This is a genomic window from Actinokineospora sp. NPDC051303, assembly GCF_055586285.1.
Genome location: NZ_JBVJIN010000043.1, coordinates 1 through 41,367, shown reverse-complemented (window position 1 = coordinate 41,367; position 41,367 = coordinate 1). Strand labels below are relative to the sequence as shown.

31 protein-coding genes and 1 pseudogene are annotated in these 41,367 nt (G+C 72.1%); 18 read left to right on the top strand and 14 right to left on the bottom strand.

Annotation, left to right across the window (positions count from 1 at the left end; translation table 11 throughout):
• Positions 1–367 precede the first annotated feature (367 nt).
• Positions 368–736, top strand: a complete 369-nt coding sequence (locus ACZ6SD_RS25980; protein ID WP_465319602.1) for a hypothetical protein — start codon at positions 368–370, stop codon at positions 734–736.
• A gap of 22 nt (positions 737–758) precedes the next feature.
• Here ACZ6SD_RS25980 and ACZ6SD_RS25975 read toward each other — a convergent pair whose 3' ends face one another.
• The 4 genes from ACZ6SD_RS25975 to ACZ6SD_RS25960 form a co-directional block, all read right to left on the bottom strand.
• Entirely contained in the window at positions 759–1,433 is a 675-nt protein-coding gene (locus ACZ6SD_RS25975) for a response regulator (protein ID WP_465319615.1), read from the bottom strand.
• A gap of 34 nt (positions 1,434–1,467) precedes the next feature.
• Positions 1,468–2,661: a sensor histidine kinase gene (locus tag ACZ6SD_RS25970; protein ID WP_465319601.1), complete on the bottom strand. Its 1,194-nt coding sequence runs from the start codon at positions 2,659–2,661 to the stop codon at positions 1,468–1,470.
• A gap of 321 nt (positions 2,662–2,982) precedes the next feature.
• The gene (locus ACZ6SD_RS25965) at positions 2,983–3,393 is read right to left on the bottom strand and encodes a ribonuclease domain-containing protein (RefSeq protein WP_465319614.1); all 411 of its coding nucleotides are present in this window, start codon (positions 3,391–3,393) and stop codon (positions 2,983–2,985) included.
• A gap of 189 nt (positions 3,394–3,582) precedes the next feature.
• On the bottom strand, positions 3,583–4,539 hold the full coding sequence (locus tag ACZ6SD_RS25960) for a TetR/AcrR family transcriptional regulator C-terminal domain-containing protein (protein WP_465319600.1): 957 nt from the start codon (positions 4,537–4,539) through the stop codon (positions 3,583–3,585).
• Between the two features lie 191 nt (positions 4,540–4,730).
• Here ACZ6SD_RS25960 and ACZ6SD_RS25955 point away from each other — a divergent pair, with 191 nt between their 5' ends.
• The 3 genes from ACZ6SD_RS25955 to katG all read left to right on the top strand — a co-directional run bounded on the left by ACZ6SD_RS25955 (position 4,731) and on the right by katG (position 8,061).
• Entirely contained in the window at positions 4,731–5,084 is a 354-nt protein-coding gene (locus tag ACZ6SD_RS25955) for a hypothetical protein (protein WP_465319599.1), read from the top strand.
• 283 nt (positions 5,085–5,367) lie between these two features.
• Positions 5,368–5,799, top strand: coding sequence for a Fur family transcriptional regulator (locus ACZ6SD_RS25950; protein WP_465319598.1), 432 nt, complete (start codon positions 5,368–5,370; stop codon positions 5,797–5,799).
• A gap of 30 nt (positions 5,800–5,829) precedes the next feature.
• Entirely contained in the window at positions 5,830–8,061 is a 2,232-nt protein-coding gene (gene katG / locus ACZ6SD_RS25945; RefSeq protein WP_465319597.1) for a catalase/peroxidase HPI, read from the top strand.
• 344 nt (positions 8,062–8,405) lie between these two features.
• Here katG and ACZ6SD_RS25940 read toward each other — a convergent pair whose 3' ends face one another.
• Positions 8,406–9,641: a WS/DGAT domain-containing protein gene (locus ACZ6SD_RS25940; RefSeq protein WP_465319596.1), complete on the bottom strand. Its 1,236-nt coding sequence runs from the start codon at positions 9,639–9,641 to the stop codon at positions 8,406–8,408.
• Positions 9,642–10,133: 492 nt separating this feature from the next.
• Between ACZ6SD_RS25940 and ACZ6SD_RS25935 the strand changes: the two genes are divergently transcribed.
• From ACZ6SD_RS25935 to ACZ6SD_RS25925, 3 genes are read left to right on the top strand one after another with little or no spacing between them, the layout of a single operon-like run.
• Positions 10,134–11,846: a methyltransferase gene (locus tag ACZ6SD_RS25935; protein ID WP_465319595.1), complete on the top strand. Its 1,713-nt coding sequence runs from the start codon at positions 10,134–10,136 to the stop codon at positions 11,844–11,846.
• Between the two features lie 27 nt (positions 11,847–11,873).
• Entirely contained in the window at positions 11,874–17,600 is a 5,727-nt protein-coding gene (locus tag ACZ6SD_RS25930; RefSeq protein ID WP_465319594.1) for a type I polyketide synthase, read from the top strand.
• Positions 17,597–19,243 carry an acyl-CoA dehydrogenase gene (locus tag ACZ6SD_RS25925; protein ID WP_465319593.1) on the top strand — a complete coding sequence of 549 codons (1,647 nt, stop codon included), beginning with the start codon at positions 17,597–17,599 and terminating at the stop codon, positions 19,241–19,243. The genes ACZ6SD_RS25930 and ACZ6SD_RS25925 overlap by 4 nt, the downstream gene beginning before the upstream one ends.
• 10 nt (positions 19,244–19,253) lie before the next feature.
• Here the strand turns inward: ACZ6SD_RS25925 and ACZ6SD_RS25920 are convergent, their stop codons facing one another.
• On the bottom strand, positions 19,254–20,147 hold the full coding sequence (locus ACZ6SD_RS25920) for an NAD(P)-dependent oxidoreductase (RefSeq protein ID WP_465319592.1): 894 nt from the start codon (positions 20,145–20,147) through the stop codon (positions 19,254–19,256).
• Positions 20,148–20,406: 259 nt separating this feature from the next.
• Positions 20,407–22,587: a BTAD domain-containing putative transcriptional regulator gene (locus ACZ6SD_RS25915; protein WP_465319591.1), complete on the bottom strand. Its 2,181-nt coding sequence runs from the start codon at positions 22,585–22,587 to the stop codon at positions 20,407–20,409.
• A 107-nt stretch (positions 22,588–22,694) separates the two neighbouring features.
• On the opposite strand from ACZ6SD_RS25915, the gene ACZ6SD_RS25910 reads away from it, so the two are divergent.
• The 5 genes from ACZ6SD_RS25910 to yhjD all read left to right on the top strand — a co-directional run bounded on the left by ACZ6SD_RS25910 (position 22,695) and on the right by yhjD (position 29,144).
• A complete protein-coding gene (locus ACZ6SD_RS25910; protein WP_465319590.1) occupies positions 22,695–23,438 on the top strand; it encodes a LysR family transcriptional regulator substrate-binding protein in 744 nt (247 codons plus the stop codon).
• A gap of 90 nt (positions 23,439–23,528) precedes the next feature.
• Positions 23,529–25,766, top strand: coding sequence for a glycoside hydrolase domain-containing protein (locus tag ACZ6SD_RS25905; protein ID WP_465319613.1), 2,238 nt, complete (start codon positions 23,529–23,531; stop codon positions 25,764–25,766).
• On the top strand, positions 25,763–27,058 hold the full coding sequence (locus ACZ6SD_RS25900; protein WP_465319589.1) for a glycosyltransferase: 1,296 nt from the start codon (positions 25,763–25,765) through the stop codon (positions 27,056–27,058). The genes ACZ6SD_RS25905 and ACZ6SD_RS25900 overlap by 4 nt, the downstream gene beginning before the upstream one ends.
• A gap of 278 nt (positions 27,059–27,336) precedes the next feature.
• A complete protein-coding gene (locus ACZ6SD_RS25895) occupies positions 27,337–28,044 on the top strand; it encodes a hypothetical protein (RefSeq protein WP_465319588.1) in 708 nt (235 codons plus the stop codon).
• 65 nt (positions 28,045–28,109) lie between these two features.
• Entirely contained in the window at positions 28,110–29,144 is a 1,035-nt protein-coding gene (gene yhjD, locus ACZ6SD_RS25890; RefSeq protein WP_465319587.1) for an inner membrane protein YhjD, read from the top strand.
• 1,079 nt (positions 29,145–30,223) lie between these two features.
• Here the strand turns inward: yhjD and ACZ6SD_RS25885 are convergent.
• The 3 genes from ACZ6SD_RS25885 to ACZ6SD_RS25875 all read right to left on the bottom strand — a co-directional run bounded on the left by ACZ6SD_RS25885 (position 30,224) and on the right by ACZ6SD_RS25875 (position 32,792).
• Positions 30,224–30,628, bottom strand: a complete 405-nt coding sequence (locus tag ACZ6SD_RS25885) for a four-helix bundle copper-binding protein (protein WP_465319586.1) — start codon at positions 30,626–30,628, stop codon at positions 30,224–30,226.
• 97 nt (positions 30,629–30,725) lie between these two features.
• Entirely contained in the window at positions 30,726–31,718 is a 993-nt protein-coding gene (locus ACZ6SD_RS25880; RefSeq protein WP_465319612.1) for a glutathione S-transferase family protein, read from the bottom strand.
• Positions 31,719–31,847: 129 nt separating this feature from the next.
• A complete protein-coding gene (locus ACZ6SD_RS25875) occupies positions 31,848–32,792 on the bottom strand; it encodes a hypothetical protein (RefSeq protein ID WP_465319585.1) in 945 nt (314 codons plus the stop codon).
• Between the two features lie 66 nt (positions 32,793–32,858).
• Here ACZ6SD_RS25875 and ACZ6SD_RS25870 point away from each other — a divergent pair, with 66 nt between their 5' ends.
• On the top strand, positions 32,859–33,260 hold the full coding sequence (locus tag ACZ6SD_RS25870) for a YchJ family protein (protein ID WP_465319584.1): 402 nt from the start codon (positions 32,859–32,861) through the stop codon (positions 33,258–33,260).
• Here the strand turns inward: ACZ6SD_RS25870 and ACZ6SD_RS25865 are convergent.
• Both ACZ6SD_RS25865 and ACZ6SD_RS25860 read right to left on the bottom strand, forming a co-directional pair.
• A complete protein-coding gene (locus tag ACZ6SD_RS25865; protein ID WP_465319583.1) occupies positions 33,253–33,759 on the bottom strand; it encodes a phenolic acid decarboxylase in 507 nt (168 codons plus the stop codon). The two genes, ACZ6SD_RS25870 and ACZ6SD_RS25865, sit on opposite strands and share 8 nt — an antisense overlap.
• Positions 33,756–34,934, bottom strand: a complete 1,179-nt coding sequence (locus ACZ6SD_RS25860) for a carboxylate-amine ligase (protein ID WP_465319582.1) — start codon at positions 34,932–34,934, stop codon at positions 33,756–33,758. Before ACZ6SD_RS25860 ends, ACZ6SD_RS25865 begins: the two co-directional genes overlap by 4 nt.
• Before the next feature lie 550 nt (positions 34,935–35,484).
• Between ACZ6SD_RS25860 and ACZ6SD_RS25855 the strand changes: the two genes are divergently transcribed.
• Both ACZ6SD_RS25855 and ACZ6SD_RS25850 read left to right on the top strand, forming a co-directional pair.
• On the top strand, positions 35,485–36,144 hold the full coding sequence (locus ACZ6SD_RS25855; RefSeq protein ID WP_465319581.1) for an O-methyltransferase: 660 nt from the start codon (positions 35,485–35,487) through the stop codon (positions 36,142–36,144).
• Between the two features lie 80 nt (positions 36,145–36,224).
• The gene (locus ACZ6SD_RS25850) at positions 36,225–36,698 is read left to right on the top strand and encodes a hypothetical protein (protein ID WP_465319580.1); all 474 of its coding nucleotides are present in this window, start codon (positions 36,225–36,227) and stop codon (positions 36,696–36,698) included.
• Positions 36,699–36,844: 146 nt separating this feature from the next.
• Here the strand turns inward: ACZ6SD_RS25850 and ACZ6SD_RS25845 are convergent, their stop codons facing one another.
• Positions 36,845–36,967, bottom strand: coding sequence for a hypothetical protein (locus tag ACZ6SD_RS25845; RefSeq protein ID WP_465319579.1), 123 nt, complete (start codon positions 36,965–36,967; stop codon positions 36,845–36,847).
• Between the two features lie 52 nt (positions 36,968–37,019).
• Positions 37,020–37,871, bottom strand: a complete 852-nt coding sequence (locus ACZ6SD_RS25840) for a hypothetical protein (protein WP_465319578.1) — start codon at positions 37,869–37,871, stop codon at positions 37,020–37,022.
• Between the two features lie 481 nt (positions 37,872–38,352).
• Between ACZ6SD_RS25840 and ACZ6SD_RS25835 the strand changes: the two genes are divergently transcribed.
• From ACZ6SD_RS25835 to ACZ6SD_RS25825, 3 genes and pseudogenes are all read left to right on the top strand, one after another.
• Positions 38,353–39,081, top strand: coding sequence for an ANTAR domain-containing protein (locus ACZ6SD_RS25835; protein WP_465319577.1), 729 nt, complete (start codon positions 38,353–38,355; stop codon positions 39,079–39,081).
• Between the two features lie 50 nt (positions 39,082–39,131).
• Positions 39,132–39,878 (top strand): GAF and ANTAR domain-containing protein, encoded by a 747-nt coding sequence (locus tag ACZ6SD_RS25830; protein WP_465319576.1) that lies wholly within the window; start codon positions 39,132–39,134, stop codon positions 39,876–39,878.
• A gap of 422 nt (positions 39,879–40,300) precedes the next feature.
• Positions 40,301–41,367 (top strand): annotated as a pseudogene (locus ACZ6SD_RS25825) (hypothetical protein); the annotation flags it as partial.

Here is a 41,367-nt window from a genome sequence, read left to right as displayed (position 1 = left end):
AAAACCTAAGAACGAAAAAAGCTCTCAGAAGCATACAACTACGCGTTCCATCCTCCCCCCCCCCCCCCCCCCCCCCCCCCCCCACCACCCGATCGTGGAGGCGGAGATGAGTTCCCACCGGATGGCCGCTCGCGGTGTCCTCGCGTTCGTCGCCCTGCTCGCCGTGGCGACCGCGCCCGGCTGTGGCGGGCCGACAAGCCACACCCACCGGCGGGCGAGGTGACGCTGATCAGCTTCACCGAGCACAACCTGGTCGACTCGACGCCCGAGCGGCCCGGTGTCGCGCGGCGCGTCGATCTGTGGGTCAGCCACCGCGACGACGCGATCACGGCCCTGCGCTCCCCGGTCCAGCGTCGAGGGCGTCGTCGTGGAGGAACGCCACTGGCGGGCCGACCGGCCCGACGTCGACACGGTCCGCACCGCGCCGGAGTGCGCGGAGACCCTGGAGGAGACGGCCGACGGCGGGCGCACCGTCACCGGGGTCTTGGCCGACGCCTTCGGCGCACGTGCGATCCCCGAGAACGCGCGCGCCGAGCCATCCGGCGTGCGCTCGTGGGATGTCCAGCAGGACGACCTGCGGCTGCGGGTGACCGATCACGGCGGCCCGTACCCCGACCGCACCACCGAATTGTTCGACGCCGCGGGAACGTTGCTGATCGTGATCGACCAGGCGAGAGTCGAGCCTGCGGCGGAAATGCCCGAATGGACGACGAAACAGTGCCGCGGCCCCGAATAGGCGCCACTCCCCCGACGCCCGGTCAGGCGTTCGGGTCGAGGCCTGCGCCCGGGGTGATCAGACCGCTCTCGTAGGCGAGGACGACCGCCTGCGCCCTGCTGGTCAGGGCGAGTTTCGTCATGGTGCGGTTGAGATGGGTCTTCACGGTCGCCTCGCTCACCGTGAGGGCGGCGGCGATCTCGGTGTTGGACTTTCCGGTGGCCACATGCCGCAGCACCTCCCGCTCCCGGGTGGTGAGGTGCCGCAGGCTGGGCGGGGCTGGCTGGGGCCGCGGTGACTGACACGGGTGGGAGAGGTACGCCTCGATGAGCCTGCGGGTGACCGACGGGGCGAACAGCGTCTCCCCCGCCGCGACGACCTCGATGGCCGAGATCAGTTGGCGCGGCTCGGTCTGCTTGAGCAGGAATCCCGCCGCGCCCGCGCGCAGCGCCGCGTAGACGTACTCGTCCAAGTCGAAAGTGGTCAACACGACCACGCGCGGCGGTGCGGGGGTAGCGGCCAGGATGCGCTCGGTGGCGAGGATGCCGTCGACGCCGGGCATCCGGATGTCCATCAGGATCACCTCCGGGCTGGTCGCCGCGGCCAGGGCGACGGCCTGGTCCCCGTCCGCGGCCTCGGCGACGACCTCGAAGCCGGGCGTGGCGCGCAGCAGCGCGGCGAGTCCGGCGCGGATAAGGACCTCGTCGTCGACGACCATCAGCCTGACCGGCGCTCCCCCTGTCACGCGACGCTTATACCGTTGTTCGGTCGGTGATGGGTAGGGTGAGCTCGACATCGAAGCCGCCCTCCGGTCTCGGTCGCGCGCTGAGGGTTCCGCCATACAAGGCCGCGCGTTCGCGCATCGATATCAGCCCGTGGCGCGGGGAGTCGGACTCGGCGGGCGCGTCCTCCGCCGCGGGAGCCTCGTTGCCGATCAGCACCGTCACCCGGTCGGCGCCGCGGTGGACGGCCACGGTCGTCGGGCTCGCGTCGGCGTGCTTGATGACGTTGGTCAGCGCTTCCTGAATCACCCGGTAGACGCACAGTTGCAGGCCCGAGGGCAACGCGGTGGGCGTCCCCGTCATCTCCAGCGTCACCGGGACGCCCGCGGCGCGCACCCGGTCGATCAGGGCGGGCAGGTCGGCCAGGTCCGGGGTCGACGACCGGTGCCCGCCCACCGGGTCGTCGGAGTCGAAGCGCAGCAGGCGCAGCATCCGCTGCATCTCCCGCAGCCCCTCCCGGCTGGCCGCGGCGACGGTGTCCAGCGCGGCGTGCGCAGCGGGCGGGTCGGAGTGGAAGACATGCCCGGCCAACCCGGTCTGCACGGCGATCACCGCCATGTGATGCGCGACGACGTCGTGCAGTTCCCGGGCGATGCGGACCCGTTCCCCGGTCAGCGCCCGCTCGGTCCTGGCCCGCTGCTCGGCGTGCAGCTGCCGGGTCAGCTCCACCAGCTTCCGGTTGCTCTCGCCGAGCCTGCGGCCCACGTCGCCGAACCCCCAGGCCACCGCCACGCCCATCGCCACCATGCCCGCGGCGACCAGCGGCGGCAGCGACGCCCGCAGCCCCGCCCAGAACACCGGCGGCGCGATCACGACCGCGCCGGTGACCACCGTCGTGGGCGACCGGGTCGCCGCGACCGTGTAGAGCGCGAGCAACGGCGCCCAGTACTTCGGCGTCGGCTGGTTGCGGCCCGTGGCGGCCAGGTACACCAGGAACGCCAGGGAGACGACCACGAGCACCGTCATCGGCCACCGCCTGCGCACCGCCAGCGGCAGGAACACCAGAACGGTCAGCCCGTAGGCGAGCTGATCTCCGCCGACGTGGGCGGGAACGTAGTGGTACTCGACCAGGCACCCGATCACGGTGAGGCCGAGCGCGGTGACCACGTCCACCGCGCTCGGGGGGACGGAGGGCAGCCACCGGGCCGGAAGATCGCCGCGCATCCGCACAACCTAGCCGGCAGCCGACAACCGCGCGTCCCACCCAGGTTTACCACCGCCTACCACGGCTGGTTGACCCGCGAGCCGCGCGGCTGGGCATCACCCAGCAGGCCGTGTCGAAGCGGATCGCCTCTCGAACACATACCGCACGCTCGGCATCTCCGGCCGCGAAGACCTGGTGACCGCGGCGTCGCTGATCGGCTGAGCCAGCGCCTGCCCTTCTGCGGCCGATCGCGCCCAAGCCGCGGTCCACGTGGCCCAGTCAGCGGTGGTCCGGTCCATGCCGCCCTCCGCGCGTCGAGGGCGGCATGGACCCGTGTCATCTCAGAGGCGGTAGAAGTCGGTGTAGTGGTTGGGGGAGAACCAAACCGCGCCGTTGCCGGTGTCCACGACGATTCGGTAGGCGTCGCGGGAGGCGCCGCAGGCGCGCGGGTAGACGTCGAACTCCAGGTAGAAGCGGCCGCTGGGCAACTGTCCCTCGCGGTTGTAGAACTGGCCGCCCGCGAAGTTGCACTGGCCGTTCGGCCAGTTGTACCAGCCGCGGGTGCGCGGGTATCCCTTCGACGACCAGGTCGAGTTCGACGACCGCGCGTCGGTGCACCGCGAGATGGTGCAGGAGCTGTAGACAGTGGCCTCGGCGGCGGGGCTGGCGACGACAGCGAGGCCGAGCACGGACGCGACCGCGCTGATCGCGACGGCGAGCCGCTTGGGCCAGGAAAGCCGGGGACGTTGCATGGTCTGCACGGAAACCTCCAAGGCAGGGACTTCGCCAGACGACCAATCTCCGCCGATCTTGCTGCCTGCCCGGAGCGGGCCAGGGACAACACCGTCACAGGCGGGTGAACTCCACGCGACAACCCGGACACCGACCGCGACCGCCGGGGGCGATCACCCGTTCTGGGCGACGCCGGTTCCTGTGCGGAGTCAGTGTTGACCGACGTGTTGATCGAGCCGGGTGGCCAGGCCGTCCAGCAGTGACCGCAGCCCCAACTCGAACAGGTCGTCCAGATTCAGCTCGTAGCCTCGCGCGGACAGCGTGGCGAGCATCTTGGCGAACGTCGGGTGGCGGCCGGAGCCGGTGATCGCCGTGAACGCGGGCACCTGGCCGTCCATCCACTCGTCCGCGGACAACCCGGACGCGCCGAGCGCGTGCTGCTCGCGTTCGAGGTGGACCGCGATGCCCTGCACGTAGCTGAGGACCAGGACGTGCACGTCGCACATGAACGCGATGTCGAGGCCGAGGCCGTCCAACGCGGCCAGCGCCCACTCCGCGTGCACCGCCAGGTTGGGCAGCGGCAGCGGCCGGGTGATCGGAGCGAGCTGGGCCAGCCAGGGATGCCTGCGGTGCAGCGCCCACAGCGTGCGCGCGCAGAGCTCCAGGCGCGCGCGCCACCCCGCGGGCGGCCGCGCCGGGTAGCCCAGTTCGCCGAACGCGGCGTCCGCCATCAACCGCACCAGCTCGTCCTTGCCCGCCACGTGCCGGTACGGCGTCATCGGGGCGACCCCGAGCCGGGCCGCGACGCCGCGCATGGACAGCACGGCCAGCCCTTCGGTGTCGGCGATCGCGATGGCCACCGCCACTATCCGCTCGCGGGTCAGGTCCGGTCGCTGGTCGCCGCCCGCGGGTCGGCGCGGCGACCGGGGCTTGGCCGCCTGCCCTCGGCGCGGCCCGGCCACCACGGTTCCGGAGCGGGGCTCGGCGCGGACCAGCCCCTCCTGGCTCAAGGTGGCGAGAGCCTTGGCCGCGGTGGCCATCGCGACACCCCACTCGGTGGCGATCCGCCGCGTGGAGGGCACCTTGGCGCCCGGGGCCAACTCCCCCCGCGTGATCCGGCGGCGGAGCTCGGCGGCGATGCTCAGGTACCGCGGTTCGTCCGGCATACCCGCTCCTCTGTGCTGATACAGATAGCCGACTGTACTAGAGCAGTTTTAGCTAGCTGACCAGGAAAACGATACCGTGTGCGCTGTAAGTGCGGATCGCGCGTACATGGCCTCGCCAACCGGGGGCCGCGATCGCGGGACAACCCGGCGATCGTGCCGGGTCATCGATCACTACTACTGGGGAGCAAGTCATGAAGAGGATCTCCGTGGGAATGTCCGCGGCGGCGGTGGCCGCCGCCCTGTCTCTCACTTCCGCGCCTGCGGCGAGTGCCGCCCCGGCGGCCGGAGCAGGCGTGCAATCGGTGTGGGGGAAGGTGCACGGCGGCCATTCGATCTGGAACCGGGTCAACCCCTTCAGCGGCAAGCGAGTGGACACGACGATCGAAGGAGAGGACATCTTCTCCTCCTGCAAGCGCTGGGGCGCCGACGGCAAGTGGTGGTACTGGACGGCCTTCTACGGTTTCGACGGCGGCTACGACTTCAGCGGCCACGTCGCAGGCGACGCCACCAACATCAGGCACTCGCACCTGCCGAAGTGCGACTGACCGCCGACGAGCCGCCACCGGGCTGGTGAGCCGCCCGACGCGAACTCACCGACACCACCGGCCATGAAGCCCGGGGCAGCACCCATCGCCCGTCGACCCGTGAACCAGGGTCGGCGGGCGATGAGTGCGTCATGGGGCGGGATTTCCTGCCGTGAACACGGCGTGAACACCGGATGCAGGTTCGACCGCGCGCCAGCGGCGTCCCGCGTTCTCGCTGGTCGGCGCGAGATCAAGACCGACCCGATTCTTGATTGATTCCAGAAAATGCGGCAGACTCCGGGCCGTGCCGACGCCTATGGACTACGAGCGCATGCTGCGGGGAGCCGCGCTGCGTGTGACACGTCCCCGGGTCGCGGTGCTGTCCGCGGTGCACGATCATCCGCACGCTGACACGGACTCGATCATCACGGCTGTGCGCGCGGGTCTTGGCGGCGTGTCCCACCAGGCCGTTTACGACGTGCTGCGCGCGTTGACCACCGCCGGGCTGCTGCGGCGCATCGAGCCGCCGGGGTCGGTGGCTCGGTATGAGGCTCGGGTCGGGGACAACCATCACCACGTGGTGTGCCGGTCGTGCGGCGCCATCGCCGACGTCGACTGCGCGGTCGGGAGCACGCCCTGCCTGACCGCGTCCGACGACCACGGTTTCACGATCGACGAGGCCGAGGTCGTCTACTGGGGCCTGTGCCCCGTCTGCTCCACCGCAACCAGTTCCTGAACTCACCGTTTGATCCTTGGAAGGATTCCCGTGTCTGACAGTCCTGACGCCGTCGTTGGAGAGATGAACGTGGAGACAGCGGGCGGCTGCCCGGTCTCCGCCGGTCGCTTCAACCACCCCACCGAAGGCGGCGGCAACCGTGGCTGGTGGCCGAACCAGCTCAACCTGTCGATCCTGCGCAAGCACACCGCGGCCGCCAACCCCATGGGCGAGGACTTCGACTACGCCGCCGAGTTCGCCACCCTCGACCTCGACGCCCTGGCCCGCGACGTCGACGCGGTGCTCACGACCTCACAGGACTGGTGGCCAGCCGACTTCGGCCACTACGGGCCGTTCATGATCCGGATGGCCTGGCACAGCGCGGGCACCTACCGCATCAGCGACGGCCGCGGCGGCGCTGGCGCTGGCATGCAGCGGTTCGCGCCGCTGAACAGCTGGCCGGACAACGGCAACCTCGACAAGGCGCGCCGCCTGCTCTGGCCGGTCAAGCAGAAGTACGGCCGCAAGATCTCCTGGGCCGACCTGATGATCTTCGCGGGCAACCGCGCGCTGGAGACCATGGGCTTCACCACCTTCGGCTTCGGCGGCGGCCGCGCCGACGTCTGGGAGCCCGACGAGGACGTCTTCTGGGGCCCGGAGCGCACCTGGCTCGGCGACGAGCGCTACACCGGCGACCGCGAACTCGAAGAGCCGCTGGCCGCCGTCCAGATGGGCCTCATCTACGTCAACCCCGAGGGCCCCAACGGCAACCCCGACCCGCTCGCCGCGGCCAGGGACATCCGCGAGACCTTCGGGCGGATGGCGATGAACGACGAGGAGACCGTCGCGCTGATCGCGGGCGGCCACTCGTTCGGCAAGACCCACGGCGCGGCCGACCCCAACCAGTATGTCGGCCCCGAGCCCGAGGGCGCCTCGATCGAGGAGCAGGGCTTCGGCTGGAACAACACCTTCGGCACCGGCAAGGGCCCGGACACCATCACCAGCGGGCTGGAGGGCATCTGGACCCCCACCCCGACCACCTGGGACAACACCTTCTTCGAGACCCTGTTCGCCTACGAGTGGGAGCTGGAGAAGAGCCCGGCGGGCGCCAACCAGTGGAAGCCCAAGGACGGCGCTGGCGCCGGCACCGTGCCCGACGCGCACGACCCGGCGCGCAAACACCAGCCGACGATGCTGACCACCGACCTCGCGCTGCGCGTCGACCCGATCTACGAGCCCATCTCGCGGCGGTTCCTGGAGAACCCCGACCAGTTCGCCGACGCGTTCGCCCGCGCCTGGTTCAAGCTCACCCACCGCGACATGGGCCCGATCCAGCGCTACCTCGGCCCGCTGGTGCCGAACGAGACGCTGATCTGGCAGGACCCGGTGCCCGCCGTCGACCACGAGCTCATCGACGCCGAGGACATCGCCGCGCTCAAGGCCCGGCTGCTCGACTCCGGCCTGACGACCGCACAGCTCGTCGCCACCGCGTGGGCGTCGGCGTCGACGTTCCGCGGCAGCGACAAGCGCGGCGGCGCGAACGGGGCGCGCATCCGCCTTGAGCCGCAGCGCACCTGGGAGGTCAACGAGCCCGACACGCTGGCAACGGTGCTGCGCGCCATCGAAGAGGTCCAGACGGCGTTCAACAGCGCCCAGACCGGCGGGAAGAAGGTCTCCCTGGCCGACCTCATCGTCCTCGGCGGCTGCGCCGCGGTCGAGCAGGCCGCCAAGAACGCGGGCTTCGACATCCAGGTCCCCTTCACCCCCGGCCGCACGGACGCCACCGAAGAGCAGACCGACGCCGAGTCGTTCGCGCCGCTCGAACCGACCGCCGACGGGTTCCGCAACTACCGAGGCAAGGGCCACCGCCTGCCCTCGGAGTACCTGCTGATCGACCGCGCGAACCTGCTGACCCTGACCGCGCCCGAGATGACCGTCCTGGTGGGCGGCCTGCGGGTCCTGGGCGCGAACCACCAGCAGTCCCCGCTCGGCGTGCTCACCGCCACCCCCGGGTCGCTGACCAACGACTTCTTCGTGAACCTGCTCGACATGGGCACGCAGTGGACCGCGGCGTCCGAGGACGCGGAGACCTTCGAGGGCCGCGACCGGGCCACCGGCGCGGTCAAGTGGACCGGCAGCCGCGTCGACCTCGTCTTCGGCTCGAACTCCGAGCTGCGCGCCGTCGCCGAGGTCTACGCCAGCGAAGACGCCAAGGAGAAGTTCGTCCGCGACTTCGTGGCCGCCTGGGACAAGGTCATGAACCTCGACCGGTTCGACATCTGATCCCGGTCTGATCTCCCCTATCTGATCCACCCAGCCTGACTCCGATGTCCAGGTCGGCGGTCCCCGCCGACCTGGACATCTTTTGGTTCGCCCCCGGCTCGCCCCGAGACGACCGCCAAGCCGACCTCCATCTGGCCAAGCCGCCCTCTCCGTCCAGGCGGTTTTTGACCCAGCACAACGCATGCCGCTTCTCTCATCACTCGGTCGACCTTCCTCTATTATCTAGATAATCCATACTGAATCTGGCATTCGATAGGCAAGGAAGTGCTTTTGCGGCTCCCTCGGGATGGACTTCGGCGGTTACTGGAGCGAAGGCCGTGGGACGGCCACGCCGGAAACAGGACCTAGGGGCTTGTCCGGGTTTCGCACGCGATCCGCAGCGTGGTCAGCGCGTCGACCCAGCAGTCGGCGAGATCGGCGGTCTGTCCCGCGTCGAGGGCCGTCAGCGCGGACAGCGTGGCTTGGCCGTGGTAGCTGGTCAGGATGGTGAAGCAGGTGTGCCTTGGCGGCAGCCAGGGGATGGCGATGACCTCGTCCACCGGCGTGCCCGCCACGGCCAGCGGCCGGACCGGCGGGAAGCTGGACGCGGTCAGCGCGACATTGCGGCGGTCGCCCAGCCGCGCCAGGCACGCGGCGCCGAGCCACGGCGGAAGATCCTCGGCGAGCGCGCGCAGCGCCTGCCTGCGGGCGGCCACCTTGCGGCGGGACGCGGCGCGGGTCACGGCCGCCAACTGCCGCAGCGGATCGGGTTCACCGCAGGGCAACGCGACGCGCATCAGCCCGATCGCCGTGCCGTCCTCACCGTCCCTTTTGGTGTCCACCGGCATGCACACCGGCAGCGCCGCGCCGGTGAAGTCGGCTGTCGGGGACCAGCGCCGCAGTGCCCCGGCGAGGGCTGCCAGGTGCGCTTGGCCGACGGTCGCCCCGCTCGCGGCGCTGATCGTCCGCAGGTCGCTCAGCGGCGCGCTCCGCCAGCTCAGGCGGCGCTCCGCGTCCGGCGCGGGCGCCAGCGCGGCGACCTTCGGCGCCGGGGTCAGCGTCGCGGCGAGTTCGGGCAGCGCGCCCAGCGCGTGCCAGGGGCGGGGTTTTCTTGGCCGGGCCTTCCGCCCCGGGGAGCGGTCGCCGAAGATCACTTCGAGGGTGCGCAGCAGGGCGACGCCGTCCTGGGCGGCGTGGTGGACGAGGCAGCCGACGCCCCAGGTCTCGCCGTCGCCGGGAAGCAGCCACATCCGCCACAGCGGCCGGTGGCGTTCGGGGTCGGGCCCCAGCCAGGCGGTCGCGGGCTCGGGCCGGGCCGCGGCCTCGGGCAGCGCCTCGATGTGCACGTCCAGATCGACCTCGGCGGGCTCCCACCGCGGTTCGCTCCCCCGCGTGAGGCGGTGGGTGAGCGCGGGCAGGTGCTCAAGCCGCCTCCCCACCAGGGCACGCAGTGTGTCCACGGGCGGAGGTGTGCCCGCAAGCCGCAGCAGGACGCCGAAATAGAGGCTCCCCGAGGACCCGGTCGCCTCCTGCATCGCCAGGAACACCCGCGTCAGCGAGTCGACCCGCAACGACGCGGAACCGGCGTCACCGGTCGTCATGGGTTCGAGGTTAAGGGGGAGCCGGACTGGGCGCTCGGCAAACATGACCACCGCCGGTGACCGCCACCGTGCCACCGGCTTGTCCGCGAGCCGCGAATCAGCGCGGCCAATCGAACCAAGTGAATGCCTTCTCCGTGGGGCAGCGGGCGAAGGAGTCGCACGACGGGACGATGGTGGAAATATTCACGCCCGGAGCAACGTCTTGTCATTCGCGGAGGCGACGGACCCACTGACAGTGGGTTTTCCGGACAACAGTCAGTCGGCCATAAGTGAGCGGATACCACTCTATTGCCAGTGGCAGCTCGGCGATTGGCCATGCGAGTATCGGTGACGAACACGATAATCAGGTTCGTGACCGCGGAAGCGGGAATGGTGGCCGCCAGAATGTCCACTCGTTTGTCTCGGAACGTCGCGAACCCGCGAACGCGATGACGCGCTACGCGCGCCTGTCAACTCCCGGTGCGCACACCGCTGATCACAGGAGCTCGCGAGATGGCAGACAACAGCCGCCTGGGCGGATTGGACCCGATTGACCAGAGGCTATTGGACGAGGCCATCGCGTTCGTCTCCAATGCCGACACCGACAGTGTTCTGACCGGTGTCGCGCCGCTTCTGACGGCCGGACAACGCGCTTCCGTTTCCGCGCACTGCGCCTTGGCCCATGCCGCCGTGCTGGTCTTTCCGGCCTCGGTCAGCGAATTGGCGGCGAGCCTGCGGGCGCGGGGCCTCGGCGTCGCCGACGTCGTCCCGAGCGTGGTCGTCCGGGAGCGGCTCAGCCGCCGTTACGGCATTCCCCCGGAAGCGCTGGACGTCGCGATAATCCATGTCCACCCGGCGGCGGGCGGCGGCCACTCGGTGGAGCTGTTCGCGGTGACGACGCCGCCGGGGTCGGCGCTGGCGGAGGTCGCGGCCCGGGAGCGGGTCGAGCGCAACGAGTCGCATGTCGCGCTGGAGATCGGCGAGCCGGACGACGTGCGGGTCGCGGGACTGCGCGCGGTGCTCGCCGACCGCGGCGGGCTGGTCGCGGACGGCGGGGGCTATAACCGCGCCGAGGACTGCACGGTGCTGTACTTCCGCGACCCCGCGACCGGCCGACGACCGGGCGGCTACCGCAGGCTGGAGCTCCGGGTGCCCGGCCACCACGCCGCCGCGCTGGCCGACCACCTGGCCCAGGCGGGCGATCCGCGCGAACGGCTCCTGGAGCTGATGACCGGGGCATGGACGACCCAGGCGATCTCGACGGCGGTGGAGTTGGGCTTGCCGGACGCGCTGACCGACTCGGGGGCGGGCGCGCCGGTTCCGGTGGCGGCGCTGGCGGCGCGGCTCGGCGTCACGCGGGACGGTCTCGCCCGCCTGCTGCGCTACCTGTGCTCGCTCGGCCTGGTGGCGCCCGAGGGCGAGGCGTACACGCTCACCGAGGCGGGCGCCCCGCTGCGGCGGGACGCCCGCCACTCGTTCCGCCCGCTGGCGCTGCTCTACGGCGGGCCGTTCTACCAGTCGTTCGGCGCGCTGACCCACGCCGTGCGCACCGGCGCGGAGGCGTTCGAGACGGTGTTCGGCCAGGGGCACTTCGACCACTTCGCCGCGCACCCCGACCTCGCGGAGTTGTTCGACTCCGCCATGGCCGCCAGTGCCACGATGTTCGAGCCGATCGCCGCGCTCGGCGACTTCGCCGAGGCGCGGGTGGTCGTGGACGTTGGCGGCGGCAACGGCGAACTGCTCAGCCAGATTCTGGCCCGCGTGCCGCACGCGCGGGGAGTCCTCTTCGAGCGGGCGCAGGTGCTCGGCCGCGCGCGAGCCCGCATGGCCGACCAGGGCTGCGCCGAGCGGTGCGACTTCGTCGCGGGCGACTTCACGCAGTCGGTGCCCCTGGGTGGGGATGTCTACCTGCTTTCCCGGATTCTGCACGACTGGGACGACCAGACGTGCGCGGCGATCCTGCGCCGGTGCGCGGCAAGCATGCGCGCGGGGGCCCGGCTGCTGGTCGTGGAGCGCCTGCTGCCCACCGGCGGGGCGTCCTCGCTGGCGGTAGCCTGGGATCTGCACATGCTGTGCAACGTGGGTGGCCAAGAGCGAACCGTCGAGCACTACCGGCGTCTGCTCGCGGACGCCGGGTTCGACCTGGTGGCGGTGTCCGACCTGCCCTTGGACGGCAGCCTGCTGCACGCCCGTCGGCTCTCCGAACCCGCGGCCACCACGGCCTGATCCCCGGTCGGACGGAGAACGACAGCTGTGGCGATCTCGACGCAGGACTACCTGATCGGCCCCCGGGACGACGTGGACCGGACGCGCGAGCGCACCCTCCGGGAGGTTTTCCAGGAGGCCGTCGACCGGTTCGGTGACGCGCCCGCGGTCCTTGACGGCCAGGGCGGCTCGTGGACGTGGCGGCAGTGGCGGCGCGAGGCCTCGGCGCTGGCGGCCGGGCTGCGGGAGTCCGGGATCCGCGTCGGCGACGTGGTCGCGGCGCATCTGCCGAACTCCTGGGAGTTCCTGCTCGCCCACGTCGCGGTCGCCGAACTCGGCGCGGTTCTGCTGCCCCTGCACCTGGCCTACGGCGAGCGGGACGTGCTCGCGTTGGCGCACAAGGCCGGGGCAAGGATGGTCATCCTTCCCGCCGCGAAACTCCCCGTCGCGAAACGGCTGCTGGCCGAAGTGTCCTCTGTGGAGCGTGTGCTGGTCGCGGGCGTGGCGCGGGCCGAACCGGTCGAGGGCGTCGAGTCGTTCGACGCGCTGGTTCGGTCGCGCCAGGGCGCGAATCCCGCGCCGACGGACCTCGACCCGGCCATGCCGTTCGTCCTGGCGCCGTCGTCGGGCACGATCTCCGGCTCCCCGAAGCTGTGCCTGCACAGCCACGGCACGCTGCTCGCCAACGCCGCGACGATGGCCGAGGACGGCGCGGCTCCCGGCGACGACACCATTGTGAGCGCCAGCCCGTTCACGCACCTGTTCGGTCTGGTGTCAGTGCATTTGTCCCTGCTCACGGGAAGCAGGCAGGCGCTGTTGCCGCGGTGGGACCCGGACGCCTTCCACGACCTCGCCCACCGCACCGGCGCGACCGTCCTCTTCGCGGTGCCCGCCCAACTACGCGACGTGGTGCGTCCGCTGAGCGACAAGAACGCAGCCGAGCCCCCGCGCCTACGCGAGGTGCGCACCGGCGGCGCGGCGGTGCCCGGTTCGCTGGTGGCCCAGGTCCGGCGGTCGACGGGTGCCACCACGATCGTGCAATGGGGCATGTCGGAAGTCGGCGCGGGCACGGTGACGCGCCCCGACGACCCGCCCGAGGTCGCCGCGAACTCCATCGGGCGCCCGCTGTCCGGGAGCGCGGCCCGGGTCGTGGACGACGCGGGCGAGCGGTGCCAGACCGGGCGAGTCGGGCAGTTGCAGTACCGGGGGCCGCACCTGTTCCACGGCTACCTGGGCGACCCCGAGGGCACCCGGGCGGCCCTGACCGAGGACGGCTGGCTGCGCACCGGCGACCGGGCGAGCTGGAACCCGGACGGCACGCTGCGCTTCCACGGGCGCGACGCCGAGGTGATCAACGTCGGCGGGACCAAGGTCAGCGCGTCGGAGATCGAGGGCCTGCTCAGCGACCTTCCGCAGCTCGCGGCCGTCGCGGTGGCGGCGCGGCCTGATCCCCGGCTCGGCGAGTATCCGTGCCTGATCGCCGCGCTGCGTCCCGGCGCCACCATCGACCTCGCCACCGTCCGCGACCACCTCGCCGGGAAAGGCGCGGCGGAGGTCGCGCTGCCCGTAGAACTGCTCCTGGTCGACGAGGTGCCGGTCACGCCCACCGGCAAGGTCGCCCGCGGCAGGCTCGCCGACGTCCTCGCCCGCCACGCGACGCCTCAGCGACCGCCTGGAGAGCACTGGCCGGACCGGCTCGCGGCGCTGCCGGACGGCGAACGGGTCCGCACGGCGCTGGCGCTGGTCCGCGCGCGGCTCACGGACCAGGACTTCGCCTCGGCGAACCCGGAGCGGCCGTTCCGCGAGATCGGGGTGACCTCGCTCGGCGCGGTGCGCCTGGCGGTGGAGGTGGCGGCGGCGACGGGCTTGCCGCTGCCCACGACCGCGGTGTTCGACCACCCCACACCGGCTGCGCTGGCCCGCCACCTGGTCGACCTGGCCCTGGGGCAAAGCGAAAGCCCGCCACGGGAGCGGATCGAGCCATCGGACGACCCGGTGGTGATCATCGGGATGGGGTGCAGGCTCCCCGGCGGCGTGTCCTCCCCCGACGCGCTGTGGCGGCTGCTGGCCGAGGGCGGGGAGACTGTGGGCCCGCTGCCCACCGACCGCGGCTGGGACCTCGATCGCCTCCTGCACCCCCAGCCGGGCCATCCGGGCCGCTCCGACACCCCCTACGGCCATTTTCTGACCGGGGCGGCGGAGTTCGACGCGGCCTTCTTCGGCGTCTCGCCGCGCGAGGCGCTGGCCATGGACCCGCAGCAACGGCTGCTGCTGGAGACCAGTTGGGAGGCGCTGGAGCGGGCGGGGCTGGACCCCGCGGCGCTGCGCGGCACCGACACCGGGGTGTACATCGGCCAGATGGCTTCGGACTACGCGCCAAGGATCACCGAGGCGCCCGAGCACTTCGACGGCCTGCTGCTCACCGGGAACGCGGGGAGCGTCGCCTCCGGCCGGATCTCCTACACGCTCGGTCTCACCGGCCCGGCGCTCACGGTCGACACCGCCTGCTCGTCCTCGCTGGTCGCGGTGCACCTCGCGGCGCAGGCGCTGCGCCGCGGCGAGTGCTCGTTGGCCCTAGCCGGAGGTGCGACCGTGATGGCCACCCCGGCGTCCTTTGTGGACTTCAGCCGCCAGGGCGCGCTCGCGGGAGACGGCCGCTGCAAGGCGTTCGCCGCCGGGGCGGACGGCGCGGCGTGGGCGGAAGGGGTCGGCGTGGTGGTGCTGGAGCGGCTGTCGCGGGCCCGCGAACACGGGCATCCGGTCCTCGCGGTCATCGCCGGGTCCGCGGTGAACTCCGATGGCGCGAGCAACGGCCTCACCGCCCCGAACGGGCAGGCCCAGCAGCGGGTCATCCTCCGGGCGCTCGCCGACGCGGGTGTGACGGCGGCCCAAATCGATGTGGTCGAGGCGCACGGCACCGGAACGCCGCTGGGCGACCGGATCGAGGCCGAGGCGCTGCGCGCGGTCCACGGCGGCGAGCGCGGCGCGCGGCCACTGTGGCTGGGCTCGGTGAAGTCGAACATCGGCCACACCCAGGCCGCCGCGGGCGTCGCCGGGATCATCAAGATCGTCCTGGCGCTGCGGCACGGCGAACTGCCGCGCACGCTGCACGTGGACCAGCCGGGTCAGTCCATAGTGGACGATCCGGTCCGGGTGCTCACCGAGTCCCAGGCGTGGCCGCGTTCCGAGCGCGTCCGCCTGGCCGGGGTGTCGGCGTTCGGGATCAGCGGCGCCAACGCGCACCTGATCCTCCAGGAGCCACCCGTGTCGCGGGCCCCCGCGCCCGTCGAGGGACCGGTGCCGCCGTGGGTGCTGACCGCCCGGACCGCCTCCGCGCTGCGGGCATTCGCGGCCGACCTGCTTCCGTTGGCGGAGGCGGGCGACGCCGCCGAGACGGCTAGGGCGCTGATCTCGCGGTCGGCGTTCGAGCACCGGGCGGTGGTCGTCCCGCGCCGCGCCGCCGACCTGACCAGCGGGTTGCGCGGTGTCGCCGAGGGGACCCTGCCCGCCGTCGCGGTCTCCGGCCGAGCGCGGCCCGAGGTGCGGACCGTCTTCGTCTTCCCCGGGCAGGGCGCGCAGTGGGACGGCATGGCCGCCGACCTGCTGGCCGAATCCGAAGTCTTCCCAGTCTTCGCGCGCGCGATGGCCGAGTGCGACGAGGCGCTCGCGCCGCACGTGGACTGGTCCGTGCGCGGGGTGCTGCGCGGCGACCCGGGAATGCCGGGGCTGGACCGGGTCGAGGTGGCGCAGACGTCGTTGTTCGCCGTCATGGTCGCGCTGGCCGCGCTGTGGGACGCGGTGGGGGTGCGGCCGGACGCGGTGGTCGGGCACAGCCAGGGGGAGATCGCCGCCGCGTGCGTGGCCGGGGCGCTGTCGCTCGACGACGCGGCCCGGCTGGTGGCCCACCGCGCCGCGGCCGTGCGCGAGTTGACGGGCGGCCGGATGCTCGCCGTCGCCCTGCCCCGGGACGACGTCGAAGGCCACCTCGACCGGTATCGGGACCGGCTGTCGGTGGCGGTGGACAACGGCCCGCGCTCGACCGTGGTCTCCGGAGCCGCCGACGCGGTGGCGGCGCTCGCCGACGAACTCGCGGGGCTCGGTGTCCGCGCGACGGTGCTGCCGGTGGACTACGCCTCCCACTGCGCGCAGGTCGAGGACATCGAGGACCTGCTGCTGCGGAATCTGGGCGATCTCACGCCCCGAACCGCCGAGGCGCCGTTTTTTTCGACGGTCACACCGGGGGTGCTGGACACCAGCGGGCTGACCGCCGGGTACTGGTACCGGAACCTGCGGCACACGGTCGAGTTCCAGGGCGCGGTCCGCGCCCTGCTGGACCAGGGCTACAACGACTTCATCGAGGTCGGCCCGCATCCCACGCTGGTCCAGTCCATTGTGGAGACAGCGGAATCGGCGGGCCGGGCGGCCACCGCCGTGGGCACGCTGCGGCGCGACGACGGCAGCCCGCACCGGTTCCTGCTGTCCGCGGCCGAGGCTTACGCCAACGGAACGCCGGTCTCCTGGCCGAAGTTGTTCTCCGGCCCGGCCCGGCCTGTCGAGCTGCCGTGCTATCCGTTCCAGCGCAAGCGTTTCTGGCTCGCGGACGGCACCGCCCCGGTCCGCCCGTCAACCGACGACGGGCACGGCCCCGGACCGGAGACCGAGGCCGCGGTGCTGTCCCTGGTCCAAGACCACACCGCCGCCGTTCTCGGCCACCCGGAAGGAAAGCGGGTCGCGGCAGACGACGGGTTCGCCGCGCTCGGGACGAGTTCCGCGGTCGCCGTCGAACTGCGCACTCGACTGGCCCGCGCGCTCGACCTCGACCTGCCCGCCACCGTCGTCCTCGACCGGGGCACGCCCCGCGCGCTCGCCGCCCACCTGTGGGCCAAGCTCGGCACCCAGCCGACACCCGAAACCCCGGACGTGCCACCGGATTCGCCTGCCCCGCCGCGGCTGCCGGACACCCTCGACGCCCTCTACCGGCACGCCTGCGACACCGGGCAGGGCCAGGCCGCCCTCGACCTGATCAGCGCGGCGGCGGCGCTCCGGCCGACGTTCCCGGCCTCGGCGGCCGCCGAGCACACGCCGGTTCCGGCGCACCTGACCGAATCCGGCGCGGGCCCCGCGCTGATCTGCTTTCCCGCCCTGCTGCCGACCGCGGGACCGCACGACTACCTCGCGCTGGCCGACGCGCTGCGCGACCGGCTCCCGGTGGCGGTCCTGTCCCATCCCGGTTTCGCCTCTCCTGGGCCACTCCCCCAGGACGTCGACGCCTTGGCCGCCGCCCACGCGACCGCGGTGACCCGGTGGGCGGGGAAAAGACTGCTGTGCGGGCACTCGTCGGGCGGGCTGGTCGCCCACGCCGTCGCCGCCCGGCTCGACGCGCTGGGCGTTCCGGTCGACGGGCTGGTGCTGCTGGACACCTACTGGCCCGACCACGCCCTCACCGAGGCGCTGCCGCACATCGTGACCGGCGCCCGGAAGCCGTTGGGCGCCTTCGGAATCGACACCGACCGGCTCACCGCGGCAGGCGGCTACCTGCGCCTGTTCACGGGGTGGCAACCCCAGCCCACCGCCGCGCCGACCCTGCTTGTGCTGCCGCGACAGCCGGTTCCGGAACTCGTCGCACGCGGTCTGCGCGGCACGCCTTGGCGATTGGCACACACCACAGTGGACACTCCGGGAGATCACTTCACGATGGTGAGCGAGCACAGCGCCGCCCTGGCCGACGCGATCGGCCGGTGGGCCACGCGGTCGTCCGAGCCGGACCGGGCATGACCGCGTACGGCGACGATCTCGTCGCGCTCGTCACCGACCACGCGCCCGCCGACCGGTCACTCGCCGCGCTTTACGCCCAACCGCGGCGGCTGGGGTCGCGGCTGGGCGACCAGCCGCTGATCGCCGACCACGCCCGGCTGCGGTCGCTGCTGGAACTGAGCGCGATAGCCGACCCCCGCCTGTTCCACGTCCTGTTCCTGCACCACTGCATGGCCATCGGCAACGCGATCGACCACGGCGCGGGCGCGGCGGACGTGGCGGCGCTGGCCTCGGGGCAGTGGGTCGGCGCGGCGCTGATGACCGAGGCCGGTGTGGGCAACAGCAGTTCCGGCATCCGCACCGAAGCGAGGTACGACCGGGCGACCGGCGAGTTCGTGGTGCACACCCCCGATCCCGACGCGGTCAAATACCCGGTCAACGTGGGCTTGGCCGGCGTGGCCCGGCTCGGTGTGGTCAGCGCGCGGCTCACGGTCGACGGGACCGACCGGGGCACCGCGCTGTTCCTCATTCCCCTGCGCGACGAGAACGGCCCCTGCCCGGGCGTCACGATCACACCCGCCGAGCGCGCCGCGCCGCTCCCCCTGGACTACGCGGCTGTCCGGTTCGACCGGGTCCGCGTGCCCTACCGGCGCTGGCTCCGCGACGGCGCGTCCCTCGGCGCGGACCCTCTCGCCGACCCAGCGGCCCGGACCCGACGCAGCCTGTCGATGGCCCGGTTCTCGTGGGGCGCGGTCACCGCCGCGCTGGCCGCGGTCGCCCGGGCGAGCGTCGCGCGCGCCCTCGTCCACGCGGCCGAACGCCGGACCCTCGACCGCCTGGCTGGTGCGGTCGCCGCCATCGAACACCGCACCCAGCAGCGACTGCTGTGCGGCGCCGCCGCGGCGGCGCTGGCGGCCACGGTAGTCGCCCGCGCGGTGACGGGCCTGTCCTGGCACATCCCGCCGGGCGGCGGTCGCGGCGTCGGGCCGTCGGCCGCGGTGATGCGGCGGCTGTCGCTGACCAAGGTCGCGGTCACCGTCCTCGCCGACAGCGCGGTAAGCCGCTGCCGGTCAGCCTTGGGGGCGCGCGGTTTCCTGCCGGAGGGCGGGTTGTCCGACTACCAGGCGCTGACGATGGCCTTCCACAGCGCCGGGGGCGACAACCGGCTCATCCTGCTGGACGCCGCCTGGGCGATGGCCACCGGTCCGGACTACGCCCCGCCGGAAGACACCGACGCGCCCGACGAGTGGATCAGGCTGTTCCGCGCCCGGGAACGGCTGCTGCACGCCGAACTCACCGCCGGACTGCCCGCGAGCAGCGGCGAAACCCCCTTCGAGGTCTGGAACAGCCGAACCCCCCTGGCCCAGACCTTCGCCGAAGCCCACACGACGCGAACCACCGCGGAAGCCGTGCGCGAGCAGTGGCTTTCCCCAGCCGCCCCCGCGCTGCTTGCCGACCTTTACCTGCTGCACTGCCTAGAGCACACGGAAACCCACTCCGGCTGGCACCTCGCCCACGGCCTGGTCACCCCCGCCGACGTCCTCGCGCTGCCCGAACGGACGAACCGCGTCTGCGCGCGCCTGATCCAGCACCGCGCGACGCTGCTCCACCTGATGGACATTCCCGAAAAACTCGCGCACAGCGGGCGGAATGGGGAAAGGTGACGCGCGCCGGTCAGGCGGAGCGCTTCCGGAACTGCTTGATCATGGCCGCGTAGCTGTTCTCGGCGTCCCCATCCGCGACGGCGCGGTTGGCCAAGTCCAGGAAGAACGCGGGCAGTTCGGTGCTGACGCCGAGCACCTCGCTCTCCTCAAGCAGATGCCGCATGGCGCCACTGTGGACGCTGATGGTGGCGTCGTTGGCCGTGTAGTCGCCCGCTTCGACCTGGTCGGCGTAGGCCGTCGCGTAGCCGACGCTCGTGGCTATCGCTTTCGCGGCCATGCCCGCGAAAGCGGCCGCCTTGACCTTCGCCGCGCCCAGCAGCGCCGCGGCGTGCAGGAAGCTGTTGAGCACGCCCCACATGAGGGTCAGGACCGCCATGTCGTAGAGGACCGACAGGCCGTGGTCCTCGCCCAGGTAGACGGTGACGTCCGCGCTGAGCGCGCGGAGGGTGGCCTCGTGCTCGGCGAAGGCCGCGGCGGACCCGGCGTAGAGCATGGTGGCCTCCGCGGTGCCGATGGCCGTGGGCACGGCGAGGATCGCGCCGTCGAGATAGGCGACGCCGACCTTCTCCGCCCACAGCGCGGTTTCCCGCGCCTCGGTGGAACGCGCGGTGGTCAGGTTGACCAGGGTGCGGCCCGCGAGGGACGCGCCGACCGGGTCGAGCAGGCCGTGCGCGGCGTCGTAGTCGGAGACGCAGACCACGACGAGCGGGCTGGCCTCGACGGCGGCCCGCACGGATTCGGCGCGCACGGCGCCGCGGCCCACCAGGTCGGCCGCCTTGTCCGCGGAGCGGTTCCAGACGGTGGTCGGGTGGCCGTTGGCCAGGAACGCCTTCGCCAGCGCCTGGCCCATCAGCCCCAGGCCGATGACGGTGACCGGCGACTCGGCGGGGGAAAGAGTAGACACAGGTGGTGCTCCATATCTCGCGCGGTAAGCGGTTCGGTTCTTCGCGCTCGCATATTGGGTCCATATCGCCGACAGAGCATTGTCGCGGTCGGCCAGGGCGCTTTGCCCCGTTCATTTCCCCACGCTGCGGCGCGGAACTGAATCCAGGCTATCGACGCTCACCCTCGATTTTCTCTCGCCACGATAACCACGGGCGACACCAGCCGATTACCGGAACGAGAGAACCGACGGCGCGCGGCTAAGACCTCGTGCCGTCGAGCTAACCGGCTTCTTCGACGGCTGCCGAGACAGGCGGACCGTAGGGGGTCATCGCCCCGACGACCAGCGGCAGCGCCCGCGTCAGCCAGGCCCGCTTCGCCGCCGCGGAGTCCGGCACGCCGAAGGCGCGGTGGAACACCCGCCAGGTGGAGTCCGAGACGCACTCGTCCACCGATCCAGCCAGGTCCTCGCACTCCTCGCCCGCCGCGGTCCCCGACGGCGGCTCCAGCAGGATCCGGGTGCTGTTCTGCTGGGTTCGTCCCCAGTGCGGGAACCGGCGGTGGAAGTGCTCGCTCGCGCTGGCCACGACCAGTAGCCCGCCGGGCGGGCCGCCCGCGCCGAGCCGCTCGAAGAAGCCCAGCGTCGCCTCGTCGGCCAGGTGCAGGTCGTCCACCGCGATGACCACCGGACGCCGCTCGGCGATCTCCCGCACCAGGGCCTCGACGTCGGTCCCAACGGCCGACCGGGCCGCGGCCGCCGGGTCGATCTCGCGGTGCAGCGCCCGCAGTTCCGCAGCGACCGCGGCCGGGTCGACGCTCACCGACCGGCGCACCCCATGCCGCAGCACCAGCGGCGCCGTGCGGGCCTGCTCGGCGACCGTCGCGCAGAACTCCCTCAGCAGCCTGGTCTTGCCCGTGCCTCGGTCACCGAGGACGGTCACCAGGTGCGGAGTCCCGCGCCGCTCGACCCGCTGGAACGTCCGCAGCAGAATCTCCATCTCGTGCTCGCGGTCCAGGAACGGCCCGGTGTGGCGGACCGAGCGGGCCTCGGCCACCCAGTACGACGGCTCGCCCGCCGCGACCACGCACGACACCTGGTCGGAGATCAGCGCCCGCGTCCGGTCCGACACCCAGATCGTGCCGGTCGGCACCCGGGGGAAGACCTCCCAGCACTGGTCCAGCAGCGTGCCGTTGACCGACACCCGGCTCCGCCGCGACGACGCGTCCCCGTGCCACGGCAGGTCGCCGGTGGCCACCATCGCCCGGATGGTCAGCCCCTCGGTGTTCTCGTCGGACTGGTCGAGGCTGTCGCGCAGCAGCAGGGCGAGCCGGGTGGCGCGGGCGGCGTTCTCCCGGGGGTCGCCGAGGTCGAACAGGGCGATGGTCGCCGACCCGACCGACGCCAGCACCTCGCCGCCGGAGCACTCCACCCCGATGCGGAGCAGGGTGTGGATGCCCTCCAGCAGCACGTCCACGCCGACCGGGTGCGCCGTGCCCGCCCGCCCCCCGACGTGCGCGCGGACGATCATGACGGTCGTCTCGCGCCGGTTCGGCCGCTGGTCCTGGGTGGACGCGGTCGCGCCGAGCCAGTCGGGCATGCCCAGCAGGTCCGGCACGAAGCCGTCGTCGGCGCGCGCGCCCGGCTCGATGGCGCGGTCGTCGCGCCCGGGGGCCTCGGCGGCGGGCAGGCCGGGGTGGTCGAGCGCGGGGTCGTGGGCCAGGACGCGCTCTTGGAGGCGGCGCAGCCAGGGGCCGGGCCGTAGGCCGAACTCCTCGACCAGCTCGGCGTGGACGCGGCTGTAGACGTCGAGCGCCTCGGTCTGGCGGCCGCAGCGGTAGAGCGCGAGCATGAGCAGCCCGGACGCGCGCTCGCGCAGCGGCTCGGCCCGCACCAGCTTCTCGATGTCGCCGATCACCCCGTGGTGGTGCCCGCACTCGATCTTGGCCTCGAAGTACAGCTCCAGGGCGTCGGCGCGGGTCCGGCCGATCAGGGCCGACTCCGGCCAGGCGATCCCGGCCTCGGCGAGGTCGGCGAGAACGTCCCCGCGCCACAGGTCGAGCGCGTCGCGCAGGATCACGGCCGCCGCCTCAGGCAGGCCGTCGGCCATCTTCGCGCGGCCCAGTTCCACCGCGCGCCGGAAGACATGCAGGTCGACCGCGTCCTCGTCCACGCTGAGCAGGTAGCCGGGCGGCTGGGTGACCAGGGCCGGGGGCGCATCTTGGGCAGGCAGCGCGGTGAGGACCGACCGCAGCGACCACACCGTGTTCTGCAGGATCTTGCGCGCGGTGGCGGGCGGCTCGTCATCGGCCCACAGCGAGTCGACCAACCGGCTGGTCGACACCACCTGGTTGGGCTCCAGGAGCAGGCGCCCCAGCAGCGCGCGCTGCTTCACGCCGCCGAGCGCGATCCGCTCGCCGTCGCGCACGACCTCAAGCGGGCCAAGCACACGGAACTGAATCACAATCCGCCCCGGTTCCTTATTCACGAATCCCCCGACCACACCCTATCCACCGGCGCGCCCGGATCGGGCCCGTCCGCGGCGACTGGCCCGGGCGGTAATCTGGGCCGGTGACCGGCTCGGACGTGCCTCCCGCATTCACGCTCGCGTACGTCCCCGGGGTGATTCCCGACAAGTGGGTGCGGACCTGGAACGAGCGGTCGCCCGAGACGCCGTTGGCGTTGGCGCAGACCGCGGCCGCCGAGGCTGAGGGGCTGGTGCGGGAGCGCGGGGCGGACGCGGCGCTGCTTCGGTTGCCGGTGGACCGGGACGGGCTGCACGCGATTCCGCTCTACACCGAGACGACTGTGGTGGTGGCGCCGAAGGAGCACCTGGTGGCCGCGGCCGACGAGGTGACCGTCGCCGATCTGGCCGACAGCGTCGTGCTGCACCCGCTTGACGACACGCTCGACTGGGCACAGCCGCCCGGGGTGCCCGCCGTCGAGCGGCCCGCCACCACCGGGGACGCGGTCGAACTCGTGGCGGCGGGGGTGGGTCTGCTGGTCGTCCCGCAGTCGCTGGCTCGGCTGCACCATCGCCGGGACCTCATCTACCGGCCGGTCACCGACGCCCCCCAGTCCCGGGTCGCACTGGTGTGGCTGGAAGACGAGACGACCGACGAGGTCGAGCGGTTCATCGGGATCGTCCGCGGTCGGACCGGCAACAGCACTCGGGGACGTCAGCCCGCGCCGGAAAAGGCCCCGCGCCCGGACACCAGCGGGCGCAAGGCCACGGCGGGCAAGCCAGCGGGCGGGAATCGGCGGCGCGGCGCGGCCGCCGGTGGCAAGCGCGGCAAACCACGCCGCCGCACCTGAACGGGCCGCACGGACCCCGACCGGGGGACTACCGCTGGAGTTCACGTCGTGGAAACCATCTGAGCTCGCGTGGTGACTTAGAGTTCGGCCATCCTCAACGAAATCGATCCCTTCATCGGAACGGCCGCGACCGCACTGCCCCCGGCGCAGGGTCTCGCGGCCACTTGGTGGTGGCCGAAAGCCCAGGTGGGCAACACCCACCCGGGGGCGACCTCCCCTCTGGGCATGGTGTCGGCCTGCGCCTACTCCGGCGCCTACCCGACCGGCTACGGCGTCTACACCAAGAACACCGAGGGCCTGCCGGAGGAGATGTTCGACGGGTCGCAGGCGTCCGGGTTCACCCATTTCCAGCAGTCCGGCACCGGCGCGATCCGCAAGTACTACAACTACGTGCGGGTCACCCCGATGGTGCAGTCGCTCGACGCGCTCGGGCAGGCGTGGCCGCTGCGGGACGAGGTGGCCGAGGCCGGGTACTACGCGGCCACGCTGGACACCGGCATCCGGTGCGAGATCACCGTCGGCGCGAAGGTCGCGATCCACCGGTACACCTTCCCCGAGCACCGCAACGCCCGGATCGTGGTCGACCTGTCCTGCGGCGGGCTGGCCATCGACCACGGGCGCACGGTGCCGCTGCGGGCGTACGCGGAGAGCATCGGCAACGGCCGCGCGCAAGGCACCGTCGTCGTGGAGGGCGTGCCGCTGTCGGTGCACGTCGAGGTCGACAGCCCGGGGTGGCGGCAGATGCTCTGGCACGACCGGCGGCTCATCGAGGGCGGCACCCGGCTGGACTTCGACCGCATCCGGCAGACCACGCTGCGGCCGTTCGGGCTGCTGTTCCTCGGCCCCACCACCGCCGGGAGCAGCGTCGAGGTGCGGATCGGCTTCTCGCTGCGCGGCTGCGAGCAGGCCAGGGAGAACCTGCACCGCGAGTGCGGCGCGGGGCCGCCCGCGTTCGACACCGTGCGGGCGCGGACCACCGAACGGTGGCGCGACCACGTCGGCCGGATCGAGGTCGAGGGCGGCTCGCCCGCGCGGCGGCAGGTGTTCGCGACGGCCATGTACCACTCGCTGATCAAGCCGTGCTTCGGCGACGACGAGAGCCCGTTCTGGCCGACGTCCGGGCCGTTCGCGTTCGACGTGTGCACGATGTGGGACATCTACAAGACCCAACTGCCGCTGCTCGCCGCGATCTGCCCGGACCGGGCCGTCGACCTGCTGGAGTCGCTGATCCGGGTCTGCGAGGAGGAGGGCAACTTCCCGATCGGGTACCGGATGGCGCGCGGCGCGGACCGGTTCTTCCGGCAGGCCAGCGCGCTGGCGCACACCGCGCTGGCCGACGCGCACGCGCTCGACCTCGGCGACCTGGACTGGAACTGGGCGCTGGCGCACATGGACGGCGACCTGCGCCGCATGTACGGCGAAGACTTCTACGAGCACGGCGTCGTGCACCCGATCTCGCACACCCTCGACCTCGCCTACGCCTACCACTGCACCGCGGCCGTCGCGCGGTCGCTCAACGACAAAGCGCTCGCCGACGACCTCGACGCGCGCAGCCACCTGTGGGTCAACGCGTTCGACCCGGACACCGGCCTGCTGTGGGACTCGTCGTTCTACGAGGGCGGCAAGTGGAACTACTCGTTCCGGCTGCTGCACGACATGGCCGGGCGGATCGCGCTGGCCGGGGGCGACGAGGCGTTCGTCGCGATGCTCGACGCGTTCTTCGGCTACGGCGCGCCGCCCGTGCGCCAGCCGGGAAAGCGGCCCGACCCGGCGGAGATGGCCGCGGGCTACGCGCTGAACCGGTTCGAGGGGCTCAACAACGAGCCGGACATGGAAGCGCCGTGGTCCTACCACTACGCGGGCAGGCCCGACCGCACGGCCGAGGTCGTGCACGCCGCGCTGACCTGGCAGTTCGGCACCGGCCCCGGCGGGCTGCCGGGCAACGACGACTCCGGCGGGCTCAGCTCCTGGTACGTGTGGGCCTCGCTGGGGCTGTTCCCGATCGCCGGGCAGAACCTGTTCCTGGTCAGCGCGCCCGCGTTCGCGCACGCCACGATCCACCTGCGGGACCGGGACTTCGTCATCGAGACCAGCGGGCACCGGGAGACGCCGATCAGCTCGGACGGGCTGACCCGGGTACCGCCGCCGCAGTACGTCCAATCCGCCCGGCTGAACGGAAAGCCGCTGGACGTGGCGCATCTGCGCGCGTCCGACGTGCACGCGGGCGGCAGGCTGCACCTCGAACTCGGCCCGGAGCCCTCCGCGTGGGGACGCGCGATCCGGCCGCCGTCGCTGTCGGACCCGCACGGGACAGGAGCCACCCCATGACCGAGCCAGGCCCCGCGACCCGGCCGAACCGCAGGCTGGTGATCGTGGTCCGCGCCGACCCGGTGATCTGCGGGCACTCCGGCGAGGCCCGCAACCTGGCCGAGGTCGCGCTCACCCGCGGCTTCGCCGACGTGCGCCTGCTGACCTGGCCGATCCCCGCGCTGCAGCAGGCCGGGCTGCCGCTCAAACCGCTCGACCGGATCACCCCCTACAGCGCGGGCATCACCGTGGAGCGGCCCGAGCCGGTCGGCGACTACCGGGTGCCCGACGGGCGGTACATGGCCGGGCTGACCGGCAGGCTGGTCGAGCTGCTCGCCGAGCCGGTGCCGACGACGTGCCTGTCGATGTACCTGGCCCCGCACACCGCGGTGGTGGGCGACGCGGTCGCGGCGGCGCGCGCGGCCGGGTACGCCCCCGACGTGCGCACCATCGCGAAGGCGGTGGGCTCGGACGTCACCAACGTGATCCGCTCGTGCCTGCGGGAGGGCCGGTTCGGCGCGGCGGTCGTGCTGTTCACGACGTTCCTCGCCAACGACCAGGTGATCGCGGTGTCGGAGTACACCCGGCGGGAGATCATCGCCGCGGCCGAGGCCGTGGACGCGCAGTGCGGCACGGGGTTCGCGCGGGAGTGCGCGAACCGGGTGACGGTCAGCTACCCGCCGATCGACACCAGCGCCTACCTCGACCTCGACCTCGCGCAGGTGGACGCCGCGCTGACCCGGCGCGGCCTGGAACGGGACGGCTACGTGCTTTTCCTGTCCCGGGTGGCGCGGGCGAAGGGCGTGTTCGACCTGGTGTCCGCGTTCGCGCGGGCGCGGGCCCGGGCGCGGGTGAAGCTGGTCGTCGCCGGGACCGGCCCGGCCCTGGAGCAGGTGCGGGCGCTCGCGGGCGGCGACGAGCGGATCGTGTTCCTCGATGACGTGGACGACGAGGAGAAGCCGCTGCTGATGCGCGGGTGCGCCGCGTACGCGCTGCCGACCAAGCCGGAGCCGGATTTTGTGGAGACCTTCGGCATCGCGCTGACCGAGAAGATGCTCGCGGGCGGCGGCCCGGTGATCACCACCACCACCGGCGGAACCGGCGAGGCGGTCGGCGGCACAGCGATCATCGTGGAGGCCGGGGACGTCGCGGGCATCGCCAACGCGATCGACCGGGTGGTGCTGGCGATGTCCCCGGAGGAACGGCACACCATGGCGGCCCGCGCCCGCGAGCACGCCCTGTCCTTCGACCGCGCCCGCGTCTTCGACGACCTGTTCGCGACTGCCCCGCCCGCCGCCGTCGCTCCGCGCTGAGCGGGTCGGCCACGCTCTCCGCACGGCGACCCCCCAAGAAAAGATTTCCTGTCATCGGCCGGATAAGAACCTGAGCATTCCGTTGTCCGAAAAGCAAAACCAGCGGGCGGTTCGAGAAATCGGGCGCGGGAATTCGCTCGAATGGCCTCCGGTCGCCCGCTCGGACACCAGTATCGTGCTCCGAATGGCGGCGGAGGCGCTGCCGTCATCGATGCCTGGGGGCCGAAACAATGGACTCGACTCGTTCGCGCGCAGCTTTTCGCCGAAGATCGCTCGTGGTGGCCGTGGCCGTGGTGACCGCGGCCGCCCTGGCGGGGGTGGCGGTCGTCGGGCCGCGGGCAGAAACGGTGGCGCGGGAGGACATCACGGCTATCGCTCCGGGCGCACCGCCTGTTGAGCCGGCCGCGCCGCCAGCGAACCGAGCCGCTCCGCTGCTCAGTGGGAAGTTCGAGGTGGGTGGGCGGGCGCGGGTGGCCAAGTTGGGCGCCAACCTGCCGCTGGCCGAGGGCGGCGGCTTCACCGCGGACCTGTCCGAAGGGGCGGCAGGCCAGGTCGCTGTGTCCGGCACGCTTGATCTGCCGCCCGCGCCCGGGTATTTCGTCGTGTTCGGCTTCATGCCGGTCACGGCCACCACCGTGCTGACCCAGGAAGGGGAAGCCACCGGGGTCGCCGACATCAGCGACGGAGTGCTGACCCCGGACCTCGATCTGACCCTGCGCGTCCGCCTCGCCCTGACCGACGTGCGGCAGGACGGGATCGATCTCCGGGTCGGGCCGAACTGCCGGACCGTCGAGCCGCTGGTCATCCGCCTGCGCGGCCGGATCGCCATGGCGCCGGAGAGCCCGCCGTCGGATTTCGAGTCCGTGTTCGACATCCCGCCGTTCACCGGGTGCGGGATGGCAGAAGACCTCTCCCCGCTCATGACCGGGCTGATCTCGGGCCCGGGGAACCGGATGTTCACCAAGCTGGTCTTCCAGGGGTTCTGACGACCGGGTCCGACCGCGCCGAATCCGGCTGCCGGGCCCGCCCGGCGACCCAGTAGACAGTGCCTGTGCGCACTCATGGATCAGCTCCGGACGTCTCGCGGTGGCGGCGGTACCGGGACCGGTACCGGTGGTTCGACCACCTGGCCCGGGCGGTCGACCGCTACATCGAGCACAGCGGCTACCAGTACGTCGCGTCGATCACCTACTTCAGCCTGCTGTCAGTGGTCCCGATGCTGATGGTGGGGTTCTCCACGGCCGGGTTTGTGCTGGCGGGCCAGCCCGGCCTGCTGGCCGAGCTGCGGGCGGGGGTCACCGGCGCGGTGCCGGGGCCGCTGGGCGCGCAGGTGGGCGAGCTGCTGGACAACCTGATCAGGCAGCGCACGCACGTCGGCGTGCTGGGGCTGCTGATCGGGCTGTACTCCGGGTGGAACTGGATGAACGCCCTGCGCGACGCGCTGACCGCGATGTGGGACCAGCACCGGTCCGACCAGCCGCTGCTGCGGACCGTGGTCAAGGACCTGGTCGCGCTGGTGAGCCTGGTGCTCGCCCTGCTGATCTCCTTCCTGCTCACCGTCGCCGCTGGCGCCGTGGGCGACGACGTGCTGCGGCTCGCGCACCTCGACGGCACGGCGTGGGCGGCGCCGGTGCTGGTGATCGCGTCCTCGGCGCTGGCGCTGGTGGCGGACTGGCTGGTGTTCCTGTGGGTGCTGGCCCGGCTGCCCCGCGAGCCGGTGAGCACCCGCAGCGCGATGCGCGGGGCGGTGGCCGCCGCGGTCGGGTTCGAGCTGCTCAAGCTGGCGGGCAACGTCTACATCCGGATCATCAGCGACTCCCCCACCGGGGTGGCGTTCGGCTCGGTCATCGGCCTGCTGGTGTTCATCTCGCTGGTGTCACGCCTGCTGGTGTTCATCACGGCATGGACCGCGACGGCCCGCCCGAGGCGCCGCACGCCGCCGCCCCCGCCGGGGCCGGTGGTGATCCAGGTCAACACGCGGCCCCGGCCTGCCGCGCTCGTGCTCGCCGGGCTCGGGGCCGCGGCGGGCGCGCTGGCCGCGGTCGCCGTCAGCAGGCTGCGGCGCGGAGCGGGCAAACAGCGCTAGGTCGTTTCATGGTGCGGTGACCGGTTATGGCCCGGCAGACCGTGTGCGGGTTGTTCCGGCGTCGGCAGCGCGCGGTGTGGCTCAAGTCGCGGGCGCGGTGAGCCCGCTGCCATGCCTACCGGTTTCGAGGATGACCTGCTGGGTGCGGCCGGTGGCGACGGTCCACTCGGCGAGCACCGCGGCGCGGTTGCGCCTGCCGACCAGGAAGGCCAGGTGGACGACCGCCCAGGCGATCTTGCCGAGCGGTCCGCGCAGCCGCGGAGGTCGGCGACCGCGTCACCGGGCGAGATGGTGGCCATCGTGCCCAGGTCGAGATAGCGGAACGGGCCGGGCGCCGGTTCGCCTGCGGGCCGGGAACGGATGACCTTGGCGATGTGGTGTCCCTGCCGCGACGCTGGGCCGCGCAGGTCGCCGAGGTTGACCAAGTCGCTAATCGCGAAGACCTCTGGGTGGCCGAGCAGGGCGCGGTCCGGCGTGGTCTTGCGCGGTGGTGGTTCACGCCGCCCGGGCCGATGTCGGCGGCCGCCTCGTTCAAGCGGACCTCGACGCCTAGGTCCTGTCTCGACGTACCGGTGCGTGTCGGTCGTGATCGGGGTGGTTCCTGGCGGTGCGGCTGGTGCGTGCAGGCACTTCGAGACAGGACCTGGCTTGCGCCGGGTGTGCGCCCGCAGCGGCTTGGCGAACGGCGGCAGGACCGCGGGCGCGGCGTCGACCAGACCACGTGGACCTGCCGCGGGTCCAGGGTGCGAAATGGCGGCGGAACGCGCGTCGGGTCGTCGCCGCGACCTGGCCCGCGAGCGGTGGGGCCCGCGCCGACGACGATGATCGGGCACCGGGCCAGCTCCGCCGAGTCCTCGGCGTTGGCGGCGTTCTCGAACGCGCGGCAGCCGGGAGCGGAGCGTGACGGCGTGGGCGAGGGTCTTCATCGGCGGCGTGTGCGCGCCACTCGTCGTGGCCGAAGTCGCCGTCGGTCGAACCAGCGGCCACCGCGATCCTCGGTCACCCCTGGACAACGGTCCGGTCCTGCTCGCTGGTCTCCCAGTGCGACCTCAGGTACCGATCGCGCCGAACGTATGGGCTCAGCCCATCGCGGCCAGCAGGTCGCGGCACGCGCGCTCGCAGTCGCGGCACGCCTCCGCGCACACGCGGCAGTGCTCGTGCATGGTGGCGTGCGCACCGCACTCGTCGCCGCACGACTTGCAGGCCATCGCGCACGCCTCCAGCAGCGACCGGCTGAGGTTGGCGTCGTAGCCGGTGTGCCGGGACAGCACCCGGGCGGTGGTGGCGCAGATGTCGGCGCAGTCCATGTTCGTGCGCACGCACTTGGTCAGCTCGGCCACCGAGCTTTCGCTCAGACAGGCGTCGGCGCACGCGGTGCACGCCTCGGCGCAGCCGATCAGCGCGTCGATGGTGGTGGCGAGCTTGCCGCGGTCGAGATTGATCGCGGCCGGGTACGTCTCCAGCATCGGCATCGTCGTGGTCACCCTGATCACCTCTTGTCTCGGTCCGGACAAACGGTCGCCCGCTGGCTACCCCGCCGCCGCGCGCGCCAACCGGGCGGGCCCGGACCGAGGACCGGGGTCAGCCGACCGCGCCCGCCGGGTTCACCCGCTCGTGGTCGCGGACCGGGCCGGGCGGGGTGCCGTCGCCGAATGGCCTGCCGCCGAGGTCCCCTCGACCGTGGGCGGAAAGCCAGCCGGACAGGTCCGGGCCAGCGGGCACGATCCCGGTCGGGTTGATGTCCCGGTGCACGACGTAGTAGTGCCGCTTGATCTGCTGGAAGTCGACGGTGTCGCCGAACCCGGGGGTCTGGAACAGGTCGCGGGCGTACGCCCACAGCGCGGGCATCTCGGCGAGCTTGGACCGGTTGCACTTGAAGTGGCCGTGGTAGACCGCGTCGAACCGGACGAGGGTGGTGAACAGGCGCACGTCGGCCTCGGTGATGGTGTCGCCGACGAGGTAGCGGCGCTCACGCAGCCGGTCCTCCAGCCAGTCCAGCGCGGTCCACAGCCGCTCGTAGGCCTGGTCGTAGGCTTCCTGGCTGCCCGCGAACCCGCAGCGGTAGACGCCGTTGTTCACCTCGGTGAACACCAGCTGGTTGACCGCGTCGATCTCGTCGCGGTGCCGCTCGGGCAGCAGGTCGGGGGCGCCGTCGCGGTGGTGGGCGCGCCACTCGGTGGACAGGTCGAGGGTGATCTGCGCGAAGTCGTTGGTGACCACGGCGCCGGTGGTCGTGTCCACGATCGCCGGGACCGTGATGCCCCGCGAATAGTTCGGGTCGCGGCGGAAGTACGCCTCTTGCAGGCGTTCGATGCCCAGCACCGGGTCGCGGCCGCCGGGGTCGAGGTCGAAGGTCCACGACCGCGCGTCGTGCGTCGGGCCGGGGAGCCCGAGCGAGAGGGCGTCCTCAAGGCCAAGCAGCCTGCGGACGATGATCGACCGGTTCGCCCAGGGACAGGCGCGGGCGGCGACCAGCCGGTAGCGGCCGGGCTCGACCGGGAAGCCGTCGCGCCCGTCCGCGGTGATCCGGGTGGGGATGTAGCGGGTGTCGCGGGTGAACTCCTTGCCCGGCACCGTGTACTTCCCGCCCTCGCTGTGCTCTGGGTTGTCGGTCTGCGCGGATGTCGACGTCTCGCTCACAGAGCCGAGCCTACGCGCGGCGGGGACGCGCGCAGGGTGGTCACGGCGGGTGTGGGCAACCGCTCACCACAGGTCGACTCGCCGGTACCGGTGGGTGACGTCGATCCCGTGCGGCAACACCGAGTGAAGGTCCACCGAGGTCCCCGCCGCCAGCACCTCGGTTCCCGCGCCGAACGACGCGGGCAGGTCGACCGTGACACCCTGGTTCCCGTAGCGGCGTTTGAGCGCCAGTTCGGCCGCCACGACGTCCGCGTGCCGCGCGGCGAGCACCTGGATCAGCGCCGCGCCCGCCCGAAGGTGATCGCGGACGCGGGCCGGGTAACCGCGGCCGAACTTGACCAGGTCGCCCTGGCCGACCAGGTACAGCAGGCACTGGTCGTCGGCGCGGGCGCGGTGGGTGCGCGAACCCGGCTCCGGCTCGCACACGGCGCACTCGGTGTGGCCGCGGTCCAGTTTGCGCACCCGCCCGCACCGGTCGTGCCGTCCCCAGGTCCCGTGCGAGTGCGCCAGCCACCGGGCGCCGAACCAAGGCAGGCCGTGCACGTCGCCCGCAAGCACGGTCCATCCCGTCTGCTCGTACTCGGCCAGTTCCTCGACCAGGGCGGTCGCGGCGGCGAACTCGGCCGCGCCGCGCACGGGGACGCCGCTTTCCTTGTCCAGTCCCAGAAACGACCGCACCAGGTCGGCCAGAGCCGGTTCCGAGCCGGTCCGGCGGACCAGCTCGCGGCCCATCGCCATGGCGGGCGACTCGGGTGAGGTGCGGTCGTCAAGGCAGATGTGGCACCGGGTCGCCCACGTCGGCCTGCACGCCCGTTCCGCGCCGCACCACCGGCAGCGCCGGATCTGGACCGCGGCGCCGTCTGGCTGGTCCAAAACCACCTCAAGCTGGTCGGCGACCACGGCCGCGCACGCCGGGCACTGCGCGCACCATGCGACGTCCCTGCCCCGGCCGCGCCCGCCCGGCCTGCCGCTCACCGGCTCAAGGCAGTTCACGCACACCTTCGACACCCCGCCAGCATGGCGGTCCCGCCCGAGCCGCCACAAGGAGACCGGGCAGGGCACTAGGCTCGCCGGGTGCACAACCGTGACCAGGGCGCGCGCTGCCCGTGCGGGACCGGGCTGACCTACGGCGAGTGCTGCTGGCGCGCCCACAGCGGCGCCGCGCCCGCGGGCACCGCGCAGGCGCTGATGCGGTCCCGGTTCACCGCGTTCGCGCTCGGCGACATCGACTACCTGCTGCGCAGCTGGCACCCGGACACCCGGCCCGCGAGCCTGGACCTCGACCCGGACCAGCGGTGGGTCCGGCTCGACGTCCTCGCCACCACGGCGGGCGGGCCGCTGCACCATGAGGGCACGGTGGAGTTCCGCGCCCACTACCGCCACGGCCGGGAGCGGGGCGAGCTGCACGAGAACAGCCGCTTCGTGCGCGTCGACGGCCGCTGGGTCTACTGGGCGCCCGTAGACGTGCTCAGTTGACTCGCGCGGTGTGCTCCTTGGGCAGCTCCCCTGGGCTCAGGGCGATGACGGTCTCATCGTCGGGGCCGCAGTCCTCCAGAAACGTGATCTCCGCTGACTCGAAGACGACGGTGATCGGGTAGGTCGGGCCCTGGTCCCGGTACTCGACCATCTTGTCGACGTGGTCGTCCTGGAGCCCCAGAACGCGTTCCGGGTGCTCGCGCACCCAGCGCGGGAGGAAGATCACGCCGTGCAGCCGCCGCCGACCGGGGAGGACGTCCACGCTGACCGAGGTTCCGGTCGGCTCGGTCCACGAGACTTTATAGACCTCCGCGCCGAGGCGGACCACGCTGACCCGCTGACTCTTCACCCAGCGGCCCGCGAACGGTCCACTGTGGATTCGGTAGGCGATCGTGTCGGCGTTTTTCACGTACATCTCGTACTGCCAACCGGTGTCGTAGGTGTAGATGAACCGCTTTCCGACGATCCCGGAAAGGTCGCTGGTGTCGTCCTCGCTCATCGGCGGCCTCCCCCGCACACGCTGTCGGCCAGTCCGTCCGGGTCCGGCATCGCAACGCCCGCAACGGTTTCCGCGCTCAGCATCCGCACGACCGCGGGCGGGCCGCCAGCCGACGCCGCGACGCGCTGGCGGCTGGCCGCGCACCCGCGGCCGCGCGCGGCCGCGGCCAGCGCGGTGACGGCGGCGGTGTCGCCGAGCTCGTCGAGGGCGTCGCGGACGTGCGCGAGCAGCGCGTCGAACAGGTCGATGGCACGGGTTTCGCGTTCCCGCCACGGATCGACGGCCGCGCCGTGCAGGCCGTGGCGGGCCGCGGCCCACAGCGCGCCGTCGAGCACGCCGTGGTCGAGCGGCCCCGCGGTGCGGCCGGCCGCCAGGTCGTCCAGCGCGCGGCGGACCAGCGCGCGGGCCAGCGCGGCGTAGAGCACGGCCTCGTCGGCGGTGGCGGCCGCGTCGCCGACCCGGATTTCCACCGTGGGGTACCGGCGGGACAGCCGGGCCACGCGGAGGCTGCCCTGCCCCGGTTCGGCCAGGCCGCAGTCGACTAAGCGCGCCAGGTCCGCGTCGTAGGCGGCGGCCGAGGCGTGCCAGAGCGGCATCGCGGCCGCGGGCAGGCGGGTGTGCGCCATCATCCGCCAGCTGTGGAAGCCCGAGTCGGCCCCGTGCCGGAAACGCGAGTTGGCGGTCAGCGCGAGCAGGGTGGGCAGCCACGGGGTGATGTGGTTGAGCACGGCGACACCGGTTTCCCGGTCCGGCACGGCGACGTGCACATGGCACCCGCACAGCTCCTGGTCGGTCACCACGCCCGCGTAGGACTCGCGCATGCGGCGGAAGTGGGCGGTGGCGGTGATCTCGGGCTCGGCCGAGGTGAGCACCGGCTCCCCCACCGACACCAGACACGCGTTCTCCCGCAGCGCCGACGCGGCCAGGCTCGCTCGGCCGGACAGGATTTTCGCGCGGAGCTCGGGCAGGGTGGCGCAGACCGCGCTGGCTGCCTCGACCACGCTGGCGCACAACTCGTGCTGGAAACCGGAATCGGACGTCGGCGACGCCGAGGCGACGTGGTCGAGCACGGCCTTCGCGCGCGGCGTGGGCAGCAGCGTGTCGGCGTCGACCAGGAGGAACTCCTCCTCCACACCGAAGGTGAGCTGATCGGTCGAGCCGCCCGTGGCGGGCATGGGACCTCCTCCGATGCCGGGTCCTCGCATCGACCATGGTGCTGGGCGTCCACGGCCGCCGCCACCGGGACGGCGGTCCACGCCCCGGCCGTGCATCCTGGGCGGGCGAGTCGGAAGCGGGGCGCGGTGCCATGGCGGACGTGCTGGTGCGGCGGAGCCCTGCTGGGACGAGGGCGCGGACCGGTCGAGCGGGCCGGTGGAGGCGGCCGGATCGTCGCGGTCCGGCCCACCCGCACCCCGGACGGGCAGGCGACCGGATGCTGCTGCCCGGGGCACGTCCCCGTGGTTGACGCCGCGCAGGCACCCGCGTTCGCTGGTCGGCCCGCTCAACCGGGCGAGCTGGCGCGTGTCGCGATCGCGTGCCGGACGGCGCGGCTGTTGTGGGAAGCGGCCCGCGCCCGCACGCTGGCCCCATGAGGGGCGTGCGGGACCGCGACGACGCCGTCTTCCGCGTGCGCCGGGAGAGGCTGGTGCTGCGCGCGGCGACGGCCCGGTTCGCCGACATCCGCACCCGTCACGCGCCGTGACGGGCTGACCGAAAGGCCCACACGTGGACGCGTTCAAGAACATCGTGATGACCCAGCCCATCTACGACTACCTGCTGCGGCAAGCCCCGCCGCCCTCCCCGGCCCAGGCCCGGCTAATCCAGGCCACCGCCGACCTCGGCGACGCGGCGGAAATGCAGATCCCGCACGAGCAGGGCGTGTTCCTCACGATGCTCGCCCAGCTGATCGGCGCGCGCCGGATCGTCGAGGTCGGCACCTTCACCGGGTATTCCGCCCTCTGCCTCGCGCTCGGCCTCGCCCCGGGCGGCCTGGTGACCACCTGCGACATCACCGACACGTGGGCGCCGCTGGCCCGGTCCGCGTGGCAGGAGGCCGGGGTCGCCGACCGCATCGACTTCCGCCTCGGCCCGGCCGAGGAGACCCTGCGGCGGCTTCCGGAGAACCCGATGGTGGACCTGGTGTTCATCGACGCGGACAAGACCGGCTACCTCGACTACTGGGAACTGCTGGTGCCACGAGTGCGTCCCGGCGGCGTCCTGCTCGCCGACAACGTCCTCTACTACGGCGAAGCGGCCCAGGAGAACGCCCAGGGCAACGCCAAGGCCATCCGCCAATTCAACGAGCGGGTGCGCGCGGACGACCGGGTGACCTCGGTGCTGCTGCCCATCGCCGACGGCCTCACCATCGCCCGGCGCACGGGCTGATCTCGCGATTCGACTGGCGGTCTGGGCCACGATCGCCGTCAAGATCTGTAGCGTGGAACCGCAGCTGGGTGAGTCGGGTCATGACCGTGGCGTGCGCTGGCCTGCTGGTCGGCTCATGCGGAATGGTCGCTGCCGGGGACTCCAGAACGGACGAGCAGTCGAAGATCCTCGTCGACGCGACCAGCTACCCGCTCCAGAAGGACGCCGCGGGCCTCGCTCGCGCGGCACTGGCGACGCACCTGGGCAAGAGCCCGAACTTCAGCGTTCTGGAGGCGACCGACCTCCCGCGCCAAGCCTCCGGGGGCCCCAATGGCCCGGCTGGTGTGGCGCATCCACGTCACCATCCGGGGACCGATGTGGACGTGGTGCTGACGGCGGGCTCCGGCGACAACCGCGAGTGCACGATGGCCCAGCGCAAAGCAGGCCAGGTCCGCGTGTTCTCCCTCAACACGCGCGATTACCCGCACGAGAAACCCTGCGGTTCGGACGTCGCCATCGATGCCGAGTTCCCACCCGCCCCCAGCCCTGTCACCACCACCTCCACTGGGTCCTGATCGCGCTCGCTCGCCCGGGTTCCGCTCCTGGTTGTCACAGTTGCCAACCTCTTTCGCAGGCGGTGCGCATGTCGCGGTAAATCGCCCAACGCGCCTCGACGGACGACCAAAACGTTCTGGTCGTCCGTCGAGGCGCGTTTTTCTGGTTACACGGCGCCGCCGGTCAGCGAGGCCAGTACCGCGCTCGCGGCGCCGACGATGCCGTAAGCGGTTCCGGTGACGATACCCACCACGGAGTCGACGAGGCCGCCGATGATGACCAAACCCATGACATTGCTCCCTTGATTGGCACTGCGTTGGTATTGCGTTGGATCAGTGCGGTCATCCGGTGCAGTTGGGAACCGCGGGGGTGCTGCCGACACAGTTGTTGGGCGTGTTGGCACTGATGGGGGAATTCGTTGTGGTCATGGTGCCGCCGACGCGGTACACACCACCGGCGGTCACCACCGCCGAATTGGCCGTCACGGCCGTCTGGGTGAGCGTGGTCGCGGTGGCCTCGACCGCCGCGATGCCGCCGCCGTTGAGGGCCGCGGTGTTTCCGGTGACGAGCAGCGGCTTGCCGGAGACACCGGTAGCGGTCAAGGTCCCGCGTAGACCGTTGTAGATGCCGCCGCCGCTGAGCAGGGCGACGTTTCCGGACACCGGGCTCTTGGTGAACGTCGCGGCGGGCGCGGTGCCCGACGCGGTGTCGGCATTGGCCAAGCCGCCGCCGTTGAGCGTGGCGACGTTGCCGCTCAGGAAACTGTTGGTCAAGGTGACCGCGCCCCGGTTCAGGATTCCCCCACCGTCGCCGACGGCGCTGCCATTGCTGAACCGCACCGCCGTGGTGAGGGTCAGGCTGCCGGTAGGGGCGACCTCGGCGATCCGGAAGGACAGCAGCGACGCCCGGGTGACGGTCGCCGGACCGATCATCTCGATCGGGCTGGTGATGATCGGCAGGCCGTTGAGGAGGCCGCCGTGCGGGGCGGTCAGCCGGTAGGTGCAGCCCCCGGCCAGCACGAGGGTGTCCGCGGCCGAGGTCGAGTTGGCGAGGTTCACCGCCGCGACGAGCGCGTTCTCACCGCACGCCACCGGAATAGTGGCCGCCTGCGCCACAGGGGCGACGACCACCAGGCCACCGGCGACGACAACGCCTCCGCACAATAATCGGGCGGTGCTCCGAATACGATTCATCACGCCTTCTTTCTTCAGGGACAAATCGAACGACCGTCGACCGGTGCCGCGCACTGCGGGCGAGGTGTTCGACACGGGCGAACGCGCACCGGTCGACTCGCGGGGACTGGGCAAATAAATCGACACAGAAAAAGACCTCGGTGTGCGGTTCGCGTTCGCGATCACGTCACCGAGGTCTTGAGTAACAACGGCAGCCTAACACCGCGTCGGAATAGCCGATACCCGTGACCCCCGAACGGCCTAATCAGACCAGGAGGCGAGGCCGCGCCGCCCTCGACCGAATCCTCGATTCGACCACCGTCGAAAGTGGCCGCCGACGGTTCCGGCACGGTTCGACTCCATTCGGGCACAATGCCGTGGCCATCCAGGGGTCCACACCGAACATGAGCGCCCGGCGGCGCGTACAGTGATGTCTCCACGATTCCAGCGATGGAACCGTCCCGAGTCGTGCCGTGCGACCAAGCGACTGGGAGGTCTCCGGATGGCCCGGCCCACCACCAGTCGGCTGACGCGGGTGTTCGGCTGGATCGCGGACAAAGCCATCGAACGGGAAATGCCCGTCTCGCTTGACGTCCTCTGCCAGACCGCGGTGGCGCGGCTGGGCGTGCACGGCGCCGTGCTGACCATGGACACCTCCGGCTGGCCTGAGGTCAGGAACGCCACGGACGCGCTAGGGGAACGGCTGACCGAGTTGCAGGTGACGGTGGGGGAAGGCCCAGCCGTGGACGTCTGGCGTGACGACGGCCCGGCACTGGTCGCCGACCTCGACGCCCCGGTCAGCCAAGCCCGGTGGCCGATGTTCGCGCCACTGGCCGTCGAGGCCGGAGCGGCCGCGCTGTTCGCCCTGCCGTTGTGCGTCGGCGCGATCCGGGTCGGGGTGCTGTCCCTGCACCGGATCGAGGCGGGTCACCTCGAAGCCGGGACGCTGGTCGACTCGTTGGCGTTCGCGGAACTGGCCCTGCGGCTGCTGCTGGACGAGCAGGCAGGCCTGGACACAGCGGACAGCATCGCAGGCGACATCCTCTCGTTGCACCATCCACAGGTGCACCAGGCCACCGGGATGGTCGCGGCGCAACTGGACTTGAGCATGGGCGACGCGTTCGCCCACCTGCGCGCGCGGTCGTTCGTCGAGCAGAAGCCGCTGAGCGACCTGGCGGCCGATGTGGTGGCCCGCAGGCGGCGATTCGACCAGGACGAGGAACGACCGTGACAACGAGCGGGACACGACCGCACCCTGAAACACCAATGGAGGTGGCTGCGATGAACAGCGAACGTCTCGTCGAAACCTTCGTCGAACTGGCCGACACCCTGGTCGACGACTTCGACGTCATCGACTTCCTGCACATGCTCGCGGACAGGTGCGTCGAACTTCTCGACGTCGACGCGGCGGGACTGCTGCTGGCCGACCAGAAGGGCAAGCTGCAGTTGATCGCGACCTCCAACGAACAGGCCCGGCTGCTGGAACTCTTCCAGCTCCAGAACCATGAAGGCCCCTGCCTGGACGCGTTCGCCGCGGGTGCCAGAGTCAGCCACGCCGATCTGGCCAACGCGGGCCCGCGGTGGCCGCGGTTCACCGCGGCGGCCATCGAGATGGGGTTCGCCGCCGTGGACGCGGTGCCCATGCGCCTGCGCAGCGAGGTCATCGGCGCGCTCAACCTGTTCCGGAACCAGACCGGGGAACTGGACGCGGGCGCGTTGCGGACCGCGACGGCGTTGGTCGACGTCGCCACCATCGGCCTGCTGCAGCACCGTTCGATCAACCACCACCAGGTGCTGACCGAGCAGCTGCAAGCCGCGCTGAACAGCCGGGTGGTCATCGAACAGGCCAAGGGGCTGGTCGCCGAACGCCTCCAGGTCGACATGAACACCGCCTTCGCCGCGCTGCGCGGCTACACCCGCGGGCACAACCTCAAGTTGAGCCGCGTCGCCCACGAGGTCATCGCGGGCACCATCAACACCACCGACCTGCTCAGCGCGGCCGCCAAGACCAAACCGCTGCGACGCTGACCCCGGGCGGCGGCCCCACCCGGGCGCGGTCACGCCGCTCTCGGCGATCGCGGTCGACCAGCGGGGGCCTGCCCTCGACTCACCGCCCGTCTGTCCACTGTGGTCTTGATGAGACAGGCGTCGCCGGTCCGGAGAACCGCGGCGGACTCGCGATACCCGGCCAACGGCGAATCACCGAAGCCGCACGGAGACACCTCGCTGCCGCGGCATTCGGGGGGGAGCAGTTCGCAGGTGGGTGACGAGCGGCGGTTTTCCTTGCCAACCTTGACGCAGAGGCGAAGAGTTGGCCATGTCGCGGGTGTTGGTTGCTCCGGTGCCCGCAAGCGCATGGCACCGGTCAGTGACCCCAGACCTTGGTCATCCCACCACTCCGCGGGTCCGTGGCAGCAGTCCCGGACTCTCACCCGGATGGAGAGTTGATCATGAGATCGACAGCGCGTACGAGCACGGCAGGCCGGGCCGGTCGGGCCCTGATCGCTTTGGGCACCGCGGCGGGGTTCGCGGTCTTTTTCCCCACGCAAGCATGGGCGCTCCCGCCGGGATGCACCCAAAGCGGTGCCAACTTCACTTGCACCGCCGGGATTCCCGCCGGTCAGGTGCTGACCGGCACCACTGGAAACAACATCATCACCATCACCGGCGGCGCCGTGAACGGCACCGTGAACAGTCTCGCGGGCAACGACACGATCAGGGTCACCGGCGTCGCGGGCGCCGTGGGCCCGAACGGCTCGCCGGGAGCCAACGGCGACGCGGGCACACCCGCGGGCAGCGCGGGCGGCAACGGCGGAGCCGGAAACGTCGGCGGGGCTGCCGTGGGAACCACCGGTGTCATCGACGGCGGCGCGGGCACCGACAGCATCACCGTCACCGGTGGCGCGGGCGGCAACGGCGGCAACGGCGGCGTCGGCGGGACCGGATTCGCCAGCGGCGCCGGTGGCGCTGGGGGCAACGGCGGCGTCGGCGGGATCGGCGGCACCGGGAACGCCGGAAACGTCACCGGTGGCGCGGGCAGCGACACCGTCGTCCTCACCGCGGGCAAGGGCGGCAATGGTGGCCTAGGCGGTCTTGGCGGCAACAGCGGCGCCGTGGCCGGTAGCGCGGGCGCCGGTGGTATCGGTGGCGCCGGTGCGGCCGGTGGCGTCGGGAACTCCGGGACCTTCACCGGCGATGTCGGCGACCCCGGTCTCGACAATGTCACCGCCAACGGTGGCGCCGGTGGCACCGGTGCGGCCGGTGGGATCGGCGGCTGCGGCCACGGCGGCGGCAGCGGTGGCGTCGGCGGCGCGGGTGGCGCGGGTGGGATCGGGAACTCCGGCACCATCAGCGGCGGCGCCGGTGTCGACACGCTCAAGGCCAACGGCGGGCGCGGCGGCAACGGTGGCGCGGGCGGCAAGGGCGGCAACGGGTCCGCCGCCGTCGAGCCTGGCGGTGCCGGCGGCGTCGGCGGCGCGGGCGGTGCGGGTGGGATCGGGAACTCCGGCACCCTCAC

What these genes read in the sequence shown, in the direction of transcription:
- ACZ6SD_RS25975 (WP_465319615.1), bottom strand. Translation starts at nt 1,433, where the DNA reads ATGGTCGTCGACGACGAGGTCCTTATCCGCGCCGGACTCGCCGCGCTG.
- ACZ6SD_RS25970 (WP_465319601.1), bottom strand. Translation starts at nt 2,661, where the DNA reads ATGCGCGGCGATCTTCCGGCCCGGTGGCTGCCCTCCGTCCCCCCGAGC.
- ACZ6SD_RS25965 (WP_465319614.1), bottom strand. Translation starts at nt 3,393, where the DNA reads ATGCAACGTCCCCGGCTTTCCTGGCCCAAGCGGCTCGCCGTCGCGATC.
- ACZ6SD_RS25960 (WP_465319600.1), bottom strand. Translation starts at nt 4,539, where the DNA reads ATGCCGGACGAACCGCGGTACCTGAGCATCGCCGCCGAGCTCCGCCGC.
- ACZ6SD_RS25955 (WP_465319599.1), top strand. Translation starts at nt 4,731, where the DNA reads ATGAAGAGGATCTCCGTGGGAATGTCCGCGGCGGCGGTGGCCGCCGCC.
- ACZ6SD_RS25940 (WP_465319596.1), bottom strand. Translation starts at nt 9,641, where the DNA reads ATGACGACCGGTGACGCCGGTTCCGCGTCGTTGCGGGTCGACTCGCTG.
- ACZ6SD_RS25935 (WP_465319595.1), top strand. Translation starts at nt 10,134, where the DNA reads ATGGCAGACAACAGCCGCCTGGGCGGATTGGACCCGATTGACCAGAGG.
- ACZ6SD_RS25925 (WP_465319593.1), top strand. Translation starts at nt 17,597, where the DNA reads ATGACCGCGTACGGCGACGATCTCGTCGCGCTCGTCACCGACCACGCG.
- ACZ6SD_RS25900 (WP_465319589.1), top strand. Translation starts at nt 25,763, where the DNA reads ATGACCGAGCCAGGCCCCGCGACCCGGCCGAACCGCAGGCTGGTGATC.
- ACZ6SD_RS25865 (WP_465319583.1), bottom strand. Translation starts at nt 33,759, where the DNA reads ATGAGCGAGGACGACACCAGCGACCTTTCCGGGATCGTCGGAAAGCGG.
- ACZ6SD_RS25860 (WP_465319582.1), bottom strand. Translation starts at nt 34,934, where the DNA reads ATGCCCGCCACGGGCGGCTCGACCGATCAGCTCACCTTCGGTGTGGAG.
- ACZ6SD_RS25850 (WP_465319580.1), top strand. Translation starts at nt 36,225, where the DNA reads ATGACCGTGGCGTGCGCTGGCCTGCTGGTCGGCTCATGCGGAATGGTC.
- ACZ6SD_RS25845 (WP_465319579.1), bottom strand. Translation starts at nt 36,967, where the DNA reads ATGGGTTTGGTCATCATCGGCGGCCTCGTCGACTCCGTGGTGGGTATC.
- ACZ6SD_RS25840 (WP_465319578.1), bottom strand. Translation starts at nt 37,871, where the DNA reads ATGAATCGTATTCGGAGCACCGCCCGATTATTGTGCGGAGGCGTTGTC.
- ACZ6SD_RS25835 (WP_465319577.1), top strand. Translation starts at nt 38,353, where the DNA reads ATGGCCCGGCCCACCACCAGTCGGCTGACGCGGGTGTTCGGCTGGATC.
- ACZ6SD_RS25830 (WP_465319576.1), top strand. Translation starts at nt 39,132, where the DNA reads ATGAACAGCGAACGTCTCGTCGAAACCTTCGTCGAACTGGCCGACACC.